Genomic DNA, 57,671 nt, shown 5'->3' on the forward strand with positions numbered 1-57,671 from the left:
GGCGCTCCTTCGTCGCTGATTTCCTCCGGGAATTTCCCGCCCCTTGCCCTGCGGGTAGACAGGCCTCCGTCGGCCACAGCTCCGCAAGCTTCGCCAGCAGCCAAAACAACGGGGGAGAGGGGACGCTGGCCGGTCACCTAAGCCGCCCCACCATCGGCAAACAACCTGGCCCGCACCCGCCTTCCAGCCGCTTGACAAGACATAGAAGCGTCGGGGGAGAGGGGAGCTGGCCGGTCACCTTGGCCGCCCCACCCACCAACTACTTCTCGGACAAGAAGGAACAACACCATGAATGAAAAATTCACCATCACCGGTTCGGCCGACCTGCTGGCAGTGGTCCCGCACCTGCTGGGCCTGCACCCCACAGAGTCCTTTGTGGTCCTGACCGCACGCGCCGGTGCCCTTGGCGCCACCTTGCGGATGGACGCCCCGGCCCACGCCACGCCGCTGGACTACGCGCAGATGATGACCACCTACGCGGCCAACGACGAAAAGGCCATCGCCAGCTACATCATCGTGTACTCCGACGAGACCGGCCCCGACGGCCAGTACTACCCCTATGCGGACCACGTGGCGGCCCTGACCAACGAGCTGGCCACCGCACGGATGCCGGTCCGGAACGTCTGGCTGGTCACCGGCACCTACTGGGCCGAGTTCGGTACCGATGAACAGCTCCCGCTGGATGCGATCAGGGACAGCAACGCCAACGCCACGCTGACCTACTTCGGCAGCACCACCGACATCGACGTCTACAACCCGGCACTGTTAGGGAACTGGGCGCTTCGCGTCGAGGCACCCGCGGGCACCGGCGAGGACCTGAGCGCCGCGTGCGCAACGTGGGCTGCCGTGCTGGACAGCACGGACATGCCGGACACGACCACGGCCCGGAAGCTTGCGGCAGCGTTCCAGCACAAGTTCATCCGTGACTTCCTGTTCCGCGACACCATCACCACCCACAACGGCAGCTTCGGAGACGTCCTAATGGGCAAGTTCACCGGACGGCCGGACTGGGCACGCGTGGACCGCGCCGAAGCGATCGCCTTCGAGCTGATGAAAGCCGTACCGGCCGGGCAGCGGGCACCCATGCTGTCACTGATGGGCTGGCTGGAATGGCTCAAAGGTCACGGAACCCACGCGGACCGCTACCTGAAACTCGCCACCGAGGACGCACCGGGATTCCGTCTGGCGGTCCTCCTGCGCGAACTGATCAACCGCGGATACCTCGCCCAGGTCGCCACCGACCCTGACACCTCCTACAGGCGCCCGACGAACTAACAACCCGGAACGCGCCGGGCACCAGAAACGGGCCGGGCCGGATCACCCCAGATCCGGCCCGGCCCTTTCCCGTTGGCGTCCGGCGGCCTCCCCCGCATGCGCTCCTCCGGCCGCCGGACACGCTGGCGCGGGCGCAGCCACCATAGCCAACCACGTCACCCCACACGGGCTACAGTGGAAGCACCGCAAACGAATCGGTGCACCGCAACAGGAGGGAAGCGCCAGCATGGGAACCGAGTACGTCCTCACCGACGACGACAAACCCTCCCCCGATGCGAGCCTGGCAGAAGACCTGATCGAGCTGCAGCTGCTCACCGCCGGTGAGAAGACCGGCCCCATCGACGCCGGCACAGCCCAGGAGCACCACAACTTCTAAACACACCCAGCAGCAACGAGGCTGCCCAGCAGATTTCCTTTGTCCGAGGAAAACCAGAAGAGGCCGGCGCATGCGCCGGCCTCTTCACTTTTAACTCACACGACTTAGCCAAAGTGACCCAGTCACAGGACTGAGCCACGGGGGCGTGGCCCTTAGGCGGCCTGCTCCTCGTCCCGCTCCTCGACTTCCTCCGTGGCCGGCCCGGCGGCCGGTCCGATGGCTGGTTCGGTGGTTTCCTCGTCCTGCGCGACGAGGTCGGCCATCCTTTTGACTTCGGCGCCGGTCAGCCCGAGCCGGGCGGCAACGGCGGCCTTGGCTTCGCCGGCGGCCAGCATCGCCTGGACTTTCTCGGCCGCGGCGCGGACGGCGCTCTCGGCCTCAGCTTCGGCCTTCGCCAGGAGGGCATCTGCCTTCTGCCTGGCTTCGGAGCGGATGACGTCGGCCTGCTCCTGCTGCTCGAAGAACTCCGCGGCCAGATCGATCAGTTTCTCGTGACGTTCGGTCAACTCCCGCGCTTTGGCCCGGGCCTTCTCGCGGGCCGCGAGCTGCTGCGCTGACTTTCGTGGTGCTGCCATGGTGTGGGTCCCCCCTTGGGTCATCCGCGGACCAGACCCCGGCTGGTGCCGGGCCCAGGGTCCGCGGCCGGCGGCGCGCCGCCGGATCGGTCCTCGCTTGCGCTCGGGCTGGTAGTGCCCCGGGTTATCCACAGGTGGACAGCTCCGAGATAGTGACGGTCTCTCCGCTGCCCACCTGTGGATAACCCGGGGCGACGGTTCCACACAATCGAACGCACCGTGGATAACGGAAAAGCGTGTTACCCACCGCCCATTCTCATGTGCAGAACCGCATCAAAACTTTGATGGCCCGATCCTACCGGCTCCCGGCCTGTTCCATCGCGCTACCTCCTCCGTCGTGTCGCCGATTCCACAGGCCACAACCCGGCAAAATCTGTCACACCTCATGCATCATCGACGAGTTAGGCCCCTGACCGGGTAGGCTGGCGTCCGTGATGACCGTGCACAAGCTCAGTGCCGGCGACGGATACACGTACTACACGCGTGAAGTCGCCAGCGGCGATGAGCTGCGCGCGGGGGACCGTGCTTTGGGCGATTACTACACGGTGGACGGCAACCCGCCCGGTCAATGGGGCGGCGGAGGCATCGCACACTTGGGCGTTAGCGGGGAGGTCACCGAGGCCCAGATGGCGGCACTGTTCGGTGAAGGGCTGCACCCGAACGCCGACGTCATGCTCGCCGCCAACCCTGGTGCGGACGTCCGGCTGGGCGCCCGCTATCCGCGCTACGGGCAGAAAGACAACGAACTACGGGCACGCGTTGACCGGGCCCTGGGCGACTACCAGCGGATGAACCACCGCGAACCGGACGCCGACACCCGCCGGAAGATCCGCATGAAGGAAGGCGCCCAGTACTTCCGCGAATTCAACGGCCGCAACCCCGCCGACAAGGAAGAACTCGGCCGTTTCGTCACCGCCCACACCAAGCCCGGATCCCAGGCCGTCGCCGGATACGACCTCGTGTTCGCCCCCGCCAAGTCCGCCTCCGTGCTGTGGGCCATCGGCGGCGGGGAGGCCCGGAAACAGATCGAAGCCGCCCACCACGAAGCCATCGACGAGACCATGCAATACCTCGAACGGGAAGCCACGTACACGCGGCGGGGACGCAACGGCGTCCGCCAGGAAGACGTCGACGGCGGACTGATCTACACCAAGTTCCGGCACTACGACTCCCGCAACGGCGACCCCCAACTGCACGACCACGTGGTCGTCTCCAACAAGGTTCTCGGCGCCGACGGGAAGTGGTCGTCCCTGGACGGGCGGCTGCTGTACCAGTTCAACGTGGCCGCCTCAGAGCACTACAACCGCACCGTCATGGAGAAGATCTGCACCCGCCTCGGCGTCGGACTCATCGAACGCAAAGTCGCCGGGGACCGTCCGGTGATCGAGATCGCCGGCGTCGACGTCGCCGCCATCGAAGCCGCCTCCTCCCGCCGCGAAGGCATCAAACCGGTGCTGGACCAGCTCGTTGCCGACTTCACCGACGACCACGGCTACGCCCCGAACGCCAAGGCCATGATCGCCCTCGCTCAGCAGGCCACTCTGGACACCCGGGCTGCCAAGAAAGAGGCACGCCAGCTCTCCGTCCTGGTGGGGGAGTGGACCGAAGAACTCGGCAGTATCCCGGGTGTCGAGACCGGCCCGCCCGCCGTTGCGAAGGCCCGGGCGCATCGCCACGACGCCCGGGCCAAGGCCGACCGGGAGGACCCGTTGTGGATGGTCGCGCACGCCAACGAGATTGACCCGGCCCAGGAAGCAGAGGCCGTCATCCACACCCTGGAACGGTCCCGGGGTGTGTGGGGAGAACACCACATCGACGCCGAAACCCGACGCCGGCTCGGCTCCCGATTCGGCGAACTCCCCATCCCCCCGGCCCTCCTGGAACAGGTCAAGGCACGCGCGATCGACCAGTTCTCCCTGCGCATCACCCCCGAAACACCCGCCCCCGACATCGCCGCCCTGAGACTGAAGAACGGGGCGTCCAAGTACGGCAAGGCCCACTCCACCCTGTACACCTCCTCCGGGATCCTGCACAGCGAAGACCGGCTGCTGACCGCCGCGCAGCGCATCGTCATCCCCGCCGCCACCACCGAATCCTTCAACGCCGCCCTCGCCCAACAGGACAAGCAATTCGACGCCGGCCAGCTGGCCATGGCAAAGGAATTCGCCTGCAGCGACCGGCTCCTCATGGTCGGTGTCGGCCCGGCCGGGGCCGGCAAAACCACCGCGCTCAAACTCGCCTCGGACACCGTCCGGGAAGCCGGCGGCCGCGTCATCGGCCTCGCCCCGACAGCCGTCGCCGCCTCCGTGATGGGCACCGAACTCGGCGCCAAGGCCACCACCATCGACTCCTTTGTCCTCGGCCACCAGACCGACTCGGAACAGAAAGTCATCCCCAACCCTGGCGATGTCATCATCATCGACGAGGCCGGGATGGTCGGCACCCAGATGTTCGCCGCTGCCGTCACCATCGCCGACCAGTACGGTGCCGTGGTCCGGGCCCTGGGCGATGACCAGCAGCTCTCCGCCGTCGGATCCGGCGGCGCGCTGCGCCTGCTAAAAAACACCGTCGGAGCCGTTCATTTGGAAGACCTGCACCGCTTCCGCAACCCCGACGGCACACCCAACGACGCCGAAGCAGACGCCACCCTCGCCCTCCGCGAACCACCCACCCACGGGGAAGATGACCCGTGGGGCTTCTACCGGGACAACCGCCGCGTCGTCGGCGGGGACGCCGAAACCATGACCGCCCAGGTCTTCGCCGCCTGGCAGCAGGACACCGAGGCCGGCAAACACTCGATCATGATGGCCTTCGACAACGCCACCGTCACCGACCTCAACGCCCGCGCCCAGGCCTACCGGCTCGGCAACGGCACCCTCACCGACGGCCCGGCCGCCACCCTCCGTGACGGGCTCACAGCCCGGGCCGGGGACATCATCGTCACCCGCGAAAACAACCGCCGGCTCGCCGCCAACCGCGGCAAAGACTTCGTGAAAAACAACGACGTCTGGACCGTCCGCGAAGTCCACCCGGACGGGTCACTGACCGTCCGCCACGACAACCACGCCGGCACCGTCACCCTCCCCGCCGAGTACGTGCGCGAGAAGACGATGCTCGGCTACGCGGCCACGATCCACCGCACCCAGGGCATCACCTGCGACACCACCCACGCCCTGATCAGCTCCAAACTCTCCCGCTCCCTGGCCTACGTCGCAGCCTCCCGCGGCCGTGAAACCAACCAGCTCTACGGCATCGTCGAGGACGGCGAAACCCTCGACGACGTCCTGACGGCCGTGGCCGCCAACCACGACGGGAACCTCACCGCCCACGAACAAATGGACGCCGCCCGCGCCCAAGCCCGTTCCCTCCCGGAAATGTCCGAGGTGTACCGGGACATCGATGCCCAGGCCAACGAACTGCGCATGGCCAACATCGCCCGCCGCGAACTGGGCGAAGGCACCGCCGGAAGGTTCGTGAACTCCAGTGCTTGGGGTGCGATCGCGACCCATCTCCGCGCCGCCGAGAACGAGGGATTCAACATCCCCAACCTGCTGGGCGACAGCATCGGAGAAGGAGAGTTCGACGCCTCCGACGACGCCGGCGCCGTGCTCGCGTGGCGGATCGAAGACCGGCTCGACCGGTGGCGGGCACGCGCCGCCGATCCCGGGCGCCGGCCCCTGGAAGCACTGAGCGACGAAGCCCTAGCCCGGCTCGAACAGCGCTCCATCGGCGAGCTCATGCGCGCCACAGCCGACACCATCCGGACCGCGGCCGCCGACGACGTGGACCGGAAGAAGCTGCTGCGCGGCTGGAAGGCCGAAAACAGCAGCACTCCCTGGCAGCGCCGCCTGCACGGGCACCTCACCGACGACGACCTGACCTCACGCATCACCGCCGCAGAACAGAAAACCCGCACCGACACCACCATCAACGACCCCTCCGCCAACCGAAAGGCCCGATGGCTCGCCTCATCCCTGCACAAGGAAAAGGCCCTGCGCGAGGCGATGCACCCCGAGGCCCGGGCCGATGAAGCCTACGAACGCGGAGCCGTCACCAACCACCGCCGTCACGAGAACACCACGAGGGCCCGGGCCGCCGCCCGGGTCCAGCGGCGGATCCGCGCCGAAATTGAACTGCGCCGCCAGCTGCCGCAGCCCGTCCCGGTCCAACCGGCAGCGGACCTGCTGCCGGCATGGTTCGCCCCGGCCGACACCGTGACGCACCCGGACACCCCGGCCCTGTGGCGGAAAGAACTGCTGGCCCGCCGCGAACTCATGGCCACCGAAGCCACACGGCTCGGTGCCCAGCTCGCAGCCGAACCCCCCGCCTGGGCGACAGCACTCGGACCCGTCCCGTCCGATCCGTCACGGCAGGAACAATGGCGCCAGCTCGCCGTCGAAATCTCCACCTACCGGGACACCTACCGGATCCCCACCAGTGAAACCCTGCCCCTCCCGGCGGCACACCAGGGCAAGGGCGTCGGCGCGGAGCTTTCTGCCCGGGTCACGGCCATGCACAAATACAGCGCCCAAACGGCCAAGGAGCCCCTCGCGCCCGCGGACGCGTCCCTCATGGCCGAAGCCGCCCAGGTCGAAGCCGTAATTAAGGAAACCCCGACACCTGCAGAGCAGGTCGTGGACCACCTCCAGGAGACCCGCGGTACCGAAGCCCAGCTCAGCCCGGCCCAGGAACGAGCCGAACGCATCGCCGCCCTCGCCCGCAAGGTCCGCGAAAACCGCGCCAAGAACCAGCGGACCGATGCCGACACTCGAAGCCCGGAAGCCGTCAAGGAAGCACTCGACCAGATCAAGGCCCGCCGCGCGCAGGAACAAGCCCGCCGCGACGAGACCCGCCGCACCAACGATGAGTCGACGCCACGGCAGGACCGCGGCCCCGGCATCGGGCGGTGAAAGCCGTGCCCTTTGGTCGACTCGGCCGCACGTGGTGGAGACTGCGCCACCAGCGGCGCATCATCCTGCACCGGGGCAGCAGATCATTCGTACTCACCGTGCCCCGGTCCCCGGTCGGAAACGTGTTCAACGGGAAGCTGCACCCGCGCCCGCAGCTGCACGGGACCCGCGCCGGTACAATCGGCGTCGGAGAGACCAGCGCCTATCTCGACTTCACGATCATCAGGGACCGGATCGGCAAGTTTCAGGGCATCGGAGTGCCGGACGAGTACCACCGGCAGGGATGGGCCACCGAGATGGTCCGGGCACTGATGGACCATTACAGGGATGTCCACTTCTACAACAGCTCACTCAACGAGATGTCAGGCCCGCTGTTCATGAAGCTACGCGCCGAAAATCCCGGCCGGATCGCGCCCATCCGGGTGTACGAGGACGGCGGCTACGAAGTGGATACATCATGGCGACCCGGGCAGCCCGCCTAACACGAGCCGGTTGCTTGAGGCCCCGGGGCAGCCATTTTCCCGAGGCTTGAAACTCACGCTGTCGTCGACGCGGCGGGGTCAGGCCATGCCGGCCCCCTCCCTGCGGGCGTACGTTTGAGAGGGATGTTTCCGACACCCAGGAAGCCTGCCAGCCAACCGCTGGCAGGCTTCCCACGGTCACCTCGTGGTTCAGACCCAGGTCACCGGCACACTCCAGTCCGGGACGGAACACGCCGCCCGAACAACCACATCAGGCCGGTGACCTGAGCCATCGGGGCATCAACATTCCACCGCCCCTCTTACAGACAACCACTCCCAGGCCGTCACGGCATCCGTGCGCGTTACCTGTCTTCGGTCCCGACGGCCTACAGATCTACACAGCCTTACCCGCTGGGAGAGAGCCGGGCGTGGCCAGCCAAGTGGTCAGGGTACAGAAGACTGGGCCCCGGTGCTTTAGTGAGTGCGCGGGAAACCAAGGCCGGCCGGGGCCGGCGAGGGACTCCCGGGGCCGGTCGTGCCGGATCAGCGAACGAAGGCCGGGACGTGGGAGTGGTTGAACGGTTTGAACCAGTCGTCGAGACGCATCGGCGCGAAGCCGAGCTGCATGTTCAGTTCGACGTCGTCTTCGAAGCCATCCATTGCGTTCTGGTACAGCAATTCGCTGTCGGGATCTTCGAGCAGGTGTTCTTCCACCTGGCCGCGCCAGCCGTCCTCCAAGTCGAGCCCGTACAGGTCCTGGATCACTTCCACCTGGTCCAGCAGGCACCGCACCGCCAGTTCCTGGGCCACGCAGGACGGATGCGTCCAGCCGCGGACCAGCGCCGCCGCCATATCGGCGGCGATGACGAGGAAGCGTTGGGCGAACCGGACGTCGTACTTGTCGGCATGCCGGGGCGGCAGCCCGGACAGGACGTAGGTTTCTGCGATGTCCCGCCGGGAGACTTCGTCCAGGCTGCGCAGCTCGGCGACGTCCTCGAAGAGCTGGTCGATCAGGACGGCCGAAGCCTCCCACAACGCCCCCGCCAGCAGCTTGGCCTGGAACAGGCTTTTGTCCCGCTGTTCCGGTGTCACCGATTCCATCCATTCAAGATCCCAGGCCTCCAGAGCGTGCCGTTCATCATCGCCAAGGTCCTCAGGCCGGGGCCGGTACCCCAGCTGCTTCAGGGTGAGGCCGTTGAGCTCCTGGCTGCTCTGGACCAGGTACTCGACATAGTCCTCGTGGTCTTGGTCCTCGTGCTCTGGGATCATGCGCCTGATGCTACAGGGGATGGGCTGCTCCGGTGAGCGAAACGGATACCCCCGGCACGCCCCGGCCAGCTACGACACCACTGATGCCGAGGGAGCCAAAGAATCTGCCGGGGGCTTTGGCCAGGGAAGTCATCGAAGCAGTACGTCGGCACATGAGCCGGCAGGGGGTGTCCGGCCTGGAGCTGGCCAAAAGGATCGGCATCTCGCAGAACTACATCGCCAAGAGGCTCCGCCACGAGGCATCGTTCACCTTCAACGACGTCGAAAACATCGCCACCGCCCTCCGGATCCCGAGCGGACACCTGGTTCCGGGGTCGGGGACGGCAACGGCGGAGCCGCCCGGCGGCGACCCTGCTGCAGTAGTTTCTATCGCCCAACCAGCTACCCCAAGCGGTGAAGGAACCTACCGAATGCCGGCCAGGATTGATGAACTGTTTGAGAGTCTGCCGCGGGTTCTGTCCGCGAGCGACCTGACCCGGACCTGGGCAAAGACCGGACCACCGTGTACGGTGGCTGCGGAAGGGAGAGGTCCCAGCGGTCCTCATCGACACCACCTGGATCATCTACCGCGACGAAGTGAAGGACTACCTGCTGAGCAGGCACAACCAGGCTGGCGGCACTCCGCGCAGGATGAACGTTCAGGGGGACCTTGACGCGGTCGGCCAGGAAGAGGACAGCGAACCGCGGGATGAGTCGTCCGCGATATAACGCCTGCACTGGCCTCCGGCCTTGTCGCCGCCAAGAAGGCCATGGTGTGGGCTCACTGCAGTCTGGCAGGCAGGGGAGCGGGGGACTTGGACGTTCATCTACAAGGCCCTGGAGACACTTTATTGATTTTTGGCCTCTTTATAAGAAATGAATAAATTGCCCAAAAGATAGTAGGGCCCGCGTATGGACCCGGTGAATTATCCGTACACTCCGAGCGCTGGCGCTACGCCGGAGTTCTCTGCCCCGGGCTAAGGTCTGCTCGTCAGTGGCGCTTCGGATGCTGCAACCGCAGCCCATAGGCGGGGGTATCGCGGAGGAACTCACGGAACGTTGGAACCGCGAAATCGACGTACCCGCGGCTTGTCGTTTCAATGACCCCGGCCGCCAGAAGCCGAAGCCGGTACTGGCCTCCATAGACGAGGTTGACCCCGAGCCGCTCGGCGATCGTGCTGGTGCTGGACGGGCCGTCGTCCTCTGCCATGGCCAGAAGGTAGGACTGGTCCACGTCTGAAAGGGCCGAGTAGGCGGACTGCAGGACGGTGGCGCCCATTCGCCGGCGGGCTTTCTGTATTCCGGCGGCGAGGGCCTGGTCGGTGACGGTTGCGCCTGAGTGCCTGGCCTGGCTCCATACGTGGTAGCCGACCAGTTGGATCAGGAAGGGGTAGCCACCGGTAGCCTCTGCCAGCTGCCGCAGATGCCGGTCGCTGATGCTCACGCCGCTTTCGGAGAAGGTGTCGCGGAAGGCTTCGGCCACTTCATCGATGGAGGTCCTGTGGAGGTCGTATTTTTCGGCCCGGCGAAGGAAGGTTGAGACGCCTTCGTTGAGGAGGTCCTCCACGGCCTTGGGCAGGCCGGCGAGGACAAGGCCTATCGGGAGGCTTTCGCGGATCAGATGCTGGACCACGGCGGCGATCTCGGACAGCTCGGTCCTGTCCACGGCATGGATTTCGTCGATGCTGATCAGCAGCCCGGTTTCCTGCGCGTTGAGCTTTTCCAGAAGTTCGGTGATCTGGCGGCGCCAGTGGATTTCAGGGGCGGCCGGGAGTTGCGTGTCGACGCGGACAGGCCCCAGGGTAACCGCGGTAATGCGGCGGCCGGGCCGGCCGTCTCCGAATTCCTCGGCGGCGGCGCGGACAGCGCTGGCGATGCGGTTGATCAGGCCCGCGGTGGCGGTTTCCGAGATGACAACCCAGCCGTGCTCGAGCGCTTCGTCTTCGATTTCCCCCAGCATGACGGTCTTGCCGATGCCGCGGGGACCCGTGAATATGGACAGCAGACCCGGCGCGCCCGGGCCGTTATCGATGCTCTCGGCGAAGTCCTGACGCATGTCGGCCCGGCCGATAAGCAGTGGAGGCCGGGCGCCGGCCGTCGGCTTGAACGGATTCTTCACAAAGCCCTCTTTATAGGTCTATAAATTTTTTAAACTTTTTATATTCCTTATACTACAGCCGCGCGGCGCCTCCATCGAGAGGGCCCCGCGCCGGCGTTCCACAGCCAGGTCGGAGCGGGAGTTGCCGAGTATCAACCTGGTAAGCCTGGTGGGTACGACAGCGCCTTTCCGGTCAGGGGGTCTGTCGGCACGGACGTCGGACGGGTCTTCCCCTTCGTGAACGACAGCTGCAGCACCGGTTCGAGGGTTAGACTTCCGAGCATGGTTTCCAGCCCTAAAGTTGGAGCTGCGAAAGAGATCGCCGACAGCTCCGCCAATTTGCTCGCTTCGCTAACGGGACTTCTCCTCGGCAGTGCAATGGGTGGGGCCGAAGGCGCGATAACAGGTGCGGTAGCTGCGCCAATTATCGAAGAAACCGGGAAAAGGGTCCTAGCCCGAGCTCTGGGGATGTGGGAGACGAAACGTGTTGACTCGGCAGTCGAAGCTGCCAGCCGGGCTATCCGCAGAAACCTTGCGGTGGGTGCCCCCATCCGATCCGACGCCGAATTCTGGGCAACACGCGGTGGTTTCGCCCCAGCTGCGCAGGAAGTCTTCGAAGCAACCCTGAATGCCGCTAAGAGTGATCCCGAAGAGCGCAAGGCGCCATTCATCGGCCAACTCTTCGCCTACATCGCTTGCGATGAAAACTTGTCGCAGTCAGCAGCTCACTGGACCATCAAGACGGCCGAGTCCCTGACATGGTCACAGTTCCAGCTCCTTGCCGTGGTTGGAAGGGCCAGCGAACTGGATCTTGCTGGCATCCTAATCGGCAAAGCTGCTAACAATTGGGACAGTTTTGCCCTTCACCGAGAGTTGAGCAACTTAGGCACCGGAGGGCGGTACTTGATTCATGGAGGATCAGAGCCAAACTCTAACGGAATTGAATTACCAACTCAGAAGCTTGAACGCCAGTTTCTCGTAAATGAAGGCCGCCTTCTATATGGCGCCCTGGGCCTGGATCAAGTGCCGCTCTCCGAACTGGAAGGTGTAGTTCAGAGGCTCCGCCGCGTTGAAGACGACGCACCAACGTAGCACTACAGACGGCGGCGGAAGAGCCTCATTTCGTCCTAGCAGGCCGCAGAATCCAAGATCCGGCCTTGGGTTCGGTGCCAATCAGCCGCAGATGCGCGGCCGCCCACAGGACTCACAACGTCCCCCGCCGATATGCTTCCGATGTTGTAAGGGCAACAAGTTGTGTTCTGTTGCGCAGTCTTAGGGGATTATGTGAGTGAGTTTACAAACCGTCGAGCGGTGAACACCGTCGAGAACCAGGCCCTACAAATGGGATGGTTTTTCCGCCCCCAAGACATAAGCGATCAGGGCATAGATGCGCACGTCGAGCAGGTCGAGAAGGTCCATGAAGTTGGAAAACCAGTTACCGAAGTCGGAACCGGGCGTCTGATCGCCCTCCAGATCAAGGGCGGCCCATCCTACTTCCAAAGAGAATCTCCGAAGGGATGGTGGTTTTCGTTCTCTGCCAAGAAGGCGCAACTATGGCTGGGCCATGCACTGCCCGTCATCATTGTCCTCGTGGATCTCGACAACGAGGTCGTTTACTGGCAACGCATTTCAAGTAGCACCGTTCAGTCAACTGGAGCCGGCTTCAAAGTCGAAGTGCCGGCGAGCCAAACCATGGAAACTGCCGATAGAGAATGGCGGCATTTAGCAAGCGGTCTTGAAAGGTTGGCCGAAGCAAAGTTCGACTATACCCTCGCTCAACTGCCACCATCCGTGCGCAAGGCACTGGAGGCACGACCCGCCGCCGAACGATTAGATGCCGCATTGATGGCCACCCATCTAGCAGAAGGTCGCACCAACGCCAGGGGAACCGCGCAATCTGTCCTTGCAGCTTCCCCAGTCTGGATCGAGCGCAATGGGGCTTGGGCTTGGGCCGTTATTGCCTCATACGCGGCACAATATGAACATTTCGACATCAGTGCGGAAGCATTCGCGAGGGCCGCGCGGGCGAAGAAAGACAGACGAGGCGACCACCTCGCGGCGGCAGCACTTAATCTTATGGAGTGCGACCGGACCCGATCCGAAGAGCTGCTCCACGAGGCCGAAGCCACGGGTCAGGCGCCCCTATTGGTTGCGGTCGGGCGGTCACTCCTGGCGTATTCCGATGATGACTCAGGCGCTATCAAACTGGACCCCATATTATTGGCCGACACAGATGAGATCCGTAAATCTCCGACGGTTCAGGGCTTTCTCACCGACCAGGCCCTTCGCGCTGGTGATCTTGACGCCGCGCTGAAGCACTGGAAGCTTCGCTTCGCTGCGGATCCGGAAAGTGCCTTCGTCATGCGCCAGGGTGCTGACATTCATAAACTCCGATGGAATGCGCGGCGAACCGCCGAAGATTTACATGAAGCTAGCCGGCTTCTCGAGAGAGCCATCGAGCAGCGGCGGCAGTGGATGGGACCCATCCTTGACTTAACCGTCGAACTGGCACAGACGTACTCACTCGAAGGCCGCTTCGATTCCGTCCTGCAAATATGTCTTCCAGTGCCCGCAGGCTCGGCCTCTCACCAAGAATCCGAGGATCCCAGGATCCGTCGGTTTGCACTACACGCGGCGGATTTTCTGGGTCGCCAGGACTTGGTGAACGAGTTGGCTGAGTATCTGGGGGACAGCGCGAACGATCGCATCCTGAAACTTAGATTGGGAATACTAAATCTCCCAGAGGATGAAGCCGCTGAATTATGGGTGGAGGAGTTTGACCGGGCGGTTACCTCCGCAGATCATCCGCAGATTGCGGTTGCAGCCGTTGAATTGACCAAGTTCAGTGTCGACAAGAGGCCGACGCTGCAGCCGTACATCGCCAAGTCAATCCTGCCGTCTTCGCTGGACGAACTCGTCGGGGCGTTGCTCACCGCTCAAACCGACCTTGAACTGGCTCTACCCGCGCTCCGCACTCTCGCACAGGACGATATGCTCGCCGCCGAACAGCTTATTGGCCGGCTCCGCGATGCAGGTCGTCACCATCAGGCAGCGGAGGCCTGCCAGGCGCTCTACGCATCTGGAGGCAATCCGTTTTTCCTGATTCGCCGCGCCTCGTGCCTAATCGATGCCCAAGATGAAACTGCCGACGCTGCTGCGGCGGCAGCGGCGTACGCCACCGACGGCTACCCCGTAGAGCGTGGGCGCCTGCTGACGTTCTTGGGGGCAAGGGCGGCTGACCGCGGCCAATGGGATGCAGCCGAGGGATATCTCACCGAAGTCCTCAAGTTATTCGCTGTTCCAGATGCCGCAGCCGTGTGGCGTGTTGTGGTTGCCCAGCTAAACCAGGGAAAAACCTCTGTCGCGGGCAAAACTCTAACTAAGTACCGCCCTGTCGTCAGAAACAAGGAGGAGGTCAAGCTTTGGCTCCAAGCAAACTCCACACTGCCCTGGGACGAGGCCAAGACATCCGAAGCCCTCGCTCTGGCAAATAGATTCCAAGATCCTAAGCTGTCCACAGCCTTAATTGGCCACATCCTCACGAATACATACGGCGTCGATTCCGCCCAGTCTGCAACAGAGGACGACGGACTGCATGAACGTCGCCGCCTTGGCCAAGCCGCGGTTCCGGCGGAGCTACACAAAGAAGCGTTCGCTGTGATGGAGAAGCTGGCGGCAGAATTCGGGGACGAAACGGGCATAAAAGTGCTTCACGGTGAGCCGGAGGACCTCATTGGCGAACTCACTGAGATGGTCAAGGTTGCAGCGACGGCTGATTCTGTCATGGCAGATCTAGTAAAAGAAGTGCGGAACGCTGCCCTCCCCGTGGGCCTAATTGCAGGTTTGCGCGGCCACGGTTATGCCACACTTTTGCTGCAGCGGACATTCGACGTTCTCGTTAGTGGCTCGGGGGACGATGAAGAAAACACGCAGGAGGTTCTGGCCGCTCGAGATGCGATGGGGAAGTCAGTCATAGTCGACGCGGCCGCGCTCCTCACCATCTCGGGAGATCCGTCGCTTCGGCAGTTCGCTGGACACTTCGTTTCCCTTCAGGTTTCAGCGCTCACAATGAGCGACGTTCACAGGGCCATGTTCGACATCCGGGGAAGGGCCGGGAGCCCTGGAACGTTTGGGTGGGACGTCAGGGAATCATCCCTCACCTACACTAAACTGGGCGCGGACGAGTTTGCTCGTCAACTGCGTCGCGCGGAGGCCTTGGAATCGCTGGCCCAAAGCTTGCCGGTGCATGTGGTGACCGAACCTACGCTCTTCGCTGAACTCGGCGAGGAAATGCAGAGTGCCCCTTGGGTTCACGCCATCCAGCTTGCGCATGATCTGGGAATGCCGCTATGGAGTGATGACCTCGGCTTGCGGCGCGTGGCCCGGCTGTTCGGTGTCTCGTGCTTTGGCACGCCCGCCCTTGTTGATGCCATTCGAGATCGCGCTCTTGAGGTGTCGGTGTCGCTGGAGGCAGATGAAGCCGCCGCGACGGCGGCGGCTTCCGCCAACCTTCGCCTGGCATTAGATCATGTTGTGGATGTTGCCCTCGCCGACGGAGACCTCGTTACGTTGGCTGAGGCGGATGGCTGGGTGCCTCGCGCAGCTGGGGCAGCCTTGTCCCGTGCTGCATGGTGGGCCTGGCAAAGTGATCCTTTTCGTCAGCTGCAAGACCTGTATGGACGCGTGCGTGACGAAAATCCAGATAGTTTGCCCAGCTGGCAGACCGCAGCCATGGCAGGAGCCGCAAAGGCATGTCCGAATCCAGATGCCAGCGCAAGGATTCTTGCCGTGATCGCATTGATTGGTTACGGCTCATCGCCCGCCTTCGAAGAGATTATGGGGGGCCTGCATCGCGCGCAGGAGGTAGCCACCCATGTCGGGGTTCCGGATCCAGCTCTGCAAGTTCCATCCGCGGCAGCAGCGCTTGGCCGGCAGGGCTTGTGCCCTAATCCAGCAGCCTTTGCAGAGCGAATTCTGGCTGCAATGGAAGTCTCAGCAGATGCCCGAGAAGGTAACGGCCATGGCGCCGATCATGGGGACCGACGGTGCTCGGCGGAGAGTGCGATACAGTTGGGGGAGGGGGTTATTTGACGCTTCAACTAATTTACTTGACGTAATCGCGGTTATCGGCGTTCCAGAATCAGCCGGAAGCGATCCGCATTAGGCGTCTGGAGGATCGGCAGGAACATTCTGTTGCGACGGGATTCCGCCATGGGATCGACGACGGAAAACAACTTCTGGCTCAGAAATTTAGGAAGCCCGTCAGCCCTGCTGCAGTGATGGAATTGTTCGACATTCAGAACGGCCGCCTTTTGGCTGGCGGGCCTCCGTTGTGGTCGTGCCGCTATGCGTGCGGCAACGGGGCTGCGTGAAAACAGAGAAGCTGGCCGGTTTGCAGCCGGCCAGCTTCCTGACAACCACCTAGAGCGGCTGGATATTCTCCGCCTGCGGACCCTTAGGGCCTTGGGTGACGTCGAACTGAACCTTCTGGTTCTCGTCCAGGGAGCGGTAACCGCTGGATGCGATTGCTGAAAAGTGTGCGAACACGTCAGCGCTTCCGTCGTCGGGGGCGATGAATCCGAAGCCCTTTTCGGCGTTGAACCACTTGACCGTACCTGTTGCCATGCTTTTTTCCTTCACGGGTCGCGGGCCGGATCCGCTTGTCGGACTGCCGTCCCCGCCACTCACATGTTGAGCCTATGTGTCCGTGCCGGTGCGGGCAACAGGTTGGTCAAAGAGAGGGACTGGATGTAAAGCGGTCTGCCCCACTGCCCACGGCGTAGTCGACCGCTCCAGCGATTCTCTGGGATCCAGTCCTGTCCAGCCGCGATCCCAGCCTCGGATTCTTCCACGTACTCAGGCCGCGCCGCCTTACGGAAGACGGCGTGACCTCCCCCGCCGCGGACAATGGCTTGACGAAATATCCATTATCGGCTCTTTATCTTGGCCGGGGAGCTACCAACAAAGGCTCGGTTCTGCCCTGGTAAGCAAGAAAGATCAGAGCTTCTAGCAGCAGGGGAGATCGTAGCTCGGAACGACAGGAAGCGTTAGCCGTTTCGTTGGTTCAAACTTAGATCTACACCCATGAGGGCGTGGATGATCGCGACACCCTGACTGACGCAGGAATTCATCGCATCTTGTTTCCCATTCCAAGCACACCATTCGTCGGCGGCGTTTAGAACTTTGACGACTACGTTCACAAATTTTCCGACGTCATCGAAGCGGTAGCCAAGCTCGAAAGCAGCTGCTGCGTACATCCGTTCGTACAATCCTTACCCCTCGTACTACTCCACGAGCATCTGGGGTGGCAGGAAACCGGCAACGCGATCAGCCGCTATCAGGAGGGCCCACAAGTCGTGTTCCGGTACCGCTAACTGACACTCAAGGTGCACACGTACTAGGTTTGTCCAGTAGGTTTCGGCGTCTGCTGCGGGTTCTACGGACTCGAGGACGGCTGAAGCGAATCTGTAAAAATGCCGACGAAAGGCTTCGGTGGCGATCTCGTCAATCCCCCCAGGGAATTGGCTTAGAAGGCTGGGTGGTCTTACGCCAAGTTGATGAGCAAGGCTCCGCATGGAGAGGCCACTGTAACTCTTAGTGCACGCCTGTGACACAAATGTCTCCAGCATCTGGCGTCCCTCGTCCGATAAACACGGCCAGTTGAACTTTTCAAGGTACCGACGCATGTCAGATGAGGCCGTGAATCTTGGTGAGACAGCCGCCCGGAAGTCAGGATAGCTACCCGGTCCTAACCCAGCGACATCAAATTGACTCACTTCCGGGTCCTCCTTGAATCGTCCTCTTACGGGATTGTTGTTGGTCTCGGCCATGTCGTCCGGGCCGCGAGAAGGATTGCGTGCCCCTCGAAGCTTCTGATAGCACGAGGGATCGTCAAAACCTCCGTCGATGCCAGTATCATCGCTGCGGACAAGGGGTTTGCATGAAGCAAGCCTCATTGAACCTGCTGACGTTGCCCGCTGCACGCGTGTCCAAGTAGACGTGGCGTCAGGGTCATTGCTTGGCAGCTGAGGAATCGCTGACCTATCTCCGGAACTTCATGATCGGCTCACGCTTCTATTGCCTCCGTAAGCGTGCACAACTAGAAGGTGCTGGAGGGACAAGTGTCTTTGCTTACTGTCCTGCAAAGCTTCGAGGTCCGCCGATGCTGCAAGTGGGCCGGGCTCGCCGGCTCACGTAATCGCTTCGTTCACGGAGGGGACCCACCATGGTCGAGGGGATCGCGGTGGGGCCATTGTGTAGGTTCACCTTTGGCCCCACCGGCGCTTCCTGTCATGTGCCGTTTGCAGCTACTGGTCGGGCAGGCTGCTGCCAGTAAGTGCGTGCGGCGGTTCTGACTGGTCAGCGTTCTGCGTGTTGGATTGTCCAGCAGGGCTGTGATCAGAGTGACCGAGGCCAGCATACAGATGCGGCTTGGCAAACCGAAAATAGAGGGTAAGCGCGATGCCGGCAAGAAAGGTCGCGGCCAAAATCACTGCCAGGCCGATGTTCTCCCCCGGAGCTCCTCCCACAATAAGTTCGAAGTGGAAGAGTGCGAAAACCACTGTGAAGGCGAAAGCCAGCAACGAAACCAGAGGAGCGATGATGGTCTTGAAGGTGTTTTCTCCCGAGAGCTTTGCCTTGGTACGGAACCAAACAACCACGGACAAGCTGACAGCGCCCATAAGGAAAATGATCCCAACCGAACCCAAACCAGAAAGTTGCCCATATACCTTTGCGCTATCGGCCCCGGTCAAAATGAGAAACAGAATCACAAGGCCGGCGCCGACCCCCACTGCCGTTGAGGCTCGATGGGGCGAGTGGTGGCGCACGTGGATTTTCGACAAGTAAACCGGCAAGGCCCTGTCGTATGCCAGGTTGTAGACATAGCGGGCCACGACGTTGTGGATAGAAATCAGCGCCGCAACCAGTGAAGTAATGACGAAGATAAATGCGAGCTCTGTGAAGACGGGGGCGACGAACGCGCCGATTGCGTCAGGAAACATGGCTGCGGGAGCGTTGGTTGCCACTTCTTGCGCCTTCGATCCGTATGCCGAGGTCAAGGCGTAGGCGGAAATGATGTAGAGAACGCCGACGAACAGGACAGCTCCGTAAGTTGCTCGCGGGATTGTCTTATTTGGTGTCCGCACTTCGTCTCTGAAGAGCGCGGTGGCCTCAAAGCCCATGAACACCAGGATACAAAAAAGCATCGTGACCGGGACGTCCCCGCCCATGAGGGCTCCGGGCGTGAAGGGTGCGGCGGAGAGCCCCTCTGCTCCACCCTTTGCAAGCACAAACACATTGAAGATCATTACAAGGATGACTTCGCCCACCATAGCGATGGAGAGAATCTTCGCCGAAACCTCGATGTGGAAGTAACCCAACGTGCTCACAATGGCCCAGCCTGCGATGGTCCAAACCCACCAAGGAATATCCGGGCCGTTGAGGCTGGTAACCAACCCTGACACGCAAAGTCCCAGAAACGCGTAACTCCCGACGAGAACAGCTATGTAGGAGACGATGGCCAAGTAGGCTGAGCCGAGTCCGGCCCCCTTGCCGAGCCCCGCGGTGATGAAAGAGTAGAAAGCGCCAGGTTTTGGCAGGTGCTTGGTCATGGCGATATAGCCGACGGAAAAGACCAGCAAAAGGATGGTCACAAGAACGAAGGCAAAAGTAGCGCCTTCGCCGCCGAAGAGGATCGTGAAGGGGATAAATCCGGTAACGACAGCCATTGGTGCGGAGAAAGCCAGGACGGTCAACGTCAGAGACGCAGCGCTCATCTTTCCCGTCAGTCTGGGAGTGTTGCCTGCTTCCTTTGCTAGTCCTGGGGACTCGCTGGATGCTGCTATGGGACCGTTGAATGCTGCTTCATGGCCCTGTGGTTGAGGTAATGCGCTCATAGGAGTATGTCCTTTGCTCACAAGCGAGTGAGTGGAGGGGAATTTAACGGGTGTAAAGCTAGGCGCCTCAGTAAATGTAACTACGGTCACACAGGTGTTGGCAAGAGGTTTGCCGCATATTTCTACCAAACATGCGGTCGGGTTCGTGTTATTTTCGTGAGCTGCTAACCCCGCAGGCCGCGCAGGATGCCCCCGTTGTGGGCGTCCATTTAACACGCGTTAGAGGGGGGTTATAAGGGGTGCCGGGCGAGTTTAACGGCTGTTAGATTGGAGCTCGCCGGGACGATGGCTTCCTTCAGATCCTTGGGAGGCCTGGCGAGGCGGGCAAGGCTGCGTTGAGCGCCAGTAACGAGCGGGAACCGTGGCGTTCCCTCGTCGGGCCTTTTGGAGCCGCCTGCGACACACCTCGCAGTGGAAAAATTGAAACGTGGACCAATGAATTGTTCGCCCAGGCAGACCAAGGGTCCTCAGCCGGTTTTGGGAAATCCGAGGTCGGGCGATCCCATTGGACCTTGAGGATTACAACGAAGTCATCCACGTTCTTGCCGGTCGCTTGGTCGTCACTCAGGAAGATGGTGACAGTCCAGTCGGCGCCAGGAGACGTTGCCGTGTTTCCGGTGGGGTGGAAAGGTGAGTGGGACGTCCAAGAAGAGCTAGGAAGTTTACGTCGTGTATTCGTAGGGGCAGCGGCCGGTAACGGGGCAGAGCCCTGCGTTCCTGGAAGTTGCGAGCCACTGGCCGTGTCGGCAGGGTGCTCTTTTGCAGTCTGCGCTTCGGTCGGTCCAAATGTGGGCCGGCCGAAGCTCTTAGCGCGCTTGTGTTCCGGCGGTCACCGCGCCGTCAATGACATGTTCGGCGCCGCTGATATAACTGGACTCGGCTGAAAGCAAGAACAGCACCAGCTTTGAGATGTCGGACGGGGTTGCATACCGGCCCAACGGTATCTGATCGTGGGTAGTCACAGCGCCACTGGAGGCCACCGCGCCAGCTATCATGTCTGTCATCGTGTCGCCAGGATGCACAGAGTTCACCCTGATGCCATATTGTGCCAGTTCTAAGGCTGCGGCTTTGGTCATCCCCCTAACCGCCCATTTAGAAGCGACGTAGGCGAAACAATCCGTGAAGCCTGTTATGCCAGCAGTGGAGGATATGTTCACGATTGAGCCGCCTCCTGCTGATCGCATCGCCTTGGCGGCAGCCTTCATCCCGAGGAAAACGCCTAGCTGGTTTACGGCTACTGTCCGTTGCCACTGTTCCTGGGTAGTTGTTTCAACCCGCCCTTCGAGCAAAACACCAGCGTTGTTAACGAGCCCGCCAAGTTGGCCAAAACGATCTTGCGCGTGAGAGACCGCCTGTTCCCAACTGGCCTCTTGAGTCACATCAAGTTCGATGAAGCAAGCTGCGCTGCCGAGTGAATCGGCAAGGTCCTGCCCTTCCTTTTCCAATACATCCGCGAGAACCACCTGCCCGCCTTGCTCGATCACCTCACGGGCGATCGCTGCGCCCATGCCACGTGCACCACCTGAAACCAGGACCGGCATGCCCGCTAGGCGGTTCCGTTCTCCGAGTAGTTTACGGAGCGGGGTACGCATGCCTGTGCCGTCAGTTGTGGCTGAAGCAGGATTCGTCGACTGCTTATTTGGTATCTGGTGCATGCTTGTGGAATCGCTTTCTGGCACATTCTGCCGTTGTTGTTGCCGCGATGGCTAGAAGGCCGGCCCACATGTACATGGGATTGAGCGGCAGCCCGATGGGGCTGCCGCTCACACGTTTACGGCATGGGGCGGGGTTCGAGGAGCAGCTTGTGCAGCGAGAACTCCCGGGAAGCACCCATCCCACCTTGCTAGGACCGGGCGCATCTAATTACTGGCCGAGAGGAATCATCGACTCCGGGAGTGTCTCCATGACGAACAGATTTGAGGTGAGTCCCCCGTCTACAACCAGGTTCTGTCCGGTGATTGCCGACGCTTCATCGGAGGCAAGGAATGTAACTGCTGCAGCTATCTCTTCGGGTTCGATAAGCCGGCGGATAGGCACCCGGGTGAAATCGTTGAGCATATGATCCAGCACGTTCGGCGTTGACGTTTTATGCACCATGTCGGTGTTGACGAACCCGGGTGCCACGCAGTTAACCCTGACGCCGAATTGAGCAAGCTCGATCGTCATCGTTCGCGCCATGCTCACTACCGCGGCTTTGGTGGCTGAATAGGCAGTTACAGGGCCATCGGCACCAAGGGCGTCGATTGAAGAAATGTGAATTATCGAACCACTTCGATTAGCTACCATGCCCCTTGCGACGGCCTGCGACATGAGGAACGTTCCCACAACGTTGATGTCGAAATTCTGGCGGACGGTGGCTGCGTCGACCTCCAAGAATGGCGGTTCGTCGAACACTGCTGCATTGTTCACCAGGATATCGACGCGGCTCCACCGCTCCAGCGCTGCAGTAGTCAGCCGTTGAACGTCTTGCTCTGACGAAATGTCTGCGGAGAGGGCCCATGCACGGCCGCCGGCTTCTTCGATTGATTCGACAGTTTCGCTGAGTGGTTCAAGCGCGCGTCCAACAACGAGTACCTCAGCTCCTTCTGCCGCCAGCTTCTGCGCGATCGACTGGCCAATGCCTCGACCGGCACCGGTTACGATGGCGTACCGGCCTTCCAGTCGTCGGTAATTGCGCTGTGTCATTTTTCGGGTCTCCTTATTCCTTGCCCGGTGATGTATCCGGGATGCGGGCGAAGCATTGAGCGATAAAGCTCATAGCGCTAGGTGAATTGTCCCTGCTTCACTCATTTGATGATCGGACTAAACCGGCGTGTGCTATGCCGAGGTCAACGGGTCCTTTGTTTCGATTTCCTCGTATGGGTTACCGTGCGAGGTACCAAGGCGTGCATAAACCTCGGGGCGGGACAGGCGGAAGTAGACGGCTGTACCTATTCCTCCTGTAAGTGCTATTCCAAGGACCAGCAGCAGCCCAAGGCTCTGCCCGGAATCACCGCCGACGACGAGCTCGAAGTGCATCACTACCAGGACAATGATGAGCGAAAACGCTGCGAAAGCTATGAGAGGCGCAAAGACGACCTGCCACGCAATGAACCTTGGGCGCACGTCAGTCTGGCGGCGGAACCAGACAATGACTGCGAGGCTGACAAGCGCCATCAGCGCCAGGATTCCGGTCGATCCCAGCCCCCCGAATTGGCTAATCAGGACTGCCGGGTCGGTGGCGCCGAAAAACGGCACGAGTCCGATGGCAACTACCAGGGCAGTGGCATTCGATGCCGTGTGAGGCGACTTATGACGAGGGTGGACCCGTGACAAATACGAGGGAAGTGCCCCGTCGACACCCAGGTTATGCACATAACGCGCGACAACGTTGTGGATGGAGAGCAGTGCCGCGATCGCCGAGGTCGCGATCAGAATGAACGCAATCTGTGCAAAGGCAGGGCCTACGAATTGCCCGATTGCGTTGCCGAACATGGTGGTCGGGTTGCTTGAGGCCATTTCCACGGAGGCGCTTCCGTAGGCCGAGACAAGGGCGTAGCACGACAAGGTGTAGAGGGCTCCGATGAAAATGACCGCGATATAGGTGCTTCGTGGGATGGCCTTATCCGGTGACTTCACCTCATTCCGGTAGAGTGCGGTTGCCTCGAAACCGATGAATACCATCACCACGAAGACCATTGCTACAGGAATGTCGCCTTTGGCGAACTCCACGGGGCTGAGCGGTGAGAGACTCAAACCTTCGGCGCCTCCCTTGGAGAGGGTGACGACATTGAAAATCATCACCAACGCGACTTCGAGCACCATAACGACGCTAAGCACCTTGGCCGATAGCTCGACATGAAAGTATCCCAGGCTGCTCACCAATACCCAGCTTGCCAGCGACCAAAGCCACCAGGGAGCCTCCGGTCCACCGAAGCTAGCGATTAGGGAGTTGGTGGTGACGCCGGTGAAAACGTATACGCCGGCCAGTATTGCCAGATAGGAAACGATGGCCAGGAAAGCCGCGCCAAGGCCTGCCGCCTTACCCAATCCCGACGTTATGTATGCATAGAAAGCACCGGGCGTAGGAAGCGCCCGCGTCATGGCAATGTATCCCGCTGCAAAAACGGCTAGAAGCACCGTACCCGCGGCGAACGCAAGCGGGGCCGCTTGTCCGGCGAAGACGATCGTGAACGGAATGTATCCAGAAACGGAAACGATTGGGGCGGAAAAGGCAAGGACACTCAGGACGAGGGACGTTATGCCCATCCGCCCGGAAAGGCGGGATTCCTTGACCCCGGGGTTGCCCGATTTTGTGGACAGGTCTGCGACGGTCATGCGACTAACTTTCATTGGTATCGCTCAACGACGAGCGGCGGTACGACAGGGCAGAACAGCGATGAGTTCCGGTGACACAGTGATCCCCCGGCGGGATATCAGGTCGGACGAGAATCGAAAGACTGAATTGCTGTCCGGACATGGGAACGGGTGGCCGCCTTCGGACACCCAGGCTGGACCTGACAGCTCACGCAACAACAACTTGTATTGGTATGAATTGAATCACCATTAAGCAGGGCCGTCAAGACTTTTCTGTGCTTTTACGCCCGGTATTGCCATGCAGAAGGGGTAGAGGCAATAATCAACCACACATCTCAGGGACCGCCGGTGGCGCACGTAATTAACGCTTCGTAAGGTGTCACTGAGCTTCCCGTCTGACAAGGAGAAAGCACATGTCCACAGAATCTTCCCTCCACCTCCTGCACGAGTATCACGCAGCCTGGGAACGCGGCGACCAAGCAGCTGGCATCGCCTTTTTTGCCGAAAACGTAGTAGTGCACATGGGCGGAAGCGGCCCGCTGTCCGGTGACTATCACGGCCGTGAAGCCTTCGTCCGCGATTGGATAGGCCGCGTTGCCGCCTACACAGACACATGGGAGGTCGGCGGGCAAAACGAGGTCCTGTTGGCCGGTGATGACGGTGTGCTGCTGATGGTTCACGAAGTCTGGACAAAGGGCGACCGAAGTGTTGCCACGGACCGCCTTGGCCTGTACAAGTTCGAGGGTGGACAGATTATCGAGTGCTGGTTCAGCGATATGAACCAGCATGAAGTTGAAAGCTTCTTCGGCAACCTCGACTAGGTCCCACCCGCAGCGCTCTAACCACTGCTCCACCAGGGCAGCGTCAACACCCGGCGCCGGCGGGCCCAGATTCTGCACGCCGTCCCTTCCGCAGGAGAGCCCACTATGCCTTGGCCGCACCGCGTGCGCGCATGTTGCCCACGCGGTGGTGCTCGCGGGCATGTCCGACCAGGCCTCAATGGCCGGGAGCGGCGGTCACTTTCGCGGAAACTACACCCCCCGTGGGCCGCTGCCTTCCCCGTTCAGAGCCCGTGTGCATACGTCAACCCATGCCGGGGACGACGAATGATGCTAGGCTCGCGGCTGCTGGGCCATACCTGGCCGCGTCCTCAGTGCGTCGGCACCGCACCTTCGACGGCATCATTGGCTTAATCGCTCATCGTGGACGCGCTTCGAACGCCGAGATCCATGCACGCGTACCCTGGCGCTTGCCCCGGTGGATACGGGCATCATGGGCACTGTCGTCTCGACTGGACCGCGCTACAGAGCTCTCATCGCTATGTGGGTGAGCGGTCTGCTTCGTTCGATCTTCGGCGATGAAGTCCTCGCTACGGGTGCCCGAAGGGACGGTCTCTGGCTCCATCCGGCGTGAGCTCACAGGTGGCTCGGCTTCTCCCGGCTCTCCGCCCGCAACCTCGTTTTCTTGGTTCCGAGTTAACAGCCTGCCGAAACGACACGAAGCCCCTCCGCGCCGGACTGTCGGGGCATAGGATGCCGCAGTCATCTTTATGAGTCTGCTTTATCTTGCCGACGTACGCTTCGTTCATCGCCCCCACGTCGCCCTCGAGGATCAAACCGAGGCCGAAAATTGGACGGGATGAAGCGCCTAATGTAGGACCCGCAGCTTCTGTTTCAACCGGAGACGGTCGCCCTTGCCATCGCGGAAAGGTAGAGGCACGCACACGCGGGTGACCCGGCACCTTCCGCGCTACTGACCCTGTGAGGGTTTCCCCGATAGCCAGAACAACCACTCAAGAAGGGGGGAGGCTACCCGAGGCGGGGCAGCCCACGACGCCGATGGGGTAAGGCAGGCCGACTTCAACCCACTTGCCCACACCCAATATTCAGGTTGACCATGGCCGGATCTCCTTATTTAACGTTAAGCTAGTCGTGACATGCAGCTCTAGAGCTGCCGATAGGTGTTTGCAGCCGCTAGAAGAAGAAGAGAATTTACATGGTTACGAGTCGAACAGCTCCCAGAACTGGCGGCAAGGGCAAGGCTCCCGCGGTCAACAGCGACTCAATCAGCCGAGACCGGGTCATGAAAGTGGCGCTGCAGAAGTTTTTGCAGCATGGATATGCCGGAACAAGCATGAAGGCCCTCGCCCAGGAACTGGGTGTCTCTGCCCCAGCGATCTACTGGTACTTCCCTTCTAAGGACGACCTCTACGTTTCGGTGCTGGACGCCGCCATGAGGGATTTTCTCGCCCATGTCCGGGACTCGATAACGGAGGACGACCCTGTGCTTCGTTTGGGTCAGATCGTTCGCGCTCACGTTACCTGGCAGCTTCAACAGCTAGGTGCTGCCCGCGCTTTCGACCTCACGATGACATACAAGGGCGAGGCCCATGATCTGCCGGGCGAACGGCTCGAGCCCGTTTTCAAAATGCAGCGCGACTATGTGCAAGAGGTGCGAGAGGTCCTCCAGGCCGGAAAGGATCGAGGTGTCATGCGTGTGGATGACGTCAAGACGGCGTCTTTCGCCATCATCACAGTGTGCGACTACGTGTTTACGTGGTTCGATCCCCAGGGAGAAATGTCTGTTGCGGCGGTTGCCAACCGCTACGAAAGTCTCGTCAGGAACATGGTCGGGGCCTCTGCATACGCTAATGCGTTAGAAGCCGTTTAGGCTTCAATTTAGCCAGCGCCGGGGTTCCATTCCCAAACGGGGCACTCGTGCCAGGGGGCCCGCCGCACTTGTCCCCGCCGGGGAGCAGGCTCTGTGTACGTTCAAGGCCCCGATGATCCGGCCAGCTTACAGAGCCTAGGCAATAGAAGCCCCTAAGACTGATGACACTACCAAGACCTCGTGCGGCTGGCTTCTGATACTCGCATGCAACAAACGCGAGCATCAGAAGCCGGCCGTCCCTAGTTATGGCCGAAGCATCACGCGCGGGGCGCGAGAGCCCGCATCGCCAGGTCCTTGAAATGGGCAGCGACGGCACGCCGGTCGATTTTGCCGCTGGCCGTCCTCGGCATGGGGTTGAGGATTTCAATCCGTTCCGGGACCGCGTAGTCCGGAAGCAACGGGATTAGAGCTTCACGGGCTGCGATTGGATCAAAAGTCTCACCGGGCCGCTGCTCCACGGCTGCCCAAACCCGATTTTGCATTATTGGGTCGGGAACACCGAACACGCAGCTCTGGCCTACGGCTTGAATGCTAGCCAGCAGACCTTCCACATGGGCGGGAAGCACCTTTTCACCGCCGCGGTTAATCACGTCATCGACCCGGCCTTCAATGTAATACAAACCATCATCCAGCCTTGCAAGGTCGCCGGTACGAAGCCAGCCATCGTGAATTTTGGAAGCGGTGAGTTCGGGCTGACGCCAGTAACCCTGCATGATTGTGGGGCCCTTAACCCACAACTCACCCACATCTCCTGGCGTGACGTCAGCGTTGTTATCACCGACGATACGAATGCTCGTCCCAGGCACAGCGAAGCCCACAGATTCTCCGAAGTCCCGGGCATATTCCGGGGTGAGGAAGGAAACGGCGGATCCGTACTCGGTCATTCCATAGCCGTGAAAGGGGCGAATCCGGGGCCAGCGCTCCAGTAATTCCTGAATCCATGGTGCCGGCATCGGCGATCCCCCATAAAGCAAGGTGCGAAGCGGCGCCAGGGCGGTATCAGCCCCATCAGCAAGCATAATGAGCCGGATGACGCTCGGCACGGCCGCCAAGTAAGTCACGGGCCGGGCCAATAGGGCCTCAACCGCCGCCACCCTGCTGAACTTGTGCAGCAGATCAGTGCGGGCACCCAGGAGCAGCATGTGTCCCAGCTGATCCACAAAGCCAGTGTTATGGAACATCGGCACGACGACAAGAGTCGAGTCCGTATTATCAGTGCCCAGGACGCGAACGAAGGCCCAGGAAGCCTCAGCTAATGCCCCCTGGGTTAGGGTTGCTCCCTTTGGCTTCCCCGTGGTTCCGGAGGTAAAACTGACAAGTGCTGGTGCTTCTGCGTCAGGAGAAGGGAACGTCGCATTGGCTGCGCTCTCGTTGTTCTCGCTCAGAGCCCTGACCCTTTGTGCAGGCACGCGGGCCACAGTATCCCTATGTTCCTCGTCCGCCAACACCAGTACAGCCCCCAGCAGCTCTACCTGATCTGCGAACTGCGCAGGGTTCAACCTGTTGTTCGCCGGAGCGATGACCGCTCCCATCGAAAGAACGGCCAAATAATGAACAACCCAGGCAAGTGTATTGTGCCCAACAATCACGACACGATCACCGGGCCCAACGCCCTGTTCGGCCAGCCATCCAGCACAGCGAGAAACTCTTCTCGACAGGTCCGCATAGGTAAGCTCGTCGGACGCGGCAGTCAAGGCAAGTGCGCGTGGAGTGCTTGCAGCCCAATGGGCAAGCGCTGCCGAAAGCGTTGGGAAAGGCAAGGGCCTATCGTCACGGTGCTGTTTCATAGAGCGCGTACTCCTTCGTAGCTAGCGCAGCGTTTGGCGGGATTCGATGGGTACCACACCAATGGCGGCGAACAGGAATTGCCGCCCCTTTGGTCACGTGGCCTTCCTCCCCAGTTGCTTAATTAACGTACATTCAATTGTGGAATTGAGCCCGGCACTTTCGTCAAGCATGTTCGCAGCAAGACTTGCGGTGCACCTGACGCTGCAGGCGTCCGCTACTGCAGCGTCAGATGCTTCGTTTGGACCCTCTCACGCTTCGACAGGTCCTCTTTACGTGGACGACTGAAGCTGGCGGGAGTCGCTATAGAGGTTGTGCCGTTATGCTGCACAACCTCTATGGGAGGTGGTTTCGCGCTGGGCAGTCGGTGCTTACCCGACTGCAGTCAGGGCGGTCAGGAGGTCACGTATCCGGATATGTTCAAGAACCTCGCCGTTGCGCGTTCGATAGGCCGTCATACCGCCACCTCCTGCTGAAACTTGGCGGAGCGACGCAAAGAAGTCGGCCGGATGGAGAACCTCTGGGGACACCACGCCGGGGCCGGGCACGCGCCCCTGCAGGGCTACAAGCGCTCCGGCTGCTGCGGGTGTGCCGGTCGCATCTTCCTGGCTCATTTTGCCGCCCGATAGGAAAGTGATGCCTTCGGAACCAACTCGCACATCAACAATCAGTCCGGCTCCGACCGGTTCGCGGTCCGCGTGCTGGACGCGGGCCGTCTGGAAGATGGCGTGCATGGCCGCCGTCCTGTTTTCGTTCTCGGGTAGCCGTGAAATTACCCAGCCAAGGTGAGTGAAGTCCTCGGGAATCAGCCCTCCATGGTTCGTGGCCTCAGTAACCCGCGTAAATCTGGGAAGGGTGATTACTTCAGGATGGCTCAACGTCACCACGAGCTGCTCCCCGATAGGTTCGGGGAATTTCACTCGGGACGGCTGGAGGTCCTCCCAGGCGGGAGTACTTCCGGCCTCGGCGATGGCGGTGCTGAAGGAATGAGCGAAGTGGGGTACTACTGCGCCGACCATGTCGCTTGCGTCGACACACCACGTGATGGACGCGCGTGCGTCACCGGGTGGCAGCGAGTCGAGCGCGAGCCGGACGAGAACGTTGGTCGTCCCGGGGGCCGAACCCATTCCGATGAGTGCGGTCACTCCTGCGTCTTTGGCCGCCCCGTCCCGCCGCAGCAGCAGTTCGGTGGCGTCCGCATCATCGCAGATGTCCACGTAGTCGGTTCCTGCTGCAATCGCGGCGTCAAGGATCACCGGCCCCAAGGTGTAGTAGGGACCTGTGCAGTTGACAACGAGGTCAGCGTCAGACAGAACCTCGTGCAATTTGGCGGAGTCTGCCAAGAGGTCAAACTCCAATTGGTGCACTTCCTGGTTTCCGGCGTCGATGACCGTGTCCGCACGGAACTGGCGGTCACAGCAAATTAGCCGCAATTCCGTGGAGGACCGGCCTAAACCACGGAACAATCCTGACGCCTGCGCGCCGCCGGCCCCAAGCACTACCACTGTCGGCTTGCTCACTGTCCGTACCTCTTTCAATCGTCGTTGATTAGTCCTGTTTTGCTGTGCTGACTGCGCAGCGGAGTGCCTATCGTGTCGGTTACCCGCGTAAAGGTGCCGGCGTCCGTGTCATTGTGGACGGACATTGTCCGGCCGGCCGGGGTCGGGGGCTATGCGCCGCCGGCCCGGCAACCGGACAGCTGTTGTCAATCAGTTGGCCGCTGCCATTTCGGCGCGGCGACGAGACGTGGCGGCTTCATCGACAGCAAGACCGTTGTCAGTTGTCACGACCTCGACGCCGTAGACCGTCTTGGCATGTTCTACGGTCTCCCAGAGTTCAAGGACGTCTGTCAGGACCAGGCTTGGGTCCCGCTCCAGCGGTGAGCCGTATCCACCGCCAGATGCATCGAAGCCGTGGATTGTCTCGCCCGGGTTCAGGACGACGGTTGCGGTGTTGGCGAGCTTTTCACGGGAGCCATCGGCCTTCTCCAGCCAAGCTTCGGCTACCCTGCCATGCAAGCCACCGGCCACGCCCTTGGAGGGGTTGACCTGACCATCGCAGGGATAGATGACGGTGATTGGGTCGGCCTTGGGGGTGTAGGCGAGTTCGAAAGAAGGGCCGCCGCGGAACTTGCCAGCTCCCCCCGTGTCGGCCACCAGTCGGAGATGCTTGTAGAGGATAGGCATCTTGACTTCGTCGACCTCCACCGAGTCCCGGTACATCAGTCCGCTGACACAGGGAACCCCGTAGGTGACCCAACCATCGGCGTGGGCGCTGCCCGGGCCGCCGTTGGCGGTGACACAGACCTGGTTTACGAAGGCTTCACCGCTGCGCCTGTCCGTCCCCGACAGCACGGCGTAACCTACGCCCACGCCAACGGCGCCTTCGGCGACCCCGTATGGCTCCCCCAACTGTGCGAAGGCGGCGCCCACGCAGTTGATCAGCCGGTCGGTGACGTTCGTGGTCGCGACCGAGCAGCTGTGCGGGAAAAGCGGCTTTCCTACAGCGGAACCCTCGTTCATGTCGATAACTACCCGCCTGAAAGCGCCGGAGTTCTTGGGGATCCTTAGCGGGATCGCATTGAAGATTCCGCTGAAGACTGCTGCGCGCGTGGTGGCCTCAGTGAGGTTGAGCCCGCAGTCGACGTTGGGCCCGTTATGGGTCAGGTCAACGTGGATCAGCCCTTCCTCGGGTTTGATCTCAATCCTGGCATCGATTTCCAGCCCGTCGGGAAGATACGGCAGGAAGGCGTCGTGCCGGCCGGTGTTGTGCAGTTTGGCGGCCGGCAGGTTTTCGATGGCTTTGGTCATCATTTTCTCGCTGTAGTCCAGCCAGTCGCGCATGAACTTTTTGACCGTCTCGATGCCGTATTTGGCGACGAGTTCCTTCAGGCGGCGCTCGGCGATGCGGGCAGCGCCCACAGATGCCAGATAATCTCCGTACCACTGTGAGGGGACCCTGATGCGGCTCCGGCACATACGGATGACATCGTCGACATTCTCGTAGTCGGACTGCACCTTTACTGTGGGGAAGATCAGTGCGCCTTCCTCATAAACATCCTTGGCTGCAGCGTGGTAGGTAGTGGGGATCGAGTTGCCGATGTCGGCCTGGTGAGCTTTCGTCACGGCCGTGAACAGGTGCTCACCATCGACGAAAACCGGAACAAGGATCGTGTGGTCAGCGGCGTGGGAGTTACCGACATATGGGTTGTTATCGAGGTAGGCGTCTCCCTCGCGCAGCTCGGGGTGAGCGGTCCGCAGGGCCTGGGCCTGGAGCTGGGCCCCGAAAACATGAACGGGAATTCCCTCGGCTGCTGCCAGCAGCTCATCGTCAGCGGTCAGGATCACACAGGAAAAGTCCCGTGCGCTGTTGATGACGGCAGAGCGGGCCGAGCGCAAAAGCGTGTTGGTCATCTCCCGCACGATGCCGTCGATCTTGTTGGCAATGACTGCAGTACGGATAGCATCAAAGTTCTTGCTCATGCCTCGTCCTCCTCAATGTGAAGCAGGTAATTTCCGGTGGCCGCTACCTGGGCAGCCATCCCGGGGTAGATGACAAGGGTTGTCGTGGGTTCCTCAATCACTGCCGGGCCACTCACCCTCGTGCCGGGAACGAGGTCAGCCGGCTTGAACACCGGGGTCTCAATTTTTCCTGTGCCACTGAAGTAGCACGTCCGCTTGGAAGAAGAGCTGCCCACGTGTTCTTCGGCACCTGCGAATTCCCGCTGTGCCCGGGGAATATTAACCGTTACCCGGGCTCGCCAGTTGAGGAATTCTATGGCCGAACCGGGGTCGCGGACAGCCATCACTCGTTCGTGCAGGTCGTGGAATGTACTGAACAAGCGCTCCTGATCGTCTTCCGAGCTCAGTTGCGCCGACTGGAGCGGCACATCGATTGCCCAAATCTGGCCCTTGTACCGGGCCTCGACGCCGAACTCCATGCGGTAGTCAGGGTAGTTTTCGCTGAACCTGCCAGCGAACTTTTCTAGCTGTGCTTCAAGGCCCAGGAGGACTTTCTCTACGCTTGCCGCCGCGAAGTCATCGGAGGAAGTGATGAGGGCAGCTGACTCCTCTTTGACAATGTCGGCGAAATGCATTCCCGAAGCTGATAGAGCCGAGGCTACCTTTGGCAGGATGACCCGGCGTGATCCCAGTTCGCTTGCAATCTGCATGATGTTGATGCCCGCAGCGCCGCCGCCGGCCACCAAGGTGCTGTCCTGAGGGTTGAGGCCCTGGACGGTGGTAATTTCGTGCACGGCCTTGACCATCGCTTCGCTTGCCAGCGACAGTATTCCCCAGGCAGCTTCGAGCACGCTTACCCCGAGCTGGGCGGCGACCTTTCCAATGGCTGCTTCTGCCGCGTCGACATCCAACTGCATGCGACCGCCCAGGAAGTAATGCGGGTCAAAGTAGCCCAGGATGCAGGCAGCGTCAGAAAGCGTCGGTTCAATGCCGCCGTTGCCGTAACAGGCCGGCCCGGGTTCGGATCCGGCCGATTGGGGACCAACACGAAGCAGGCCTCCTTCGTCCACCCATGCGATGGAACCGCCACCGGCTCCGATGGAGCGGATGTCCACCGAGGAGATTCCGAGGAGGTCGCCCTCCCACTCGGGCCCAATCCACGTGTCACGTGAGTGCACGACCGTACCGTCACGGGACAGCCCGACGTCAAAGGTAGTGCCTCCGGTGTCGGCGACGATCATGTCACCGCCAAGCCCTTCCTGAAGCGAGTAGTTGAGGCCGGCCAGGGGGGCCATTGACGGACCACTGCGGGCTGTGTGAATCGGAGACTCAATGACCTCCTCAATGTTCATCACCCCGCCCATGCTCGTGGAGACCAGAATGGCGCCCTTGTACCCGAACTCGCGAAGGTCCTTCTCCAATTGCTTGAAGTGTTGCTGCATCAGGGGCTTAAGGGAGGCATCAATTGCTGCAGCTGAAGTCCGGCGGTACTCCCTGACGATGGGTGCGATCTTGTGCGACAGCGTCACCGGCAGGCCGGGCGCGATCTCGGCCAGGAGCTCAGCGACGCGCAACTCGTGGGCAGGGTTGACTACGGACCACAGCAGCGAGACAGCAACGGCCTCGAAGCCGTCCTCCCGAATGGTCTTCAGCGTTTCGCGAAGATCCTTCTCGTCGAGTTCGACGACGACCTCGCCCTCCGAGTTGATTCGTTCGCGGACGCCGAACGTGTGGCGCCGGGGAATATAAGGATCGGGGTACCGCTTGCCGAAGTCGTATCCGTCCTGCTTGCCGCCCTCCTTGAGAACGAGTACATCCTCAAAGCCCGCGGTGGTGAGCAGAGCGGTCTTGGCGAGATCCTTGCGAGTCACGATGGCGTTGGTCGCGTGGGTCGTGCCGTAAATAAACAGGTCGGTCTCGGCCAAAAGCTCCTTAGCCGACATCCCGATTTCGTTAGCGGCGACCTCAATCGCCTTCGACATGCCGCGAAAGACCCGGTCATACGTGGTCAGTGACTTGCCGATCACCTGCTTCGCTGTTGGATCCTGCACGACAACGTCGATGAATGTTCCACCGGTGTCCGCGGAGACCTGATAGCCCATGAGATTCTCCCTGCTGAAATGGATGGTCCGATCTGGAGCTAAAAGAGTCTCAGAAGCGGCACCAAAGATTGTGTTTATTGAATGTTAAGTAAGTTCCCCTTGTCAAGGCTCTCGTGTGAAGTAGATCCCACATTTCAGGGGCAGGGCGCATACTTCTCACCCAGCAGGCCGGTCAGGAGGTGGTAGACCTGCCTTTGGGCACTTTCCGTTGACTTGCTCAACGGCTATCCCTTGACGCGTTGCTTAACGATCATTAAGCTGAATCGACAATACTAAACGTGGATCACGCAAACGTTCATGGCAGTCGCACTATGAGCCCGGGCGTAGCAGGGTCCGGCTGCTGAGACAGAAGCGCTGCCCGGTCGGTGATGGTCAGCAATGAAACCCAAGAATCGTAGTGCCGCTCAAAGTTGAAGCGGCGGGAAGTCGGTGTCTTTTGACAAAGTTTGAAGACCAGGTCGTGGTTGTTACGGGCGCGGGGTCCGGCATGGGCCAAGCCATGGTTCAGGAGTTCGTGGCTGAAGGCGCACGGGTGGCTGCACTTGATATCAATTTTGTAGGTGCCAAGCGGACGGTCGAGGGCCTAGACAATCCTGAAAGGGCATTGGCGGTCGAGGTCGATGTTTCTGATGTTGAATCGGTGGAAGCTTCCATCCGGCAGGTGCGTGGATGGGCAGGGCGCGTAGATGTGCTTTGCAATAACGCGGGCATCATTGACAGCTTCCGACCAGCACATGAGATCTCACTTGCCGAGTGGCATCGAACGCTCGCCGTAAATCTGACGGGGCCTTTCCTGATGTCCCGTGCCGTTATTCCCCACATGCTTGAGCAATCCGGGGGCGCGATCATCAACACTGCCTCGATTTCAGCGTTTAGCGCGGCGGGCGGCGGCACTGCTTACACGGCCTCCAAGCACGGAGTTCTGGGCTTGACCCGTCAGCTCACGTTTGACTACGGGCGCCAGGGAATTCGGGTCAATGCGATCTGCCCAGGGGCAACGGCCACCGGCCTGACCATGCCTGAAGGCGGTTCGGACACTTTGCCGGACAGCGAAACCGAGATCGCGCGCACGCCGGCCGGCAGGTGGTGTGAACCACGCGAAATAGCCCGGATGGCAGTCTATTTGGCCAGTGAGGACGCGGCATTCATTCACGGCGCCGCCATGGTCATTGACGGTGGCTGGTTGACGGCCGCAAGAAACCCCATCTAACAACCAACTTCAGGGCGTCCCCTCCCCAGGTCGCCACTAGCATCCGGGGCATTTTCGAGGGACAGCACCGATCAGCCGAAGAAAGCTCCTGTTCAATGTCCCGGAACAGGATGAAGGAGATACTGTGACAGCTACACAGCAATCGATAACCGCACCTCCAGGCGTGGACCTCCTCCCCTGGAGGGACCAGGAGTTCATCAAGGCACCCTGGCCGTGGTTCGCGCGGGTTCGTGAGGAATATCCCATCCTCAAACTAGAAAACGGAACCATTATTGTCTCCCGGTACGACGACGTGACGGAACATCTTAAGAATCCCTCACTTGTGGCGGTGCCGCCCGAAGGCATTGGCGACAGCCCGTGGGCGTCAAACCTCAACTCAGTCTTGCTCACTGAAGGGGAGACGCATACGCGGATCCACAAGTCGTTCAGAAAGTGGTTGACCCCCAAAGCCACGAAGGGCATGGGTGAAGTGGCGGCCGAGTCTGCCCGTGCAGCCCTCGACAGGATGGGGCCCGACGGAATTATTAATGCCCACCGTGATCTAGGGGTGCAGCCTGCCCAGGACGCGATGGCGGCGGCTTTGGGCATCCCCCGGGAAGATGGAATGCCCTACATCCTGGCGACCAACCAGACTATGGACTCGTTGGGGTGGGAGCCGACGGAAGATGAAAAAACCAGGGCCTGGGAGGGGTTCGGGTTCATGATGTTCAACGCGGATCGTCTCATCAAGGAGAAGCGGAAAAATCCCGGAGACGGCCTCTTGGACGCGATGATCCAGATCACCGATGAGGGCGGGCTAACCGAGCGAGAACTCAAGGAATCGATTCAGATTCTCTGGGGCTCTGCTGCACATAACCCCGGGTACTGCATGGCCTCTGCACTGGCCGACCTGGCAGCCTACCCCGAGGCGTGGAAGGAATACCGCGAGAATCCGGATGCGCGCACAGCCATCATCAACGAGGCTTTCCGTAGGGCCCTTCCCGAAGTGCTCGTGGACCGCTATACAACAGAGCCCTATGAAATCCGTGGCGTCCAGATCCCGGCCAACACTCAAGTGCGTTTTATTCTTGGTGCTGCTGTGCGTGACCCGGAAGTATTCCGAGACCCTGACGGGTTCGACTGGACGCGGCCGCCGGCAGCGAGTATGGCGATTGCCTTTGGTGCAGGAACACACAGTTGCTGCGGCCAGGGCGTCGCACGCGTCGAAATGAGGGCAGTACTTGATGTGCTTGCCGAGCGGGTGGAGAACATCGAGGTCATCGGTGAACCCGAATGGGTTTTTTCCGATCGCCATAGGAACTGCGAAGGACTTACCGTCCGGCTTTCGTAATCAAAGTGCGTGAGCGGGGATCAAGAGGCGCTCGTTCTTGGCGACGGGCGCCTCTTGGCGTTCTCAAGCGAATTAATTGATCAGCCGGCGCCTTTCCTGACCCTTTTACTTAACGGAGGAACATGCCATGAGCACCACTACAAGCGGCCCCGATGCCGCTGAGCCCGAAATTGTCGTTTCCGCACCTCTCACGCAGGTTTCCATCAGAACCCCCCGAATGAAGGCTCGCTGGATTTTCAACACCAGGCCTGAAGGGTGGGACACCTACGCGATGTCCGAATGGGAGCTGGATCGGGCGGGATTCGCAGATCATCACCCCCATGACGAAGTGAGTGTCGTTTTGGATGGGGAGCTCCACATTCGGGTCGGTGACACGGAAGTAGTGGGCCGGCCAGGTGACACGATCCGGGTTCCGGCAGGGGAAACCGGCTATTACTGGGCTCCCAAGTATGCACGGATGCTGGGGATTTATGGGCCAAACCCGGAAGGAGCCGCCTCCCAGAACTTGGAGTACTGGGAGATCGACGACTAGGCATTCCGCCACTCCTGTATAAGTCACATACGGTGGCAAATGGAGTGTAAGAACAAAGGCAGGCGCGTGGCGGGAATCTTTCCGCCGCGCGCCTGCGGCGTGCCGGGTCTTCCATCCCACTGATCGTCGGTATCGACGGCTCTCCGCGGCTGCGCTGGGCAGGTTTGTGCGGCAAGACACCATCAGAGCACCGTGCGCGCCCCCTGTGCTTCTGGGCCGCTGTTGGCCCACCAGGCCAGGTACGGACGTCTCCCCTCGGCCGTGTGCATCGCGGCCTTACCGAGCCGGCCCCCAAGACCTTCGTTGGGCTGCACTTCTGCCCTGAGCTCATAAACGTGCGAGATGTTTTACGATCAAAGGGCACCCGGATAATCTTCCGGGTGCCCTTTGCCGGTGCTGCAGTGTCGCCCGCCAGCTCTAGTTGCTTAAACGGAGCGGCAATGTCGTGTAATGGCGGGAGAAGTCCGTATTATCCATTTCGAAGGGGCCGTCGAGTTCTATTGACTTGAACCGTCCAGCCACCTCTTCAAAAATGGTGCGGGCTTGAGCGCGGGCATACCCCTGCCCAGCACAGGTGTGCGGGCCAAGACCGAACGACAGATTCTTGCTGTGGGTTTGGGGGCGGTGGAAATCGAAGCGATGTGGTTGGTCAAAAAACTCCGGGTCCCGGTTTGCGGCACTGATCATGAACCGGATACGTGAGCCCGCAGGAATGTGCACTCCGCGGATGATGACATCTTCCAGGGTGGTCCGGTAGAAGGAAAGCTCCGGCGGATCGATACGCACAATCTCATTGATGATGGCATCACGTAATTCCTCGTTCTCCCGGAATGCCTCGTAGACCTCGGGGAGTTCGGCGAAAACGCGTAGGCCAGCGGCAACGAGGTACCCGACATCCATGTGGCCGAGACTGTATAGCAGGAGGGCAGTAGCCCGCATCTCCTCACTCGAGATGCTCCCCTCCCGCTCCGCTTCGAGGAGGGCATCGGTCAGCCCGTCAGCCGTTGAAGCGTTGCGGCCATCCAGCATGGCATCAATGCGCTGTGCCAGCTTGTCAAAACCCTCCGCAGCCTTCTCCCATGTCCCGGGCCGGGGGCGGGCCGACAGCATGGGCATCGTGTCGGCCATTTCAGCCATCACTTCCATTGCTTCATCATCGTCAACCTGAAGCACCCGGCACATCGTCCGGTGCGTAGGAATAACTGACAGGTCACGCCAGCCGTCGAGCCTGCCCCCTTCTGTCATGTCCAGGATCTGGCTCGTCACCTCCTTTGTCGTGGTCACCCAGTCGCGGACCGCTTTTGGAGCAAACCACTTGTTCGTCTGCCGGCGCAAGCGGGTGTGATCCGGTGCGTCACGACCGATGATCGTGGAACTGGCAATCGACCATGGCCCGGCCGCATCCCATCCCGGTTCAACGGACATGCAAGGCATGAGTCCGAATTCCATAACATCGTCGTAGCGGGACACCACATAGGCCCCGGAATCGTCACGCATAACCGGCACTTCTGCCTGTGCGCGGGTGTACCAGGGATGAGGGTCCCGCTCAAATTCCGGATCGTCCCAAGGGTAATATTCGTAGGCTGGGAGTTCCCCATTCCCGGGCGGGAGAGCTCTGCAGCTGTTCAGGGCAACGCCTCCAAACCTGTAGAAGGATCGGCCATTACCCGTGGCGTCGGTTAGCGGTGCAGTGCTTCCCATTAGTTCTGCACATCCTTTCGTTCTTTCCTTGTGTCGTGAAGACTGGTGGAAAGCCCTCACGAGGCGCTCTCCGGTGAGATCGATTGGGTCCATGGGCCGGCTGGCGGACTTTCAAGGTATCCGATGGGACGTACCCTTAAGTCCGTCGGTCGACGTACGGCCCCGTCAGCCGAGAATGACTGTGTGGTTTCCTGAAAGGAAAACCCGATCGTCGGCGTGAAGCCGCACGGCCTCGGAGAGTACCTTGCGCTCGACGTCACGGCCGATCACCACCAGATTTTCCGCGCCGCTCCGATGGTCGACTCGGACGACATCCTGTTCGATGATCGGTCCTTCATCGAGGTCCGCAGTGACGTAATGCGCGGTGGCGCCGATAAGCTTGACGCCGCGTTGACGGGCCTGGTGGTACGGTTTTGCGCCCTTGAAGCTTGGCAGGAATGAGTGGTGAATGTTGATGATGCGCCCGGCGAACTGTGCGCTGAAGTCATCGGAAAGGATTTGCATGTACCGGGCCAGCACAATGAAATCCGTACGACTTTCGTGCACCAGCTTTGCCAACTCCTGCTCAGCGGCCGCCTTGGTCTCCGCAGTGACTGGGATGTGATGGAAAGGCAACCCGGCTGCTTCAACGAAATTGCGCAGATCCTCGTGGTTTGAAACGACCATCGCAATCTCAATGGGCAATTCGCCTCTGCGATACCTGTACAGGAGGTCGTCCAGACAATGGTCCAGCTTCGATACCATAATCAGGGCGCGTCGTTTGTCATTGACTTTTCTGAGCTCGACGATCGGATCGAAGCGGGCAAGCCGGTCAATAAGCTCGGTTCGGATCTCTTCTGAGTCCGCCCCCGATTCAAACTCCACCCTTACGCTGAGCTGCCCGCTGTCTTCGTCGAAGTGTTGCGCGCTGTCCAGGATATTTCCGCCAGTGGACGCGATCCCGCCGGTGAGTTTGTGGATGATGCCAGGCTGGTCAACAGCCCGGGCACGAAGCACGTAGCGTTCCATAGTCAGCCCTTAACTCGCGTGCGCTCGGGGTCGTAGGCGGGCGTCCGTCGAACCAGTGCAGCGACAGGCCCGTGGTCGGTGTCGACGTCGATCTCAGTGCCGAGACGTGCATGCGCTGTGTCGATGCGTGCGAGGGCCAGGGTCCGGCCGCCGAGCACGGGTGAGGAAACGGCCATGGTTATCCGACCGACAGGGCGTCCATCCAGGAGCAGGGGTCGACCGTCGAGGCCGGGGGCCGGTGCCGTGGTCTCCACACTTACCAGACGGGTTGGAACGTTGTTTTTCTTCGCCATCAGGGCATCCCGTCCATGGAATGGCCCCTTGTCGAAGTCCAGCGTCCAGCCCAGGCCGCACTCGTACGGTGTGGTTGACCTGTCGTATTCATACTCATTCATAACCATGCCGGCCTCGGTTCGGGCTACGAGGATAGCTTCGAGGCCCATTAGCTCAATTCCCAGGTCGCGTTGGGCCAGGATTGCATCCCAGAGTGTGTCTGTGTGTTCGACCGGCACGATGATTTCGTAGCCAAGTTCTGCTGTGAATCCGAGTCTGAGGATCGTTGCGGGGACGTTTGCCACTTCAACGTCGAGAAGCGAACCATAGTACGGCAGTGCGGCATTGGAGATATCGGCGTTCGTGAGACGCTGCAAGAGCGTGCGGCTTGAAGGGCCCTGCAGCGATACGGCAGCAAACTCAGCACGACGGTCTGTGACTGTCGTCCCCTCGGGCGCTGCCAGTTCCAGCTGCTGCTGGGTCTTGTGCTCACCGCCGAGCACAAGAACAGCCTCAGGGGAGAGTTTGACGAGCGTCGTGTCCTCGATCATGAAACCGTCCGCGTCGGTGAACACGCCATAGGCGATGCCGCCGACCCGTAGCGCTTTGACGTTGCGGGAAAACACCTGGTCGACTGCAGTGACAGCATCCGGGCCCTCCACGTACCATTTGCGGATCGTAGAGTATTCGAGTGCAACGACGGCTTCGCGGAGGGCCTTGTACTCTTTGGCCGGATCGCCGTAATGGATGGCAAATGGTCTTCCAAACGAGTCTGCCCACTCTGAGACGAGATCCGCGAAGCGTTCGGTAGTTGGGTTGGGTTCGAGCCCTGCTGGCATCGGCATATGTGACTGCCCCTAGTTGTTGTAGTGTGGGCGCCGCGGCTGAGACGCCGGCGGTGCCAGATGATGTAGGAAGAGAAAGCGGGCAACTTTACGTCGAGGTCTCATATCCACGGCGCGTCGTTGGCGTGCTCGCGGCGAAGGCTGTCACCGAACCGGAAGGCTTCGCGCGTAGCCCTTCAGGTCGAAGGCATGGCTGCGTGCCTGCTCCATGGTGATACCGCTGTCGTGTTCGAGGAGCTTGCGCGCTGCCACGTGATCCGCGGGCGCATTGACGGACTCCACGGCCACGAGGTTTCCGTCTCGGAAGAGGAACTGGCTAAATTTGCCTTGTGCGCGGTCACCGCGCTCAATCACCACATCAGCAGGATCGGCCAAGCCAGCGATCTGCAGCTTCGCTGATCCCTGGTTAGACCAGAACCATGGTGTGATGTCGTACGTCGAGGGGTTACCCGCCACCGTCTTAGCCACGGTCTTGGCCATGTCGACTGCATTTTGCACCGATTCCAGCCGCAGATTGCCGCCGAAGTGGCGTGATGGGAACACCGCCAAGTCGCCTATTGCGTATACGTGCGGAACGTTTGTACGCAAGTACTCGTCAACGAGAATGCCACGATCACACTTGATGCCAGCGACTGCAGCAAGGTCATCGTCTGTGACAACCCCAAGTCCAACCACGGCGAAGTCACATGGGTAAATCGCGCCGGAAGTGCCGGCGACCGCTGTTACCTGGCCACCTTCACCCATGAAATGGTCAAGCCCCTCGTCGAAATGCAGCTTCACGCCGAGGTCAGTGTGCATCTGGGTGAAGAAGTCCGACATCGATGGCGATAGAACACGCTGCATGGGGCGCTGGGCAAAGTCGATAACGGTCACGTCCAGCCCCCGCTGCGCGGCGACCGCGGCAAATTCCAGGCCGATAAACCCAGCGCCAACAACCAATACTCGGCCGCTCCCCCGCTCGAGCTGGGACCGAAGTGCTTCCGCATCTTCGACTGTGCGTAGGTAGTTGATTCCGTCCAGCTCGGTGCCCGCGCACTGGGCACGTCTAGCCTCCGCGCCTGCGGCGATGATGAGTTCGGTGTAAGGGATGGGCTCCCCATCTTTTACGATGACCACCCGGGCCTCGGTGTCGATCCCTACGACCTCACTCCCCCCGCGGAGATCAATGCGATGTTCGGCATAGAACGCGGCTCCCCGTAACGGCATGGGATTGGGGTCGCCGCCAGCCTTCATATAGTCCTTGGACAGCGGGGGACGTTGATAGGGCAGGTGGTCAGCCTTGTCGAGCAGAATAATCGCGTCCTCATAGCCCTCCAGGCGCAGCGATTCGGCCGCCTGAACCCCGGAGTGGCCCGCGCCGACGATAACAACGGTCATGACTATCTCCGATCAGTTCTGATTCGCAGGGAGGGTTACCTCGATATCACCGAAGTCGCGGCCGGCGATCACCTGGCAACCCAATCGTGAATTACCAAGCCTGTCGTCTGCGGTGCAATCAAGCATCTCGTCCTCATCATCGGAAATTTCGGGGAGTTCGATGTCGCCGCGCACATATACATGGCACGTGGCGCACATGGTCTGGCCGCCGCATTCACCAACAATGCCGTTGATGCTATTGGTCAGTGCCGCCCGCATGATGGAGGTGCCTTCCGGTACCTCCACGGTGTCGACGTCGCCGCTGGCGTGGTGATAAGTGATCTTAGGCATTTGAGTCTCCCAGTCGATGAGCCTATTGCTAGTCTCCTTATTGAACGTTAATGAAGGACGTCGGTCAAGAGATTTCATGAAATTCCTCACGTTTAGCTTCCTTCAACTGAACGTGCATTCAATCGCAGTGGAAGCTGCTTCGCCCTGTCGGCGGTCAGGAGCGTAAGGCGGGCGCGGCCTAGGCGTTTCAACACACGAAGATCAAGCGCGTGGTTCCAGGCGGCCTGACGTTGTTTGGGACTGTCCACAGCCCGCGGAGCCATTTTTTGGCTGAGGCCTCAGCGGGAAGCGCCAGCTGCGCAGTCATCGAGTGGATCAAGTTCGGCGGAACGGGCGACCGACCTGGCCTCTCTTATGCAGCCTGCCGATGGATGGTCAGGTTCAGCGTCCGGTTTTTATTCTCACCCTTGCTTGGTCTGCAAGGGCAGAACCGTATAGCCCTCTGCCTTTTCGTACAGGGCGCGGGAGTCGTGTCCCTGCGCTGAGACCCAGAGTGCATCCGCAGTTGCGGTGACCGCCTCCACGTGGCCACTGCGCACCGTGCGGCCGCCCTTTTGGATCAGTACGTGAACGCCGACGAGATCATCCCAGCGTGCGTCGTTGACCATGAGGATGCCTTCCTATCGCTATTTCAGTTGTGCGGCAGAGTGCTAACTCGAGCCGCGCAAACGCCGATATCTTCAGGTGGAGGGTTAGGCGGGGAGTTAATGGCGCTGTACCGTGCTGTCGTTGAGCCCGAGTGTGCTTCCATGCCCGGCCGCGGCGCTTCGGTCGTTCCCTTGACCAGGCGCGCAGACCTTACTTGGCCCTGAATTCTTGAGTTTTTGGCGGGGCACGTCGCCCAAACTGATGGCCCTGCTGCCAAGCCGGTCCGTCGTGTTTATTCTGGACCGGCAGGGCAGCAGGGCCTGGGTGAGTTTTCCGATCAGCGGGTTGCTGCGGCCTCCACGCGTGGCTTGAGGCCCATGATGGCACGGGTTTCTGAGGGAGTGGCAACGCGGCGGCCCACAACCTCTGCCAACTGCTTGGCCAGCTGGAATGCCTCAAGATTGCTGGTCAGTTTGTCCTCGCGGTGGGGCCACTTGAAGTAGGTGTCCTCCATGCCAACGCGGATGTGCAGGCCCATGACGGCGGCGAGTGTTGCCAGGTAGGTCGAGGCGCGTCCGGCGGCGCAGACCATGATCACTGCTTCAGGATCGACGTCGCGGATGGCCTCAACGGTGCGGGTCAGGCTTGCGACCATCTGCCGCGGGTTTTCCATCGGGCTGCAGCCGGGCAGGGCAGGCAGCACCAGCCAGACGGCACCGGACTTCAGCAGTCCTGACTTGAACAGGTAGCGGTCGGCGTTGGAGACGTCGGCGTCAGTGTAGACAGCGATCTCGGGGACAGAGCCGGCCTCGAGGATCCTTCGGGTCTTCTCCAGGAGGATGGGGGTGGGCTTGACGAACAAGGAATCACCAATGTAGGTCGCAGTGGTGTTGATCGGCGCCGCATCAAGCAAACCCGATTCCAGGACGTCGTTCATCTTTTCCCATTCCCCGTCCAGGGCCGGCACAAGGCAGGCGTCCACGGGCACGTCGGGGAACTCGTCATGGAGGGGCTGGATCACCGCTTCAAACCGCTCCGGGGACAGGACGTTATAGCCGTCTTCGTCCCGGACGTGAATGTGGATTGCGCTGGCTCCGGCCAGAGCGACTTCCCGTGCCGAAGCGCGAATCTCATCGGGGGTGATGGGCTGATGGGGGTTCTGGTCCTGGCGGAAGAACGCACCCGTGATCGCCACTGAAATGATCATCTGTTCCGGGATGTCCGTCCAGGGCTCGGAGATCGGAGCATCGTGGTAGCAGGAGTGTTCCAGATCCATAACCGTGGGAATGCCGTACGGCCGCCAGATCATCTTCTTGTTTTCACGGGCGACGCCCTTGGCTACGCGGTCCCAATCAATGTTGGTCATGACTCTCCTCGTCATTAAGGGTTGTTAGGGCATTTGGCCTGAGGGGGCCTGGTCGTGGACTCTGTTCCACGCAAGGGCCTTCCTAGTCTTGATTTAACATTCATTAAGGAGAGGCGTCAAGAGGTAAGCACTCTTGGCTTTTCATGAAGTTACCCGCGCGCCTCGCCTCAGACTGGCGGCCGGCAATGGCGGCGGGATCCCTCGCCGACAGCGCGAGCATGACGCGCCGAGCGTCAGCAGGAGGCCTTCAGGCCTCCGATACTTTGCATCAAGAGACCAAAAACTCCGGGTAGTGATGCGAGGGTTTACGGTTGGATCCGTCTTGGGACGTCTTTATTCGCGGGTTTAGCTCGGCAGCTGTACCGAGCGCATCACCACCCACGCCGCGGACGAGACCCGGTCCTTGACCCAGGGCACCGGCGCGTGGGCCGGCCTGGGTGCCGGATCCGCAGCCGTGAAGGAGCAGAGCCGATGAGCCCGGTCAGCACCACAAATACCACCGCCCCGCCGCTGCCGGCCGAGCTTGAAGCACTGATGCGGCAACTGAAGATGCCCCACGCCCGTGCCCTGACCCCGGAGCTGATTGCGACCGCCCGCGCCCAGCGCTGGGAACCGGCCGAGATCATCAAGGCACTCTTCGCCGAGGAAGCAGCGGGCCGGACCCGGTCCATGCTCGCCACCCGACGCAAAGCAGCAGGCTTCCCGACCGGAAAAAGCCTTCGAGGCCTGGGACCCCGCCGTCTCGTCCATCCCGGGCCCGACCCAGCAGGCCCTGCGCACCCTGGAATGGATCACCCGCAGGGAAAACCTGGTCGTCTGCGGACCTTCCGGCACCGGGAAAACGTTCTTCCTCGAAGCCCTCGGCCAGCAAGCCGTCGAAGCCGGTATGCGTGTGGCATGGTTCCGGCTCGAAGATCTCGGCGCCCTGATCCGCGCCCACCGCACCGACGACAGCGTCACCCGCGCCGTAACCCGGATCCTGCGGGCCGAGCTCGTGGTGATCGATGACATCGGCCTGCTCCCGGTGGCCACCGACGCGGCCGAAGGACTCTACCGGGTCGTGGACGCAGCTTACGAAAAGCGCTCCGTCGCGATCAGCTCGAACCTGCACCCGGCAGGCTTCGACGAGTTCATGCCCAAAACCCTGGCCACGGTCACCGTTGACCGGCTCCTGCACCACGCCCACGTCTGCCAAACCAGCGGCGACTCCATCCGCCTCACCCAGGCCCTCGCCGGAAAGGGAGTCACCCAACTGAACTAACACGACCCGACGATGGCCAACCCCCTCCGAACCATAGTGGGCAGATCTATTGGCCATCACCGGGCAGTTTTACTGGCCATCAGCGGGCACTTTAACTGGCCGATGGGCAGATACTAATGGCCATTGACACTCCTCCACCCCGACCGATCGCAGCGCAAGTCGCACCATCTGTCCCGTGGCCTGCTCGACCGTCAGCAGTCCACCGGGTTTGAACCACACATGCACGTATTCACACATGGTTACAATCGCATATGCGGCGACTCCTTCGTCCGGGTACTGCAGTAGCCCGCTCCTCTTTCCGTCAGCTAGCGTCGCCCTCAATTCCCGCATATATTCCCGCTGAATTGCTGTCAGGTTAGTCTGATGCCCTTCACCCAGGCCGGCCAAAAGTGGCTTCACCGCTACAGAAGCCGCGTATGCGGAAGCGATGTTCGCCTGCTTGAGCTGCCAGGTCACGTGGGCTGCCACTGTTTGTGCAAGGCGGGAAACCGGGTCTTTGGCATCTACTGAATCCCTTACCTGCCTCACAAAGCTCATCAGTACCTGCTCCAAGGCAGCAGAGAAGAGTTCCTCCTTCGACTTGAAATGCCAATAAATTGCCGGCGTTGTTATCCCTATCTCGGCAGCAATGGAGCCTAGAGTGGTACCCGGGTATCCCCTACGAATAAACCGGTTTGAGGCAGCCTCAAGAATTCTTTCCCGGCTTACACTCGGCGGTTTCGATGCTTTTGGCATGCCTAGCTCCCAACGGCAGGAATGGAAAATTGGTCAGAGGACTGCAGGCTCCGGTCCTTCGCTCGATGAACAATGCCCGTCCATGCGCATATGCCCGACGGTCCCTAGCCCAGGTGGCCCGGTAGTCGGGGGGCATCAGCTGGGCCAGCAGTCGCTGCCCGCACATGCCGGAGGCATTCCCCTAGTTATCTGCACGCGTCCGAGCTGGCCGAGGAAAAGTTTGCCGGCAGCCTGGTCGACCAGGCTGCCGGCAGATTCTTTTCAAGGTTCAAGAACCGGTGCGCCCCTGGCAATCGAGGCACAGGGCGCGGTCGCCCGAGCGTGTCGTATCCATCTCGAAGGCCACATAGTTCAGACCGCATCCTTCGCATCCGACACGTTTACCCCAGAGGTCCGAAACTTGTGCGCGTACTGCATCGGCCGTGCCGGATTTCCTGGCGGTGAGTCCTGATTTACGGATGACCCAGTACAGAAGCATTGACACTGCAAGAGAAATCAGCGGTGCCAGCGCAGAAAGTGTTGGCAGTTGCGCCGGGAACTGAAGCAGCGTGATGCCCAGGCCTGAGGAGAATACCCAGACACCGAAGCCCGGAGAAACTGCCTGAAGCCGGGCGGGCCGGAATTCCGGTTCCTTGTTTCTGTCCAGCAGCCAGTGCACGATCATGATCCCTACCCACGACACGACGAGTACGGCTTGCCAGGCCAGTGCTAGTGCGATGTAGCTGAAGACGTTGGTGAACATCAGGATGAATACGAGGCCTAGAAGCACAATGACCCATGTGCGGCGGGAAAGGTTGCGTCGGCTGAAGTGGGCGACGAACCGTTCCATGTTCACGCTGGCGAAGTAGAAGTTGGCTGAATTGATTCGGACCTGGCTAACTATGATGACTATAAGCCCTAATAGGCCGAGGGCGGCGATTACCCCGTGGACCACCCCGGATTCGGTGACACTGTCCTGCGGCGCAGCCAATGCCACGATGAAGATGCCGGCGAGGCCATTGAACAGGTACGCAATGAGATAAAAGATCCAGCCGAAGCTGACCCTTTCATGGAATTTCGTATCCTCTGGTTGTCCGAAGCGCGCGGCATCCTGCGTGTCAGGGAACAGGATCCATACCCCCATGTAGAGGACGAACACGGTGAGCCAGCCGGGGATCCCGGAAAGCGGTGCCGGTTCGAAGCCCGACCAGTTTCCCTGCATGCCGAACCGGAGGCCAGCCGCAATAACCGCGGCCAGGATGCCGAAGAAATATACCGGCAGCGTGATGCCGTTGAGCTTGTTGAACCACGTCTGCATGCCGCCGAGCATCAGCGGAAGCATGCCGGCGATGACTATCGCATACCAGACGCGGATATCCCAGACCTGGAAAAAGGACTGCAACGCCACGGCGAGTACGCTACTTTCAAAAACGGCGTAATAGACCCCTGCTGAAGCCACCAATAGAGGTGCCAGTGCCGCAGCCCTGTGCCCAAAAAGTTCTCGTGCCAGCAGGGTGGAGTTAAGGCCCCATCGGATGGCTTCCCGCGCGCTCTTGGCTCCCAGTACCGAATACGCTACGACAACCAACACGATTCCGATGATGGCCTGTTGCACGCCTACCAGACTGGCGGACAGCGCCCCGTAATAGAGAAAGGCCATAGCGCTGGCAATTGAGGACCAACTGCTAAAGACGCCCCATTTCCCCAGGCGCGCGGTTGTCGGTACGGAGTGGTTAGTGTATTCCTCATGAATTTGCCGTTCGACGACACGGGGGTCATCGAAGGTAGTTAGTTTGAGCTGGAGATTTGATCGAAGGGCAACTTCTTCGGATTCGTTCATGCTTCTCGACCTGCCTTTGGAAAACGGAGATGGATGTCAGGTGAACTGCCAGCACGTCCCGGGCCTCCGGAGTTCCCCTCGTTACCCCCTGCGCTGCCGCGGCTGGTCCGATGGCTCTTGGCAGGCCAAACGTGGGGGCAGGACTTTCCATGCCCCGCAGTTGATGCGACCGCAATCGTCGTTCCGCGTAATGTCCCGAGGGATAGCTGTGCTCTGCATCCCCTTATTTAACGTTCATTAACGGGCAAGGTCAAGAGGTTGCTTTAGGCGTTAGTAACGAGAAGTGCCTCTGCATCTTGAAGCACGCCCGGCTCATGGGTGCTCACCCCGTAATGCCGTCACCACTAGAATTTCAGGCCTCCTGCGGCAAGGGTGTCGTCTGTGACTGCAAGTGCCCTATGAAAGACCAGCAGCTTCCAAATAGGGCCGGCCATGGGCGGGCATCCGATCCAGGTCGACCCCGTGCCTTCAGCGGCCGCAAGGGTCGTCACCGCTCTTCTACTTGACGGCCCTGGGTTACCGTTCCATTAGGTCGCCCACCCAGGGCAGGTACCCCCGGTGAAACGTCTTGCCCTCGGGCAAGCCTGTTACCGACACGTGTGAGCGGGAGATGTGGATGGTGATCCGCCCAGGACCTATCGGCGCGTTGCTGACATGGAGGTCACCGTAGTTCGCTGGGAGGGCGGAATCCATCCAAACGCCGCCCAATGATACGTCCGGGTCATATCGCATCCGTGTTGTCAGCAGCATGATAGGGGTAGTAGCGGCCCACGCCTGAGGTGAGCACGCAGTGGGGTAAGGCACCGGGGCGGGGAACTGTTCACGGCTGAGGCCGCAGAACAATTCAGGAAGCCTCCCGTCCGAAAATTCTGCGGCTTCTAACTGTGCGGTGCAGATCCGCTGCGCTTCGGCGGTGTAGCCGTAGCGCATGAGGCCGACCTGAATGACTGCGTTGTCGTACGGCCAGACTGAGCCGTTGTGGTAACTGGTTGGGTTGTAGGCGCCCATGTCCGATGCCAAGGTGCGAACGCCCCAGCCGCTAAACATCTCAGGCCCCATCAGCCGCTCCACCACCATCGGGGCCTTCCTGGTCGCCGATGCCCCTTGCAAGACAGTGACCCATGTTGGAGGCGCAGGCATCTACCGGCTTCTTGTGCCGGTCCAGAGCAATGGCGTAGTAGCCCCTGACGGGCAGCCAAAATTGTCCCTTAAATTGATGCTTCAGAAAGCCATCTCCGTCTCTGTCCCCGTAGTCTCGGATCCAGTCCAGTGCACGTTCCGCATGGGGCTGCAGCGCGGCGATGGTGTCTTTACTAAAACCCCAGCGGCTGACCTCACCGAGCACCATTAAGAACAGGGCTGTGGCGTCGACGCTGCCGTAGTACGCCGATTTCCCGCCTAATGCGAGCCCACTGGATACATCAAGCCTCACTTCGTGCAGAATCTTGCCGGGCTCTTCCTCGTTCAAGTGGTCCACACCTGGCGGCCCCGGGGCCGCCAGCGTCTGCAGTGCGCCCAGCGCGAGCGACGGATCAACAGGCAGCGCCATGACCGATGCCCATAGCGAGTCCCGTCCGAACAGTGTCATGAACCGAGGTGCACTGGCAGCCACCACGACCCGACCTGGATGTTTCGGGTCCTCGGTGCAAGGCGTCCAGGTCATCGTAGCTGCGCTGCAAGGTCCGCTGAATCGAGAGGTTTCCCAGTCGTAGCATGGGAATCTTGGACACCCATTCTTGTCGGCGGCGGTCCTGTGGCGATAGTCCCCCGTCGGCCGTATGCCCACAGGCTACTTCATCGCTCGTGCTTCCCCGGACCGGCACCACGCTTAGTTCCGTTGTCCGGGCGCCGTGGGGGCAATGGCTGCGGTGAAAGTTAGCGCATCTGCAATGAGAGTTCCGCCCTAGGTGTTGATGACGACGCCTTTGCTTTCGTCCTGCCAACTGAATGCCTCGGACGACCAATGAATCTCCATTACGTTTCCGGGTCTCGTGCCAACGCCGCTGGATCCGCGCCTCTTTAACTTCGAAGACATCCGCGAAATCGGAGTCGACCGTAACGGCCACCACACATTCAACCTGTTGCCCGGAATAATTCCTGTCGGTGACGTGCTCCAGAATGCCGGCGCCCACTTCCCGCGCCCGCTCCACGATAAGGGTGCTGTCCCCGGGCGGTCAGCATATGGCACGCGCCCGGCGAAATGACCCCGGTAATGCTCTTGCGTCTCGGCCACGAGCGGCTCGACAGGCCGGCCGTCAACGGTCAGGACCCACCGGGACAGGATCCGCGTGTCCTCGTGGAAAAGCCCGTGGGGCTGGTCGGGAAAAATGTCCCCGGTTGCGGAGGAGAGACAGAAGTTTGCTCCATCGACCAGCGTCAGCGTCGACCCCAACGGCCCTGCTGCAGTGTCGGCGTTCCACCCAGCCATCCCGGCTCCTTCTTGGATACACAGTGCGCCTGGCGCGTATCCTTTGCGGCCGGCTCCAGGCGGGCCCGGTGGAAACGACTCTACGCTTGCCGGCTCCGTGCCTACAGATCTCCCTTGCAACCCAGGCAAATCCTCGTTGGAAAACCTCGGCTTTCATCTAAGGGGACTGGAGCGGGATCGGAATTTTTAGAAGCAGCCGCGTGCGTGCAGTTTGGAATCAGCTGCAGGGGCATCGGCACTATTCACCTCCGCAGGCCGCTACTTCTACCAGTTCGACTGAACGGGAAGGCATCGGATGATGGTTTGCTGCCTAGAGTGATTTCAGTACTATCGCGGATCCCTGTCCGCCACCACCGCATATTCCCGCAGCACCGAACAGGCCTGGTCCAAGCCCGGCAAGTTGCCGCGCCAAAGTCCCTACGATGCGTGCTCCGGAGGCTCCAATGGGGTGACCAAGGGCGATGGCCCCGCCGCGCGCATTGACGATGTCGCTGGCGACTCCCAGAGTGCGTGCTGAAAGGATGGCCACAGCGGCAAACGCCTCGTTAATCTCCACTGCGGCCAGGTCTTCCACGCCTGCGTTAGCGCGCTTGAGCGCGGCGAGGATGGCGTTGGCCGGTTGATTGTGCAGCCGCACGTCCGGCCCTGCGACGAGCGAGTGGGATTCTATCGATGCGATCGGGGAAAGCCTTAGGCGCTGTGCAGCGGCGGGGCTGACCAGTACCAAGGCTGCTGCTCCGTCCGTGATCTGTGAGGAGTTGCCGGCCGTGATCGTCCCGGCTTTGTCGAAGGCCGGGCGGAGGGCGGCGAGCGACTCGCTTGTCGTTCCGTACCGTACCCCATCGTCGTCCGTAATGATCGTGTCTCCCTTCCGGGAGGAAAGCGTGTAGGGGGCGATTTCCTCGGCGTGGAAAGCCGCGTGTGCTTGTGCCCGCTGATGGGAGGAAGCTGCCCAGACGTCCTGGCTTGCCCTGTCTAACCCGTAGTCGGTATTGCCCTCTTCGGTTGAGCTGCCCATTGAGCGGCGCTCGAAGGCATCCGTGAGGCCGTCGGACTCCAGAGTGTCCGTTGCATGGAGGGTCCCGTACTTGTGTCCCGCGCGGGTGTTGAGAATGTGGGGGGCCAGCGACATGGATTCTTGACCCACCGCTACGATGACGTCAGCCTCACCCCGATCAATGATCTGAGTGGCGGCAGCAACGGCCTCCATGCCGGAAAGGCAGACCGCATTCAACGTCAGTGCCGGAACTGTCAAGGGGATGCCTGCCACCACGGCTGACTGGCGTGCAGGATTCTGGCCAGCCCCGGCCTGGAGGACGTGCCCGGCGACGACCCGTTGCACTTCCTCCGGCTTCACGCCAGCGCGGCGAAGAGCGGCAGTAATTGCATGGGCGCCTAATTCAGTAGCCGGGACGGACGCGAAACGGCCATTGAAGCGCGAAAACGGAGTTCGGGCATAACCGGCGATTAGGGCGCTCATGCCCTGGCCCCTACTGTCTGGGGTGCTTCCGGCCGGGATTCGACACCTGCCGCGAAATCATCCACTTGCAGGTCCACCGTGAACTCCGCACCAGTGAGCTCTCCAAGCTCCGATATGGTCTGCCCTGGCGCAACCTGCCGCAGGACGAGCTCCCCTTCAATGACGTCGAACACTGCCCTGTCACTGATAATGCGGTCCACCACGCCGACCCCTGTAAGGGGAAGGTCACACTCGGCGACAATCTTCGGTGCTCCGTCTTTGGCAACGTGGTCGGTGATGACGACAACCCGTGGTGTGCCTGCCACCAAGTCCATGGCGCCGCCCATACCTTTGACGAGCTTGCCCGGAATGGTCCAATTGGCCAGATCCCCTGACGCCGAAACCTGCAACGCCCCAAGGATTGCGGTCTGCACATGTCCCCCGCGGATCATCCCGAACGATACCGCGGAGTCAAAGAAGCTGCCGCCCGGTAGAACTGTTACCGTCTGCTTACCTGCATTAATCAGGTCAGCATCCTCCTCACCTTCATACGGAAAGGGCCCCATACCGAGGAGTCCGTTCTCGCTTTGGAGGGTGACACGTACACCCGTGGGCAAATGGTTAGCGACCAAGGTGGGAATCCCAATGCCGAGATTCACATATTGGCCGTCCTTGAGTTCCGCTGCCGCAATGGCAGCCATTTCCTCGCGGGTCCACATGGTTCAAACCTCCGTGCGGACACGAACTGTCCGCTGCTCGATGTCTTTGGTTGTGTTGGAGACGGGCACTACCCGCTGAACAAAAACGCCAGGTGTCACGACTTCATTGGGGTCGAGGTACCCCTGGATCACCTCTTCCGCTTCGGCAATGGTCAACCGGCCGGCTGCAGCGACAAGGGGATTGAAGTTGCGGGCGGTCATCCGATACTTAAGGTTGCCTTCGGCGTCAGCCTGGTGCGCGCGCACTAAGGCGATATCGGCAACAATGCCGCGTTCCAAGACGCAACGCTGCCCGTCGAATTCTGCTTCCGGCTTGCCTTCAGCAATAGGTGTTCCGACCCCGGTTGGGGTGTAAAAGGCTGGGATACCAGCTCCTCCAGCGCGGAGGCGCTCAGCTAGCGTGCCCTGAGGGACGAACTCAACGTCCAGAGTCCCTGCAAGATACTGCTCAGCGAACAACTTGTTCTCCCCGACGTATGAGGCTAGAACCTTGCTCACTTGCTGGTTTTCCAGCAGGAGGCCAAGTCCTTTGCCGTCCACGCCCATGTTGTTGGACACGATGGTTAGACTTCGTGCACCGCTGTCGCGGACCGCTTCAATAAGGTCACGCGGAATGCCACTAAGGCCAAAACCACCCACGGCCAGGATCATCCCGTCCCGGATGCTGTCCGACAGCGCTTCTGCTGCGTTGTCCCAGAGTTTCGATGCCATGCGCTTCGCTTCCAATCTTCGTCCACTATGTGGCCAAACAAACTTGTGATGAACCTTAGGAGCTCCTGGAGATATGCGTCAAGGATTCCGAAGAACGAACCCCCGATTGCTCGATATGTGGCCAACGGAATAGATACCGTCCATAATGTAGACATGTCTGCAATGGTTCCTGGTGCTCAAGTGGTGAGCCGTATTGGCCAAGTCCTTCGTACAGTGAGCGGGGCAATGCCCCGGGGCGTAGGAACATCAGAGGTTGCCCGCTCGACCGGACTGGCTCGGCCTACAGCCCACCGCCTGCTCTCGTCATTGGCAGCCGAGGGGTTCCTTGACCACGACTCCAAGGCTGGCCGATGGCACTTGGGACCGGAGCTCTACCTCATGGGCGCAGTGGCCGCCGAGCGCTACGACATCACCGAACTTGCTCGCGAATACGTTCAAAGCCTCTCTGTTGAGACAGAAGAAAGCTCCTTTTTTTCCGCGCGCCGCGGCGACGAGACAGTCTGTGTGCTGCGCCAGGACGGCAGTTTCCCTATCAGGTCTTTCGTCCTCTACGAGGGCAAGCGCCTGCCTCTAGGAGTGGCATCAGCCGGGCTGGCCATCCTGTCTTTCATGCCGCAGCCAGTCATGGAGCGCTATCTCTCTCATGCCCACCTGGAGGAAAACTACGGCCCCTCCCACTCTTTAGGCCAGATCCGAAAGCGGATTGAAGAGACACGGGCCGCAGGATATGCAACCAATCCTGGGCTCCTCGTCCAAGGAAGCTGGGGCATGGGAGCGGCGGTTTTCGATGCCGCAGGGCAGCCTGCGTGGGCCCTCAGCATCACGGGTATCGAAGCCCGTTTCTCGTCAGAGCGCCGCCCTATGCTCGGACGCTTGCTGCTTCGCCACGCCCACTCCCTCTCAGAGAAAATTAGGCAACAGTAGTTGCAACAGCTCATATCGTCGCTGCTGAACAAGGTGCAGTCATGCCAACGCCTACCCTGACGGGTAGCCCGTTGAAGGCCGGGCGGGTAAAACCATGGCGTCATTTAGATCTGCCGGCTTACGGGCCCGAAGACCTCGCACACCTAACCCGGAACTCTGCCGCCGCCCACGCAAAACACTCGGCTGGAAATTCCAGCCGAGTGTTCTGCGTGTTACCACTACCTGCCTAACCAGCAGGTATTACAGCGGCCCCTGGAACCGCCAACACCAGAGGCCTCTTCGAGGGAACCCAGGGTCAGACGCGGGGCCCCTGGTGGGATAGGACATCGGCCAAGGCTGCCGCGAATACCTCGATGATCCTGTCAACGTCATCAGCAGTGTGAGCCCGGCTCAAGAATACGAGGCCCTTGCGAGTCATATAGACGCCTCGCAGAATCATCGCCTCGCAAACGTCTGTCACAAAGGTCCTGTCTGAAGAGTAAACCCCGTCCACCGATTGCGTATCCAAGTCGTTCCCGCAGAAAATCTGAACCAGTGATCCAATTTGGTTGACCACGATGGGCACCGAGAGATTCTCGCCCTCTCGTTCAAGACCGGCTTTGAGCTGAGAGCCAAGACGGTCCAGGTACTTGTAGAAGTCCTCGCCCTCGCTGCCAATGACCTTCAGAGAGGCGATGGACGCCTCCAGGGATGAAGGCGTGCCGCTGTATGTCCCGGCCGCAGGAACCCTCCCATCCTCGATACTGCGCATGGCTTCGCTTGTGCCCGCCACCATACTGATCGGGAAACCATTGGCCATGGCTTTGGCATACGTTCCCAAGTCCGGGGTTACACCAAGCAAGCCACTGGCCCCAGACGGGGACACCCGAAAACCACTAACAATCTCATCGAAGATCACCAAGGCGCCGTGGCGGTGACATACCTCTTTAAGTCCCTGCAGGTAACCCTCGGCGGGCGCGAAAGTGCCAAAGCCTGTCAGCAAAGGCTCCATAATGACGCAGGCTACCTGATCACCGATCAGGTCCATCAGCCGCGTGAACGCTTCAAGGTCGTTCCAGCGCGTGACGACGACGCCGTCCGGCACTGCGGCCCCGTCGACAGCTGGTTTCACAGCAGTTCTGTCATTATCGGTGCCCGCTCCATATGCCGGCGGCTGAGGATCGTAACCGGGAATATTGACATAGAGCGGATCAATCCATCCGTGGTAGTGGCCTTCGAACTTGACGACAAGGTTTCGCCCCGTCGTTGTACGTGCAACTCGAACAGCGAGTTGTACAGCCTCCGTTCCCGTGCTCATAAAGGTCACCTTGTCGGCGTATGGAAGTTGGCGGAGCACTTCCTCGGCAAGAATAGTTTCGCGATAGTACGAACCACCGAACTGAACACCGTTGTCAAGGGAGGCTCCTGCAGCAGCGTTAACCGCGGAATGGGCGTGCCCCAGTAGTACCGGACCATGCGCCATGACGCAGTCAATGTACCTGTTGTCATCTACGTCCCACAGGTAGGCGCCGTTTCCACGGGAGAACACCACTTGGTTGTCCCGTCGGCGTATAAGCGAGACGAGACCAGCGGGTATGACTCTTTGAGCCCGCTCGAAAGCCAAGGCAGAGCCAGTAAGGGTGTAGCGATCCTCCAACAAGGCCGTAGTCATAGGGTTCTCCTGGTATGCGATGTCAACGAAAAGAATTTCTCAGCCGGCACCAAGAACGTGCTCCGATAATGGAACGAATGCCAGGGCCTTCACGATGCGCCGAGACCGGTATTGCAGGCTCACCCTGGCGCTTAACTAAGTGAACATTAGTTTAGGTACCTCGTCAATCGGTGTAATGCATCTCACACAGTGCCAAGATCGAGCATGCAAGAGCGGCAGCTGAGGAAGTATGCATCTCCGATACGATGCCTACAACAATCACTCAAGATGCTTCAGCCAAAGGACGGACCGTTGACCCTGCCCCTTACGTCGCAACAAGAAGCTTCTGACGACCCGGAGCTCAGCGAGATAATGGCGGCACTGGCTCGTGCCAGCGCCGGCTCAAGCGGTGAACGCGGCGACACCAGGGAGCGTCTTCTCGCGGCCGCTATGCCCGCCTTTGCCACCGAGGGCTTCCGTGCAACAACCATCAGAAGCCTTGCCTCAGCCGTCGGAATTACCCCCGGTGCCGTATACGCCCACTTCGATTCCAAAGAGGCAATCCTCTCGGCGGCTTTGGCCAGAACCTACCGGAAGTTTCTCTTAGATGTCGTAATCCCCCAAGACGCCGAGGGTGCTGGAGCGCGGTTCGATGGACTGTGCAGAAGGCACATGCTCTTTCAGATGGAAAACTCAGAAATCGCGTCGGCCAGCGACATGCTGCTGCTAAACGAAATGGTCCTACAAACTGCCGACCCCGAAACGGTGCAGGTCATCCGACGCGCTAAAGCCGCCTATTTTGATCGTATCTACCAGGAGGTTGTCCGCCTTGACGCCGGCCCAGGCGGTGTGCAGCTAAAGGTGAAGACGAGGGTGGTTCTCGTCGTGTGCGATTCATTGAGCGCCGAACCTCGAGCCGAGACATCAGGCTTGGACCGGAAGGCCGTGCTCGATCAGTACATGCGAGTTGTGCGGGGCATCATCCGACCCTGAAACCCTAGCCCGGCATGAGTACGTACTGTACCATCTAAACAATCGTTCATTCAATGAGAGAGGCAGTCGAGGGCGATGGCGGTCAGTAGTGAGCAAATCGAATTCAACGTAGATGGATCCTTGGTGCGGGGAACTTTTTATACTCCCTCGAGCGGCAGTGCTCCCTTCCCGGTGGTGGTGATGGCCCATGGTTGGGGGATGGTCTCGGGGGGCGACCTTGAAGACTACGCCGGAGCCATTGTTGGGGCCGGCTTCGCCGCACTCACCTTCGATTTCAG

The 57,671-nt window shown here is 60.7% G+C and carries 44 protein-coding genes and 2 pseudogenes (1 of these 46 running past the window's edge); 16 read left to right on the top strand and 30 right to left on the bottom strand.

Annotated elements, in window-relative coordinates:
• The first annotated feature begins 288 nt into the window (after positions 1 to 288).
• The gene (locus AC1DFE_RS09830; protein WP_476905710.1) at positions 289 to 1,275 is read left to right on the top strand and encodes a DUF4192 family protein; all 987 of its coding nucleotides are present in this window, start codon (positions 289 to 291) and stop codon (positions 1,273 to 1,275) included.
• Between the two features lie 226 nt (positions 1,276 to 1,501).
• Positions 1,502 to 1,651 carry a hypothetical protein gene (locus tag AC1DFE_RS09835; RefSeq protein ID WP_476905711.1) on the top strand — a complete coding sequence of 50 codons (150 nt, stop codon included), beginning with the start codon at positions 1,502 to 1,504 and terminating at the stop codon, positions 1,649 to 1,651.
• 152 nt (positions 1,652 to 1,803) lie between these two features.
• Here the strand turns inward: AC1DFE_RS09835 and AC1DFE_RS09840 are convergent, their stop codons facing one another.
• Complete coding sequence (locus tag AC1DFE_RS09840; protein ID WP_476905712.1) at positions 1,804 to 2,226, bottom strand: hypothetical protein; 423 nt, start codon at positions 2,224 to 2,226, stop codon at positions 1,804 to 1,806.
• Positions 2,227 to 2,660: 434 nt separating this feature from the next.
• Between AC1DFE_RS09840 and mobF the strand changes: the two genes are divergently transcribed.
• Both mobF and AC1DFE_RS09850 read left to right on the top strand, forming a co-directional pair.
• Positions 2,661 to 7,136, top strand: a complete 4,476-nt coding sequence (gene mobF / locus AC1DFE_RS09845; protein WP_476905713.1) for a MobF family relaxase — start codon at positions 2,661 to 2,663, stop codon at positions 7,134 to 7,136.
• A 5-nt stretch (positions 7,137 to 7,141) separates the two neighbouring features.
• Positions 7,142 to 7,618, top strand: coding sequence for a hypothetical protein (locus tag AC1DFE_RS09850; RefSeq protein WP_476905714.1), 477 nt, complete (start codon positions 7,142 to 7,144; stop codon positions 7,616 to 7,618).
• A 522-nt stretch (positions 7,619 to 8,140) separates the two neighbouring features.
• Here AC1DFE_RS09850 and AC1DFE_RS09855 read toward each other — a convergent pair.
• Positions 8,141 to 8,866: a hypothetical protein gene (locus AC1DFE_RS09855; RefSeq protein WP_476905715.1), complete on the bottom strand. Its 726-nt coding sequence runs from the start codon at positions 8,864 to 8,866 to the stop codon at positions 8,141 to 8,143.
• A gap of 970 nt (positions 8,867 to 9,836) precedes the next feature.
• Positions 9,837 to 10,964: an ATP-binding protein gene (locus AC1DFE_RS09860; RefSeq protein ID WP_476905716.1), complete on the bottom strand. Its 1,128-nt coding sequence runs from the start codon at positions 10,962 to 10,964 to the stop codon at positions 9,837 to 9,839.
• A 261-nt stretch (positions 10,965 to 11,225) separates the two neighbouring features.
• On the opposite strand from AC1DFE_RS09860, the gene AC1DFE_RS09865 reads away from it, so the two are divergent.
• Both AC1DFE_RS09865 and AC1DFE_RS09870 read left to right on the top strand, forming a co-directional pair.
• Positions 11,226 to 12,035 (top strand): hypothetical protein, encoded by an 810-nt coding sequence (locus tag AC1DFE_RS09865; RefSeq protein ID WP_476905717.1) that lies wholly within the window; start codon positions 11,226 to 11,228, stop codon positions 12,033 to 12,035.
• Positions 12,036 to 12,227: 192 nt separating this feature from the next.
• Complete coding sequence (locus AC1DFE_RS09870; RefSeq protein ID WP_476905718.1) at positions 12,228 to 16,034, top strand: DUF4365 domain-containing protein; 3,807 nt, start codon at positions 12,228 to 12,230, stop codon at positions 16,032 to 16,034.
• A gap of 330 nt (positions 16,035 to 16,364) precedes the next feature.
• On the opposite strand, the gene cspE is transcribed toward AC1DFE_RS09870, so the two are convergent.
• The 6 genes from cspE to AC1DFE_RS09900 form a co-directional block, all read right to left on the bottom strand.
• A complete protein-coding gene (gene cspE / locus AC1DFE_RS09875; protein WP_104046164.1) occupies positions 16,365 to 16,568 on the bottom strand; it encodes a transcription antiterminator/RNA stability regulator CspE in 204 nt (67 codons plus the stop codon).
• Positions 16,569 to 16,990: 422 nt separating this feature from the next.
• Positions 16,991 to 17,200, bottom strand: coding sequence for a hypothetical protein (locus tag AC1DFE_RS09880; protein WP_476905719.1), 210 nt, complete (start codon positions 17,198 to 17,200; stop codon positions 16,991 to 16,993).
• Positions 17,201 to 18,250: 1,050 nt separating this feature from the next.
• A complete protein-coding gene (locus AC1DFE_RS09885) occupies positions 18,251 to 19,840 on the bottom strand; it encodes an APC family permease (RefSeq protein ID WP_476905720.1) in 1,590 nt (529 codons plus the stop codon).
• A gap of 806 nt (positions 19,841 to 20,646) precedes the next feature.
• Positions 20,647 to 21,432 (bottom strand): SDR family oxidoreductase, encoded by a 786-nt coding sequence (locus AC1DFE_RS09890; protein WP_476905795.1) that lies wholly within the window; start codon positions 21,430 to 21,432, stop codon positions 20,647 to 20,649.
• Positions 21,433 to 21,703: 271 nt separating this feature from the next.
• Positions 21,704 to 22,525 carry an SDR family NAD(P)-dependent oxidoreductase gene (locus AC1DFE_RS09895; protein WP_476905721.1) on the bottom strand — a complete coding sequence of 274 codons (822 nt, stop codon included), beginning with the start codon at positions 22,523 to 22,525 and terminating at the stop codon, positions 21,704 to 21,706.
• A gap of 132 nt (positions 22,526 to 22,657) precedes the next feature.
• The gene (locus AC1DFE_RS09900) at positions 22,658 to 24,157 is read right to left on the bottom strand and encodes an APC family permease (protein WP_476905722.1); all 1,500 of its coding nucleotides are present in this window, start codon (positions 24,155 to 24,157) and stop codon (positions 22,658 to 22,660) included.
• Positions 24,158 to 24,549: 392 nt separating this feature from the next.
• Between AC1DFE_RS09900 and AC1DFE_RS09905 the strand changes: the two genes are divergently transcribed.
• Together AC1DFE_RS09905 and AC1DFE_RS09910 are read left to right on the top strand one after the other, a co-directional pair.
• The gene (locus AC1DFE_RS09905; protein ID WP_476905723.1) at positions 24,550 to 24,957 is read left to right on the top strand and encodes a nuclear transport factor 2 family protein; all 408 of its coding nucleotides are present in this window, start codon (positions 24,550 to 24,552) and stop codon (positions 24,955 to 24,957) included.
• Positions 24,958 to 26,218: 1,261 nt separating this feature from the next.
• A complete protein-coding gene (locus AC1DFE_RS09910) occupies positions 26,219 to 26,806 on the top strand; it encodes a TetR/AcrR family transcriptional regulator (protein ID WP_476905724.1) in 588 nt (195 codons plus the stop codon).
• 257 nt (positions 26,807 to 27,063) lie between these two features.
• Here the strand turns inward: AC1DFE_RS09910 and AC1DFE_RS09915 are convergent, their stop codons facing one another.
• From AC1DFE_RS09915 to AC1DFE_RS09930, 4 genes are all read right to left on the bottom strand, one after another.
• On the bottom strand, positions 27,064 to 28,593 hold the full coding sequence (locus tag AC1DFE_RS09915) for a class I adenylate-forming enzyme family protein (protein ID WP_476905725.1): 1,530 nt from the start codon (positions 28,591 to 28,593) through the stop codon (positions 27,064 to 27,066).
• A 369-nt stretch (positions 28,594 to 28,962) separates the two neighbouring features.
• Positions 28,963 to 30,111: a saccharopine dehydrogenase family protein gene (locus AC1DFE_RS09920; RefSeq protein WP_476905726.1), complete on the bottom strand. Its 1,149-nt coding sequence runs from the start codon at positions 30,109 to 30,111 to the stop codon at positions 28,963 to 28,965.
• A gap of 189 nt (positions 30,112 to 30,300) precedes the next feature.
• Entirely contained in the window at positions 30,301 to 32,073 is a 1,773-nt protein-coding gene (locus AC1DFE_RS09925) for a hydantoinase B/oxoprolinase family protein (protein WP_476905727.1), read from the bottom strand.
• The gene (locus AC1DFE_RS09930) at positions 32,070 to 34,154 is read right to left on the bottom strand and encodes a hydantoinase/oxoprolinase family protein (protein WP_476905728.1); all 2,085 of its coding nucleotides are present in this window, start codon (positions 34,152 to 34,154) and stop codon (positions 32,070 to 32,072) included. The genes AC1DFE_RS09925 and AC1DFE_RS09930 overlap by 4 nt, the downstream gene beginning before the upstream one ends.
• 397 nt (positions 34,155 to 34,551) lie before the next feature.
• Between AC1DFE_RS09930 and AC1DFE_RS09935 the strand changes: the two genes are divergently transcribed.
• The 3 genes from AC1DFE_RS09935 to AC1DFE_RS09945 all read left to right on the top strand — a co-directional run bounded on the left by AC1DFE_RS09935 (position 34,552) and on the right by AC1DFE_RS09945 (position 37,226).
• Complete coding sequence (locus AC1DFE_RS09935) at positions 34,552 to 35,364, top strand: SDR family NAD(P)-dependent oxidoreductase (RefSeq protein WP_476905729.1); 813 nt, start codon at positions 34,552 to 34,554, stop codon at positions 35,362 to 35,364.
• Positions 35,365 to 35,488: 124 nt separating this feature from the next.
• The gene (locus AC1DFE_RS09940; protein WP_476905730.1) at positions 35,489 to 36,694 is read left to right on the top strand and encodes a cytochrome P450; all 1,206 of its coding nucleotides are present in this window, start codon (positions 35,489 to 35,491) and stop codon (positions 36,692 to 36,694) included.
• A gap of 127 nt (positions 36,695 to 36,821) precedes the next feature.
• Positions 36,822 to 37,226 carry a cupin domain-containing protein gene (locus AC1DFE_RS09945; protein ID WP_476905731.1) on the top strand — a complete coding sequence of 135 codons (405 nt, stop codon included), beginning with the start codon at positions 36,822 to 36,824 and terminating at the stop codon, positions 37,224 to 37,226.
• Positions 37,227 to 37,643: 417 nt separating this feature from the next.
• Here AC1DFE_RS09945 and AC1DFE_RS09950 read toward each other — a convergent pair whose 3' ends face one another.
• From AC1DFE_RS09950 to AC1DFE_RS09980, 7 genes are all read right to left on the bottom strand, one after another.
• Entirely contained in the window at positions 37,644 to 38,723 is a 1,080-nt protein-coding gene (locus tag AC1DFE_RS09950) for a cytochrome P450 (RefSeq protein ID WP_476905732.1), read from the bottom strand.
• A gap of 369 nt (positions 38,724 to 39,092) precedes the next feature.
• Positions 39,093 to 39,935, bottom strand: a complete 843-nt coding sequence (gene purU, locus AC1DFE_RS09955) for a formyltetrahydrofolate deformylase (RefSeq protein ID WP_476905733.1) — start codon at positions 39,933 to 39,935, stop codon at positions 39,093 to 39,095.
• A 2-nt stretch (positions 39,936 to 39,937) separates the two neighbouring features.
• Complete coding sequence (locus AC1DFE_RS09960; RefSeq protein ID WP_476905734.1) at positions 39,938 to 41,053, bottom strand: aminomethyl transferase family protein; 1,116 nt, start codon at positions 41,051 to 41,053, stop codon at positions 39,938 to 39,940.
• 144 nt (positions 41,054 to 41,197) lie between these two features.
• Complete coding sequence (locus tag AC1DFE_RS09965; protein WP_476905735.1) at positions 41,198 to 42,430, bottom strand: NAD(P)/FAD-dependent oxidoreductase; 1,233 nt, start codon at positions 42,428 to 42,430, stop codon at positions 41,198 to 41,200.
• 12 nt (positions 42,431 to 42,442) lie between these two features.
• Positions 42,443 to 42,760 (bottom strand): 2Fe-2S iron-sulfur cluster-binding protein, encoded by a 318-nt coding sequence (locus AC1DFE_RS09970; protein ID WP_476905736.1) that lies wholly within the window; start codon positions 42,758 to 42,760, stop codon positions 42,443 to 42,445.
• Positions 42,761 to 43,161: 401 nt separating this feature from the next.
• Positions 43,162 to 43,368, bottom strand: coding sequence for a hypothetical protein (locus tag AC1DFE_RS09975; RefSeq protein WP_476905737.1), 207 nt, complete (start codon positions 43,366 to 43,368; stop codon positions 43,162 to 43,164).
• A 317-nt stretch (positions 43,369 to 43,685) separates the two neighbouring features.
• Positions 43,686 to 44,714 (bottom strand): beta-keto acid cleavage family enzyme, encoded by a 1,029-nt coding sequence (locus AC1DFE_RS09980; RefSeq protein WP_476905738.1) that lies wholly within the window; start codon positions 44,712 to 44,714, stop codon positions 43,686 to 43,688.
• A gap of 583 nt (positions 44,715 to 45,297) precedes the next feature.
• On the opposite strand from AC1DFE_RS09980, the gene AC1DFE_RS09985 reads away from it, so the two are divergent.
• Positions 45,298 to 45,975, top strand: a complete 678-nt coding sequence (locus AC1DFE_RS09985; protein WP_476905739.1) for an ATP-binding protein — start codon at positions 45,298 to 45,300, stop codon at positions 45,973 to 45,975.
• A 69-nt stretch (positions 45,976 to 46,044) separates the two neighbouring features.
• Here the strand turns inward: AC1DFE_RS09985 and AC1DFE_RS09990 are convergent, their stop codons facing one another.
• The 9 genes and pseudogenes from AC1DFE_RS09990 to AC1DFE_RS10030 all read right to left on the bottom strand — a co-directional run bounded on the left by AC1DFE_RS09990 (position 46,045) and on the right by AC1DFE_RS10030 (position 53,846).
• Positions 46,045 to 46,710, bottom strand: a complete 666-nt coding sequence (locus AC1DFE_RS09990; RefSeq protein WP_476905740.1) for a TetR/AcrR family transcriptional regulator — start codon at positions 46,708 to 46,710, stop codon at positions 46,045 to 46,047.
• Between the two features lie 268 nt (positions 46,711 to 46,978).
• Positions 46,979 to 48,529, bottom strand: coding sequence for a purine-cytosine permease family protein (locus AC1DFE_RS09995; RefSeq protein ID WP_476905741.1), 1,551 nt, complete (start codon positions 48,527 to 48,529; stop codon positions 46,979 to 46,981).
• 516 nt (positions 48,530 to 49,045) lie between these two features.
• Positions 49,046 to 49,606, bottom strand: a complete 561-nt coding sequence (locus AC1DFE_RS10000) for an amylo-alpha-1,6-glucosidase (RefSeq protein WP_476905742.1) — start codon at positions 49,604 to 49,606, stop codon at positions 49,046 to 49,048.
• A complete protein-coding gene (locus tag AC1DFE_RS10005) occupies positions 49,578 to 50,078 on the bottom strand; it encodes a glucosidase family protein (RefSeq protein ID WP_476905743.1) in 501 nt (166 codons plus the stop codon). Before AC1DFE_RS10005 ends, AC1DFE_RS10000 begins: the two co-directional genes overlap by 29 nt.
• A complete protein-coding gene (locus tag AC1DFE_RS10010) occupies positions 50,062 to 50,679 on the bottom strand; it encodes a glycogen debranching N-terminal domain-containing protein (protein ID WP_476905744.1) in 618 nt (205 codons plus the stop codon). The genes AC1DFE_RS10005 and AC1DFE_RS10010 overlap by 17 nt, the downstream gene beginning before the upstream one ends.
• Before the next feature lie 89 nt (positions 50,680 to 50,768).
• Positions 50,769 to 50,957: pseudogene (locus AC1DFE_RS10015) on the bottom strand (glycogen debranching N-terminal domain-containing protein); the annotation flags it as partial.
• Between the two features lie 310 nt (positions 50,958 to 51,267).
• Positions 51,268 to 52,437: an acetyl-CoA C-acyltransferase gene (locus tag AC1DFE_RS10020; protein ID WP_476905745.1), complete on the bottom strand. Its 1,170-nt coding sequence runs from the start codon at positions 52,435 to 52,437 to the stop codon at positions 51,268 to 51,270.
• A complete protein-coding gene (locus AC1DFE_RS10025; protein WP_476905746.1) occupies positions 52,434 to 53,135 on the bottom strand; it encodes a 3-oxoacid CoA-transferase subunit B in 702 nt (233 codons plus the stop codon). The genes AC1DFE_RS10020 and AC1DFE_RS10025 overlap by 4 nt, the downstream gene beginning before the upstream one ends.
• 3 nt (positions 53,136 to 53,138) lie before the next feature.
• Positions 53,139 to 53,846 carry a CoA transferase subunit A gene (locus tag AC1DFE_RS10030; RefSeq protein ID WP_476905747.1) on the bottom strand — a complete coding sequence of 236 codons (708 nt, stop codon included), beginning with the start codon at positions 53,844 to 53,846 and terminating at the stop codon, positions 53,139 to 53,141.
• Positions 53,847 to 54,071: 225 nt separating this feature from the next.
• On the opposite strand from AC1DFE_RS10030, the pseudogene AC1DFE_RS10035 reads away from it, so the two are divergent.
• A pseudogene (locus AC1DFE_RS10035) lies at positions 54,072 to 54,122 on the top strand (hypothetical protein); the annotation flags it as partial.
• 102 nt (positions 54,123 to 54,224) lie between these two features.
• Complete coding sequence (locus AC1DFE_RS10040; protein WP_476905796.1) at positions 54,225 to 54,770, top strand: IclR family transcriptional regulator; 546 nt, start codon at positions 54,225 to 54,227, stop codon at positions 54,768 to 54,770.
• Positions 54,771 to 55,065: 295 nt separating this feature from the next.
• Here AC1DFE_RS10040 and AC1DFE_RS10045 read toward each other — a convergent pair whose 3' ends face one another.
• Complete coding sequence (locus AC1DFE_RS10045) at positions 55,066 to 56,421, bottom strand: aspartate aminotransferase family protein (protein ID WP_476905748.1); 1,356 nt, start codon at positions 56,419 to 56,421, stop codon at positions 55,066 to 55,068.
• A gap of 291 nt (positions 56,422 to 56,712) precedes the next feature.
• Between AC1DFE_RS10045 and AC1DFE_RS10050 the strand changes: the two genes are divergently transcribed.
• Together AC1DFE_RS10050 and AC1DFE_RS10055 are read left to right on the top strand one after the other, a co-directional pair.
• Positions 56,713 to 57,393: a TetR/AcrR family transcriptional regulator gene (locus AC1DFE_RS10050; RefSeq protein WP_476905749.1), complete on the top strand. Its 681-nt coding sequence runs from the start codon at positions 56,713 to 56,715 to the stop codon at positions 57,391 to 57,393.
• Positions 57,394 to 57,468: 75 nt separating this feature from the next.
• Positions 57,469 to 57,671, top strand: the start of a protein-coding gene (locus AC1DFE_RS10055; protein ID WP_476905750.1) for an alpha/beta hydrolase. It continues 748 nt past the right edge of the window; only the first 203 of its 951 coding nucleotides appear in the window; the start codon lies at positions 57,469 to 57,471; its stop codon lies beyond the right edge, outside the window.

This window comes from Arthrobacter sp. 05T423 (assembly GCF_056396245.1).

Excerpts from the sequence above, each read along its gene's own strand:
- AC1DFE_RS09890 (WP_476905795.1), bottom strand. The coding sequence starts at position 21,432 with ATGCGTACCCCGCTCCGTAAACTACTCGGAGAACGGAACCGCCTAGCG.
- AC1DFE_RS09950 (WP_476905732.1), bottom strand. The coding sequence starts at position 38,723 with ATGCGTGACGATTCCGGGGCCTATGTGGTGTCCCGCTACGACGATGTT.
- AC1DFE_RS09995 (WP_476905741.1), bottom strand. The coding sequence starts at position 48,529 with ATGAACGAATCCGAAGAAGTTGCCCTTCGATCAAATCTCCAGCTCAAA.
- AC1DFE_RS09960 (WP_476905734.1), bottom strand. The coding sequence starts at position 41,053 with ATGCCGATGCCAGCAGGGCTCGAACCCAACCCAACTACCGAACGCTTC.
- AC1DFE_RS09970 (WP_476905736.1), bottom strand. The coding sequence starts at position 42,760 with ATGCCTAAGATCACTTATCACCACGCCAGCGGCGACGTCGACACCGTG.
- AC1DFE_RS09900 (WP_476905722.1), bottom strand. The coding sequence starts at position 24,157 with ATGACCGTCGCAGACCTGTCCACAAAATCGGGCAACCCCGGGGTCAAG.
- AC1DFE_RS09905 (WP_476905723.1), top strand. The coding sequence starts at position 24,550 with ATGTCCACAGAATCTTCCCTCCACCTCCTGCACGAGTATCACGCAGCC.
- mobF (WP_476905713.1), top strand. The coding sequence starts at position 2,661 with ATGACCGTGCACAAGCTCAGTGCCGGCGACGGATACACGTACTACACG.
- AC1DFE_RS09855 (WP_476905715.1), bottom strand. The coding sequence starts at position 8,866 with ATGATCCCAGAGCACGAGGACCAAGACCACGAGGACTATGTCGAGTAC.
- AC1DFE_RS10045 (WP_476905748.1), bottom strand. The coding sequence starts at position 56,421 with ATGACTACGGCCTTGTTGGAGGATCGCTACACCCTTACTGGCTCTGCC.
- AC1DFE_RS09915 (WP_476905725.1), bottom strand. The coding sequence starts at position 28,593 with ATGAAACAGCACCGTGACGATAGGCCCTTGCCTTTCCCAACGCTTTCG.
- AC1DFE_RS09980 (WP_476905738.1), bottom strand. The coding sequence starts at position 44,714 with ATGACCAACATTGATTGGGACCGCGTAGCCAAGGGCGTCGCCCGTGAA.
- AC1DFE_RS10040 (WP_476905796.1), top strand. The coding sequence starts at position 54,225 with ATGGGCGCAGTGGCCGCCGAGCGCTACGACATCACCGAACTTGCTCGC.
- AC1DFE_RS10030 (WP_476905747.1), bottom strand. The coding sequence starts at position 53,846 with ATGGCATCGAAACTCTGGGACAACGCAGCAGAAGCGCTGTCGGACAGC.
- cspE (WP_104046164.1), bottom strand. The coding sequence starts at position 16,568 with ATGGCAACAGGTACGGTCAAGTGGTTCAACGCCGAAAAGGGCTTCGGA.
- AC1DFE_RS09930 (WP_476905728.1), bottom strand. The coding sequence starts at position 34,154 with ATGGGCTATCAGGTCTCCGCGGACACCGGTGGAACATTCATCGACGTT.
- AC1DFE_RS09830 (WP_476905710.1), top strand. The coding sequence starts at position 289 with ATGAATGAAAAATTCACCATCACCGGTTCGGCCGACCTGCTGGCAGTG.
- AC1DFE_RS10020 (WP_476905745.1), bottom strand. The coding sequence starts at position 52,437 with ATGAGCGCCCTAATCGCCGGTTATGCCCGAACTCCGTTTTCGCGCTTC.
- AC1DFE_RS09840 (WP_476905712.1), bottom strand. The coding sequence starts at position 2,226 with ATGGCAGCACCACGAAAGTCAGCGCAGCAGCTCGCGGCCCGCGAGAAG.
- AC1DFE_RS09990 (WP_476905740.1), bottom strand. The coding sequence starts at position 46,710 with ATGCCAAAAGCATCGAAACCGCCGAGTGTAAGCCGGGAAAGAATTCTT.
- AC1DFE_RS10000 (WP_476905742.1), bottom strand. The coding sequence starts at position 49,606 with ATGGTGGTGGAGCGGCTGATGGGGCCTGAGATGTTTAGCGGCTGGGGC.
- AC1DFE_RS09975 (WP_476905737.1), bottom strand. The coding sequence starts at position 43,368 with ATGGTCAACGACGCACGCTGGGATGATCTCGTCGGCGTTCACGTACTG.
- AC1DFE_RS09880 (WP_476905719.1), bottom strand. The coding sequence starts at position 17,200 with ATGTACGCAGCAGCTGCTTTCGAGCTTGGCTACCGCTTCGATGACGTC.
- AC1DFE_RS09895 (WP_476905721.1), bottom strand. The coding sequence starts at position 22,525 with ATGACACAGCGCAATTACCGACGACTGGAAGGCCGGTACGCCATCGTA.
- AC1DFE_RS10005 (WP_476905743.1), bottom strand. The coding sequence starts at position 50,078 with ATGGCGCTGCCTGTTGATCCGTCGCTCGCGCTGGGCGCACTGCAGACG.
- purU (WP_476905733.1), bottom strand. The coding sequence starts at position 39,935 with ATGGAACGCTACGTGCTTCGTGCCCGGGCTGTTGACCAGCCTGGCATC.
- AC1DFE_RS09945 (WP_476905731.1), top strand. The coding sequence starts at position 36,822 with ATGAGCACCACTACAAGCGGCCCCGATGCCGCTGAGCCCGAAATTGTC.
- AC1DFE_RS09885 (WP_476905720.1), bottom strand. The coding sequence starts at position 19,840 with ATGAGCGCATTACCTCAACCACAGGGCCATGAAGCAGCATTCAACGGT.
- AC1DFE_RS09835 (WP_476905711.1), top strand. The coding sequence starts at position 1,502 with ATGGGAACCGAGTACGTCCTCACCGACGACGACAAACCCTCCCCCGAT.
- AC1DFE_RS09910 (WP_476905724.1), top strand. The coding sequence starts at position 26,219 with ATGAAAGTGGCGCTGCAGAAGTTTTTGCAGCATGGATATGCCGGAACA.
- AC1DFE_RS09925 (WP_476905727.1), bottom strand. The coding sequence starts at position 32,073 with ATGAGCAAGAACTTTGATGCTATCCGTACTGCAGTCATTGCCAACAAG.
- AC1DFE_RS09865 (WP_476905717.1), top strand. The coding sequence starts at position 11,226 with ATGGTTTCCAGCCCTAAAGTTGGAGCTGCGAAAGAGATCGCCGACAGC.
- AC1DFE_RS10025 (WP_476905746.1), bottom strand. The coding sequence starts at position 53,135 with ATGTGGACCCGCGAGGAAATGGCTGCCATTGCGGCAGCGGAACTCAAG.
- AC1DFE_RS09965 (WP_476905735.1), bottom strand. The coding sequence starts at position 42,430 with ATGACCGTTGTTATCGTCGGCGCGGGCCACTCCGGGGTTCAGGCGGCC.